Source organism: Flavobacterium sp. (assembly GCF_040379285.1).
In the GTDB taxonomy this organism is placed as follows: domain Bacteria; phylum Bacteroidota; class Bacteroidia; order Flavobacteriales; family Flavobacteriaceae; genus Flavobacterium.
Genome location: NZ_JBEILJ010000004.1, coordinates 1 through 57671 on the forward strand (window position 1 = coordinate 1; position 57671 = coordinate 57671).

At 42.7% G+C, this 57671-nt stretch carries 53 protein-coding genes and 1 pseudogene; 29 read left to right on the forward strand and 25 right to left on the reverse strand.

What is annotated here, in order from left to right:
• Positions 1–230, reverse strand: a 230-nt coding sequence (locus ABWO12_RS01620) for a hypothetical protein (protein ID WP_353086646.1), incomplete at its 3' end; no start/stop codon positions are given.
• Positions 231–366: 136 nt separating this feature from the next.
• Here ABWO12_RS01620 and ABWO12_RS01625 point away from each other — a divergent pair.
• The 4 genes from ABWO12_RS01625 to ABWO12_RS01640 all read left to right on the forward strand — a co-directional run bounded on the left by ABWO12_RS01625 (position 367) and on the right by ABWO12_RS01640 (position 3217).
• Complete coding sequence (locus tag ABWO12_RS01625) at positions 367–780, forward strand: HEPN domain-containing protein (protein WP_353086766.1); 414 nt, start codon at positions 367–369, stop codon at positions 778–780.
• A gap of 302 nt (positions 781–1082) precedes the next feature.
• Entirely contained in the window at positions 1083–1820 is a 738-nt protein-coding gene (locus ABWO12_RS01630) for an adenylate/guanylate cyclase domain-containing protein (RefSeq protein WP_353086648.1), read from the forward strand.
• 6 nt (positions 1821–1826) lie between these two features.
• Positions 1827–2450 (forward strand): Pycsar system effector family protein, encoded by a 624-nt coding sequence (locus tag ABWO12_RS01635; RefSeq protein ID WP_353086650.1) that lies wholly within the window; start codon positions 1827–1829, stop codon positions 2448–2450.
• 17 nt (positions 2451–2467) lie between these two features.
• The gene (locus tag ABWO12_RS01640; protein ID WP_353086652.1) at positions 2468–3217 is read left to right on the forward strand and encodes a hypothetical protein; all 750 of its coding nucleotides are present in this window, start codon (positions 2468–2470) and stop codon (positions 3215–3217) included.
• A 310-nt stretch (positions 3218–3527) separates the two neighbouring features.
• Here the strand turns inward: ABWO12_RS01640 and yajC are convergent, their stop codons facing one another.
• The 3 genes from yajC to ABWO12_RS01655 all read right to left on the reverse strand — a co-directional run bounded on the left by yajC (position 3528) and on the right by ABWO12_RS01655 (position 5944).
• Positions 3528–3803: a preprotein translocase subunit YajC gene (gene yajC / locus ABWO12_RS01645; RefSeq protein ID WP_287783019.1), complete on the reverse strand. Its 276-nt coding sequence runs from the start codon at positions 3801–3803 to the stop codon at positions 3528–3530.
• Between the two features lie 18 nt (positions 3804–3821).
• Entirely contained in the window at positions 3822–4724 is a 903-nt protein-coding gene (nusB, locus tag ABWO12_RS01650; protein WP_353086654.1) for a transcription antitermination factor NusB, read from the reverse strand.
• 116 nt (positions 4725–4840) lie between these two features.
• Positions 4841–5944 (reverse strand): Glu/Leu/Phe/Val dehydrogenase dimerization domain-containing protein, encoded by a 1104-nt coding sequence (locus ABWO12_RS01655; protein ID WP_353086656.1) that lies wholly within the window; start codon positions 5942–5944, stop codon positions 4841–4843.
• Between the two features lie 193 nt (positions 5945–6137).
• On the opposite strand from ABWO12_RS01655, the gene ABWO12_RS01660 reads away from it, so the two are divergent.
• Together ABWO12_RS01660 and ABWO12_RS01665 are read left to right on the forward strand one after the other, a co-directional pair.
• Positions 6138–7901, forward strand: a complete 1764-nt coding sequence (locus ABWO12_RS01660; protein ID WP_353086657.1) for an ABC transporter ATP-binding protein — start codon at positions 6138–6140, stop codon at positions 7899–7901.
• 67 nt (positions 7902–7968) lie between these two features.
• On the forward strand, positions 7969–8343 hold the full coding sequence (locus ABWO12_RS01665) for a PUR family DNA/RNA-binding protein (RefSeq protein WP_353086767.1): 375 nt from the start codon (positions 7969–7971) through the stop codon (positions 8341–8343).
• Positions 8344–8380: 37 nt separating this feature from the next.
• Here ABWO12_RS01665 and ABWO12_RS01670 read toward each other — a convergent pair whose 3' ends face one another.
• Positions 8381–8683: a c-type cytochrome gene (locus tag ABWO12_RS01670; RefSeq protein WP_353086659.1), complete on the reverse strand. Its 303-nt coding sequence runs from the start codon at positions 8681–8683 to the stop codon at positions 8381–8383.
• Positions 8684–8742: 59 nt separating this feature from the next.
• Entirely contained in the window at positions 8743–9675 is a 933-nt protein-coding gene (locus tag ABWO12_RS01675; protein WP_353086661.1) for a peptidylprolyl isomerase, read from the reverse strand.
• Positions 9676–9781: 106 nt separating this feature from the next.
• Here ABWO12_RS01675 and trmD point away from each other — a divergent pair, with 106 nt between their 5' ends.
• The 3 genes from trmD (at position 9782) to ABWO12_RS01690 (ending at position 12405) form a co-directional block, all read left to right on the forward strand.
• Positions 9782–10459, forward strand: coding sequence for a tRNA (guanosine(37)-N1)-methyltransferase TrmD (trmD, locus tag ABWO12_RS01680; protein WP_353086663.1), 678 nt, complete (start codon positions 9782–9784; stop codon positions 10457–10459).
• 156 nt (positions 10460–10615) lie between these two features.
• On the forward strand, positions 10616–10966 hold the full coding sequence (gene rplS / locus ABWO12_RS01685) for a 50S ribosomal protein L19 (RefSeq protein WP_073364894.1): 351 nt from the start codon (positions 10616–10618) through the stop codon (positions 10964–10966).
• 215 nt (positions 10967–11181) lie between these two features.
• Positions 11182–12405, forward strand: coding sequence for an NADP-dependent isocitrate dehydrogenase (locus ABWO12_RS01690; protein ID WP_353086664.1), 1224 nt, complete (start codon positions 11182–11184; stop codon positions 12403–12405).
• A 49-nt stretch (positions 12406–12454) separates the two neighbouring features.
• On the opposite strand, the gene ABWO12_RS01695 is transcribed toward ABWO12_RS01690, so the two are convergent.
• On the reverse strand, positions 12455–13162 hold the full coding sequence (locus tag ABWO12_RS01695; protein WP_353086666.1) for a hypothetical protein: 708 nt from the start codon (positions 13160–13162) through the stop codon (positions 12455–12457).
• A 126-nt stretch (positions 13163–13288) separates the two neighbouring features.
• Between ABWO12_RS01695 and ABWO12_RS01700 the strand changes: the two genes are divergently transcribed.
• The 9 genes from ABWO12_RS01700 to ABWO12_RS01740 all read left to right on the forward strand — a co-directional run bounded on the left by ABWO12_RS01700 (position 13289) and on the right by ABWO12_RS01740 (position 22858).
• Positions 13289–15658, forward strand: coding sequence for a TonB-dependent receptor (locus ABWO12_RS01700; RefSeq protein ID WP_353086668.1), 2370 nt, complete (start codon positions 13289–13291; stop codon positions 15656–15658).
• A gap of 4 nt (positions 15659–15662) precedes the next feature.
• Complete coding sequence (locus ABWO12_RS01705) at positions 15663–16481, forward strand: DUF4249 domain-containing protein (RefSeq protein WP_353086670.1); 819 nt, start codon at positions 15663–15665, stop codon at positions 16479–16481.
• 203 nt (positions 16482–16684) lie between these two features.
• A complete protein-coding gene (locus ABWO12_RS01710) occupies positions 16685–17341 on the forward strand; it encodes a thiamine diphosphokinase (RefSeq protein WP_353086672.1) in 657 nt (218 codons plus the stop codon).
• A 58-nt stretch (positions 17342–17399) separates the two neighbouring features.
• On the forward strand, positions 17400–17822 hold the full coding sequence (locus tag ABWO12_RS01715) for a thioredoxin family protein (protein WP_353086674.1): 423 nt from the start codon (positions 17400–17402) through the stop codon (positions 17820–17822).
• 2 nt (positions 17823–17824) lie between these two features.
• Entirely contained in the window at positions 17825–18745 is a 921-nt protein-coding gene (locus tag ABWO12_RS01720) for an FAD:protein FMN transferase (protein WP_353086675.1), read from the forward strand.
• Positions 18742–18951, forward strand: coding sequence for a DUF4266 domain-containing protein (locus ABWO12_RS01725; RefSeq protein WP_353086676.1), 210 nt, complete (start codon positions 18742–18744; stop codon positions 18949–18951). Before ABWO12_RS01720 ends, ABWO12_RS01725 begins: the two co-directional genes overlap by 4 nt.
• Before the next feature lie 12 nt (positions 18952–18963).
• Positions 18964–20163 (forward strand): DUF3570 domain-containing protein, encoded by a 1200-nt coding sequence (locus ABWO12_RS01730; protein ID WP_353086678.1) that lies wholly within the window; start codon positions 18964–18966, stop codon positions 20161–20163.
• 260 nt (positions 20164–20423) lie between these two features.
• Positions 20424–22424 (forward strand): excinuclease ABC subunit UvrB, encoded by a 2001-nt coding sequence (gene uvrB, locus ABWO12_RS01735; protein ID WP_353086680.1) that lies wholly within the window; start codon positions 20424–20426, stop codon positions 22422–22424.
• On the forward strand, positions 22421–22858 hold the full coding sequence (locus ABWO12_RS01740) for a PaaI family thioesterase (protein WP_353086681.1): 438 nt from the start codon (positions 22421–22423) through the stop codon (positions 22856–22858). The genes uvrB and ABWO12_RS01740 overlap by 4 nt, the downstream gene beginning before the upstream one ends.
• A gap of 92 nt (positions 22859–22950) precedes the next feature.
• Here ABWO12_RS01740 and ABWO12_RS01745 read toward each other — a convergent pair whose 3' ends face one another.
• Positions 22951–23352 (reverse strand): TerB family tellurite resistance protein, encoded by a 402-nt coding sequence (locus tag ABWO12_RS01745; protein ID WP_353086682.1) that lies wholly within the window; start codon positions 23350–23352, stop codon positions 22951–22953.
• A gap of 41 nt (positions 23353–23393) precedes the next feature.
• Here ABWO12_RS01745 and ABWO12_RS01750 point away from each other — a divergent pair, with 41 nt between their 5' ends.
• From ABWO12_RS01750 to ABWO12_RS01765, 4 genes and pseudogenes are all read left to right on the forward strand, one after another.
• Positions 23394–24203, forward strand: coding sequence for an alpha/beta hydrolase (locus ABWO12_RS01750; RefSeq protein ID WP_353086684.1), 810 nt, complete (start codon positions 23394–23396; stop codon positions 24201–24203).
• 99 nt (positions 24204–24302) lie between these two features.
• Positions 24303–24707: a DUF1456 family protein gene (locus ABWO12_RS01755; RefSeq protein WP_353086686.1), complete on the forward strand. Its 405-nt coding sequence runs from the start codon at positions 24303–24305 to the stop codon at positions 24705–24707.
• A gap of 106 nt (positions 24708–24813) precedes the next feature.
• A pseudogene (locus ABWO12_RS01760) lies at positions 24814–25008 on the forward strand (YgaP family membrane protein); the annotation flags it as partial.
• Positions 25009–25096: 88 nt separating this feature from the next.
• Complete coding sequence (locus ABWO12_RS01765; RefSeq protein WP_353086688.1) at positions 25097–26062, forward strand: hypothetical protein; 966 nt, start codon at positions 25097–25099, stop codon at positions 26060–26062.
• Between the two features lie 229 nt (positions 26063–26291).
• Here the strand turns inward: ABWO12_RS01765 and sucC are convergent, their stop codons facing one another.
• Complete coding sequence (gene sucC, locus ABWO12_RS01770; protein WP_073364866.1) at positions 26292–27485, reverse strand: ADP-forming succinate--CoA ligase subunit beta; 1194 nt, start codon at positions 27483–27485, stop codon at positions 26292–26294.
• A gap of 339 nt (positions 27486–27824) precedes the next feature.
• Here sucC and lysA point away from each other — a divergent pair, with 339 nt between their 5' ends.
• Positions 27825–29030: a diaminopimelate decarboxylase gene (lysA, locus tag ABWO12_RS01775; protein ID WP_353086769.1), complete on the forward strand. Its 1206-nt coding sequence runs from the start codon at positions 27825–27827 to the stop codon at positions 29028–29030.
• A 35-nt stretch (positions 29031–29065) separates the two neighbouring features.
• Here lysA and ABWO12_RS01780 read toward each other — a convergent pair whose 3' ends face one another.
• From ABWO12_RS01780 to ABWO12_RS01805, 6 genes are all read right to left on the reverse strand, one after another.
• Positions 29066–29974, reverse strand: coding sequence for a YitT family protein (locus tag ABWO12_RS01780; RefSeq protein WP_353086690.1), 909 nt, complete (start codon positions 29972–29974; stop codon positions 29066–29068).
• Between the two features lie 77 nt (positions 29975–30051).
• Complete coding sequence (gene pafA / locus ABWO12_RS01785) at positions 30052–31659, reverse strand: alkaline phosphatase PafA (protein ID WP_353086691.1); 1608 nt, start codon at positions 31657–31659, stop codon at positions 30052–30054.
• 3 nt (positions 31660–31662) lie between these two features.
• A complete protein-coding gene (locus ABWO12_RS01790; RefSeq protein ID WP_353086693.1) occupies positions 31663–32601 on the reverse strand; it encodes an NAD(P)H-dependent flavin oxidoreductase in 939 nt (312 codons plus the stop codon).
• Between the two features lie 12 nt (positions 32602–32613).
• The gene (locus tag ABWO12_RS01795; RefSeq protein WP_353086695.1) at positions 32614–34212 is read right to left on the reverse strand and encodes a S8 family serine peptidase; all 1599 of its coding nucleotides are present in this window, start codon (positions 34210–34212) and stop codon (positions 32614–32616) included.
• Between the two features lie 55 nt (positions 34213–34267).
• On the reverse strand, positions 34268–35458 hold the full coding sequence (gene mnmA, locus ABWO12_RS01800; RefSeq protein WP_353086696.1) for a tRNA 2-thiouridine(34) synthase MnmA: 1191 nt from the start codon (positions 35456–35458) through the stop codon (positions 34268–34270).
• Positions 35459–35781: 323 nt separating this feature from the next.
• A complete protein-coding gene (locus tag ABWO12_RS01805) occupies positions 35782–36495 on the reverse strand; it encodes a toxin-antitoxin system YwqK family antitoxin (RefSeq protein ID WP_353086698.1) in 714 nt (237 codons plus the stop codon).
• Positions 36496–36767: 272 nt separating this feature from the next.
• Between ABWO12_RS01805 and ABWO12_RS01810 the strand changes: the two genes are divergently transcribed.
• The gene (locus ABWO12_RS01810) at positions 36768–37772 is read left to right on the forward strand and encodes a fasciclin domain-containing protein (protein ID WP_353086700.1); all 1005 of its coding nucleotides are present in this window, start codon (positions 36768–36770) and stop codon (positions 37770–37772) included.
• Positions 37773–38039: 267 nt separating this feature from the next.
• On the opposite strand, the gene yidC is transcribed toward ABWO12_RS01810, so the two are convergent.
• From yidC to ABWO12_RS01850, 8 genes are all read right to left on the reverse strand, one after another.
• On the reverse strand, positions 38040–39929 hold the full coding sequence (gene yidC, locus ABWO12_RS01815) for a membrane protein insertase YidC (protein ID WP_353086701.1): 1890 nt from the start codon (positions 39927–39929) through the stop codon (positions 38040–38042).
• A gap of 36 nt (positions 39930–39965) precedes the next feature.
• Positions 39966–41576, reverse strand: a complete 1611-nt coding sequence (gene pyrG / locus ABWO12_RS01820; protein WP_353086702.1) for a CTP synthase — start codon at positions 41574–41576, stop codon at positions 39966–39968.
• A 98-nt stretch (positions 41577–41674) separates the two neighbouring features.
• Positions 41675–41899, reverse strand: coding sequence for a DUF3820 family protein (locus tag ABWO12_RS01825; RefSeq protein WP_353086704.1), 225 nt, complete (start codon positions 41897–41899; stop codon positions 41675–41677).
• Positions 41896–42303, reverse strand: coding sequence for an OsmC family protein (locus ABWO12_RS01830; RefSeq protein ID WP_353086706.1), 408 nt, complete (start codon positions 42301–42303; stop codon positions 41896–41898). The genes ABWO12_RS01825 and ABWO12_RS01830 overlap by 4 nt, the downstream gene beginning before the upstream one ends.
• Position 42304: 1 nt before the next feature.
• A complete protein-coding gene (locus ABWO12_RS01835) occupies positions 42305–44242 on the reverse strand; it encodes a LysM peptidoglycan-binding domain-containing protein (protein ID WP_353086708.1) in 1938 nt (645 codons plus the stop codon).
• Positions 44243–44263: 21 nt separating this feature from the next.
• A complete protein-coding gene (guaA, locus tag ABWO12_RS01840) occupies positions 44264–45793 on the reverse strand; it encodes a glutamine-hydrolyzing GMP synthase (protein ID WP_353086710.1) in 1530 nt (509 codons plus the stop codon).
• Positions 45794–45950: 157 nt separating this feature from the next.
• A complete protein-coding gene (locus ABWO12_RS01845) occupies positions 45951–46517 on the reverse strand; it encodes a class I SAM-dependent methyltransferase (RefSeq protein WP_353086712.1) in 567 nt (188 codons plus the stop codon).
• A 315-nt stretch (positions 46518–46832) separates the two neighbouring features.
• On the reverse strand, positions 46833–49781 hold the full coding sequence (locus ABWO12_RS01850) for a DUF7619 domain-containing protein (RefSeq protein ID WP_353086714.1): 2949 nt from the start codon (positions 49779–49781) through the stop codon (positions 46833–46835).
• Positions 49782–50232: 451 nt separating this feature from the next.
• On the opposite strand from ABWO12_RS01850, the gene ABWO12_RS01855 reads away from it, so the two are divergent.
• The 5 genes from ABWO12_RS01855 to ABWO12_RS01875 all read left to right on the forward strand — a co-directional run bounded on the left by ABWO12_RS01855 (position 50233) and on the right by ABWO12_RS01875 (position 55639).
• Complete coding sequence (locus ABWO12_RS01855; protein WP_353086716.1) at positions 50233–51735, forward strand: rhomboid family intramembrane serine protease; 1503 nt, start codon at positions 50233–50235, stop codon at positions 51733–51735.
• 108 nt (positions 51736–51843) lie between these two features.
• Positions 51844–52848: a DHH family phosphoesterase gene (locus tag ABWO12_RS01860; RefSeq protein ID WP_353086718.1), complete on the forward strand. Its 1005-nt coding sequence runs from the start codon at positions 51844–51846 to the stop codon at positions 52846–52848.
• 10 nt (positions 52849–52858) lie between these two features.
• A complete protein-coding gene (gene gldI, locus ABWO12_RS01865) occupies positions 52859–53422 on the forward strand; it encodes a gliding motility-associated peptidyl-prolyl isomerase GldI (protein WP_353086720.1) in 564 nt (187 codons plus the stop codon).
• Positions 53422–54537 (forward strand): peptidylprolyl isomerase, encoded by a 1116-nt coding sequence (locus tag ABWO12_RS01870; protein ID WP_353086722.1) that lies wholly within the window; start codon positions 53422–53424, stop codon positions 54535–54537. The genes gldI and ABWO12_RS01870 overlap by 1 nt, the downstream gene beginning before the upstream one ends.
• 13 nt (positions 54538–54550) lie before the next feature.
• Complete coding sequence (locus ABWO12_RS01875; protein ID WP_353086724.1) at positions 54551–55639, forward strand: peptidylprolyl isomerase; 1089 nt, start codon at positions 54551–54553, stop codon at positions 55637–55639.
• A gap of 51 nt (positions 55640–55690) precedes the next feature.
• Here ABWO12_RS01875 and ABWO12_RS01880 read toward each other — a convergent pair whose 3' ends face one another.
• Positions 55691–56122, reverse strand: coding sequence for a hypothetical protein (locus ABWO12_RS01880; RefSeq protein WP_353086726.1), 432 nt, complete (start codon positions 56120–56122; stop codon positions 55691–55693).
• The gene (locus ABWO12_RS01885) at positions 56123–57304 is read right to left on the reverse strand and encodes an AIR synthase related protein (RefSeq protein WP_353086771.1); all 1182 of its coding nucleotides are present in this window, start codon (positions 57302–57304) and stop codon (positions 56123–56125) included.
• Positions 57305–57671 lie beyond the last annotated feature (367 nt).

Below are 57671 nucleotides of genomic sequence, written 5' to 3' on the forward strand. Positions count from 1 at the left end.
ATACAACGCGAATCAATATTATTAAATTCAGCCCAAGTAGCCCATTCTTTGTGGTTGAAAGACATTTCAACCGTCAAATAACGAGTGCGTTGAGCAGGGTCAACAGTATTAACTGAATAATCACCATTGTCTGGATTACTCGTTAATACAATAGTCCAATTCTGTGGCATTTTCCAAGAAACATATTCTCCACGGTCAATCAACTCCATAACAGCTTGAATGAACCTCATGTCAGCGCGATTCCAGTCATCTAAGAGCAAAATACCACCAGTTGATTTACCACTAATCCATTCAGGTGGGCAATAACTCATTCGATTCTTACCTGTGAAAGCATAACCTTGTTTAATAATTGATTTTAACGACCGAATAAGTCGTGAAAATTTCCCATACAACCTTGTAAGATGGAGCATAGAACATAAAGAAAAATCTGACTCTAAAGTTCAAAACCTACTAGATAAAAAGAAAGCGAGATATGATAAACTTTCAATAAAATTGAAAAAGAAAGATTTAGACGCATTCATATCAGGTAACCCATTCAGAACGAAGGAACTATTTGCCATGTTTGGTATTAATTTAGACGAAGTTGATTACTACAACCAACGAAAGGACGCAGTAAACCAAATTGTGGCTAAGCGTAACAACATTCTACACCATAATGATGACGCTTCTGACTTATCAAACCAGGATATTCTAAATTATATAGATGAAATTAGAAATTACTCCAAAAAATTGGATGAAGAAATAGAAGCAAATATAACGAACCGCCAACATTGCGTATAAGCTGTTTCAAATATATAGCTATGTTAAAACAAAAAGCCAGAAATTAAAGACAAGTAACACATTTTATTTTTGTACTTGCCCTCGATACAAGACTCTGTAAACTTCGGGACCTTTACTTAGTAAATTACTATCCCTACTCTTTTCGTACCGAGAGAAATTACTATGGAAAAAAATGATTTAAATTGGTAATATAGGATGACTAATTTTTAATTTAGAAGGGCTAAGATGTTTCTAAGGTTAATTTACTTTAACGTAACTGGACACTTACACCGAACCTAATAGATAATATAAAATAAATTAATATGACTCAAAACGAAAAAGCTGAACTTGAACGGCTTACAAGACAATATTATAAAATTGCATTATCGCATATTGACGAGGGAACAAACTTAACAGAAAAGCAAAAACAATCTTTATCAACGCTTACAATTAGTGACCAAGCAGAATTGCCTGGTTATGAAGAAAGAAAGATAAAATTTGGCAAGTTTGAAAACAGAGAGTTTGTAGTTATGATGACCGACATAAGAGATTCTACTACTATTATAAACGACATTAATGGCCATGTAAATATGTTTTTAATTTTTTATGTGTATGCAGGAATTGTTGCAAAAATAGTTGATAAATATAAAGGTACATCTACCGAATTTTTAGGTGACGGAGTGTTAAATTTATTTGGAACTAAAGAATTAGGTCTAGACGCATCATTAAAAAATAGTTTGGGAGCATCGAGGGAAATCATGGAGGTTAGAGAAACTATTTTGAATCCATTTTTCCTTCAAAATGATTTACCTTCAATTAACATGGGAATTGGTATTGATCATGGTGTTACAATTGTAACTCACTTCGGTTATAAAACAGACACAGATTTAAAGGCTTTTGGTCCATGTGCTTATCACGCGGCCAAATTATCCAAATTGACAAATACAATTCTAGTTTCAGAAAATTCCAAAAATGTTTGGCCATCAGGCCCACACGGAACACTGCGTTTTGGAAATCCACAATGTATTCAAGGCAACATAGGCTATCCGATAATTAACTAGCATTATATGGAAAATAAAATAACTTTTCTCTCGAGCGCTATTGCTGATGCACAAGAACTCATTAGATTTATAGATACAAAAACAACAGTTGTAATAACTATTCTTGGAGCATACATAGTTGCCTTTTTTTCAGTATTAGATAAAATAATTGCTAATTATGTTCATTACAGCAACGGTTTTATTTTTAGTCTTTTAGCATTTTTGCTATTACTAATTTTAACTATTTTGATAACTGTCAGAATCATAAAACCAACAAATAACCCTATTGAAAATATAAAGCTTGGGAGAAATACAAACATACCTACTTTACAATTTTATGTTTCACCCAATGATTACTCTAAAGATGATTTTTTTGCCTTTCGCAACTCAAAAAAATTCAGATTATCCAAAACTTTAAAAGAATATATATCTGAATTAGATGATTATCAAATTGTTGCATCACTCACTTTTGAATTGTTAAAGGTAAGTTACATTAGAAATGTAAAAACAGATCGTTTTAATGTCCTAATGTGGTTTTTGTTTTTTACTACAATGACATTTTTTATCAGTTATTTTTATTTTAGCATAGAAAACCATTTCATTCAAATTAATTTGAAAGCTTTGAATAATTCTTGCTGCACGAGAAAATAATACTTTAAAATTTTTTTATGACACAGTTTGAAATAGATTTAAAGAGTAAAATTATTAGTGAACTTGAAATTGCTGAAAAAATCTACAATGATGTAAGAGAAGATTTGCTTGAAAAATCAGTTATTTTTTCAAGGTCGTATGAGAGTATTGAAGATTCAAAAATACCTGGTTTCAAAACCGTTAGTAAAGGAAAAGGTAAGGTTGGTGACTTTATAGCATTTGTCTTAGATATTAGAAATTCAACCGAACATCTAACGCAGAGTATTAGCAGTCACACAGCTAAAGCTTCTCAATTAGAGCGTGTATTTTACGAAACTACTGCAATAAATATTTGCGGTATAGAGGTTATAAACAAGTATAAAGGACGGATTACTGAGTTTCTTGGTGATGGATATTTAGCTTTGTTCACTGCAAAAGAAAACAAACAAGTATACGATGCACATAATGCGGCCAAAGATTGTATCAAATATATATCGAGCATTGTTAATCCAATCATTAAAGAGAGATATAATTTACCTGAATTAAAAGTCGGTATTGGTTTAGCATACAGTAAAGCAATTGTAACTTTGATTGGAAATGAAGGCGATGTGCATGCAAAAGCAATTGGTGAATGTGTTTATAGAGCTTCAAAACTTTCAAAAGGATTTAATGAAATTAGAGCAGATGATAGATTGCGTTATTTTTGGCCAAAAAGTGAAGATGGAAAACTCAAGTTTAATGAAATAAATATGGGAAGTCTTAATTTCAAAGGATATAAATTATCTTAACCAACTGATAAAAAAGGTTTTTCGCCTGCTCTGCGAAGTCACCTGAATTCGTAGCTCATAAACTACCTGAAAATTTTTATTTGTTACCACGCGAAAGATTGATTCCGTCGAATTTCATTTCACACGGTTTCGGGGAAGCTAATTGCTAGCCCCCCAGCCCCCAAGGGGGGAGAATTACTATTTAAAAATTAAATAATGACTGATGACTTACGACTATTCCACTTACGACTAAAACGACTTACGACTAATTAACCACTCCCTCTTTAACGTTAGGTCACAAAAAAATCCCGAAGGTATCGGGATTTGTAGTTTATGCTTTTTTGTTGAGGGCGGCGCTTAACTCTAAGGAGATGGCGGTGCGCTCCATTTTCAACTTGCCGGCCATGGTTTCGATCACGACGGTGGTCTCGGCCAACTCGGCTACTTTTCCGTGGATGCCGCTTTTGGTAACGATGCGGTCGCCTACTTTTAAGGCATTTTCAAATTCTTTTTCTTTTTTCAAACGGTTTTGCTGCGGACGAATCATAAAGAAATAAATCACGACAAACATCAGCAAAATGGGTAACATCGAAGTTAATTGTTCCATACAGATAAATTTTAAAGGTTACAGTAAGCCCCGGCCCGATTTGTTCAAACGGCCTTGGGTTTGGTAGGTTTTGACTAAACTATCAAGAATCCCGTTGATAAACAGGCTACTCTTGGGGGTTGAATATTCTTTGGCCAATTCAAGGTACTCGTTGATGGTCACCTTGACGGGAATGGAAGGAAATTTCAAAAATTCGCAGATGGCCATTTTCAACATAATCGTATCCAACTCGGCAATCCGATCCATGTCCCAATTGGGCGTTTTGTCTTCAAACTCTTTTTGCAATTCCTTTTCATTGAGCAAGGTCTTACGCAACAAATCGACTGCAAAATCAGCATCTTCCGTATCCTTGAACACCCGTGGCACTTGAAACGCATCGGCTTCAAAATGACGCAATTGTTTTTGAATCAACGTATTCACCACCGGAATGTCATCCACCCAGGTCAGTTTGAAATCCTCTAAATAGGCATACAACTTCTCATTGGGCGCAATCAGCGTGCTGAAAAGGTCAACGACAAAAAAGCGTTCTTCTTCAAAAGTCACGCTAGGTTTAGCCATATACTTTTGGTATAAGGCGCTGGCTTTGATGTCTTGCAACAAATAAACAATGGTATCGTCGTTGTGCTGCCAATTCAAAATACGGTGGTACTCCAAGGCTTGCGCGAGGGTCGCATGATGTTCTAACGCCAATAAAATGGGGTTGTCAATAAATCGGGTGTTGGGATTTCGTTCTTCAGAAGTGGCTAAATGTTTGTTTTTGGCGACTTCCAAGTACTGTGCTTCTTTTTTACGAAGTTCTATCAAGGCCGACAATAGAATCAGGTATAAGTCCAAAATATTGTCCAAACTGGCCTTCAAGAATTTCTCTTGTTTGGTTAAATCATCGCTCCCACTTTGATGCATGGCATAAATGGTCTGCATTACTTTGATGCGAATATGTCTTCGGTTGAGCACGGAATAAGAACTTTTTAGAATAAACAAAGCGAAAGAAATGCTCTTTCGCTTTGCAAAAATAGTACTATTTTTTGAAACGTCTTTTATTTTGCGTTTTCTTTTCGGCGTTGTTCGATGCGGTTTTCTGCAATCGCCATGGCCGCTTTTTGAGGCGTCATTTGGTGTTGTACCGCGTAATCAAATATTTCCAAGGTCGTATTGTAAATGTTCTCGGTGCGACGCAAGGCCTCCTCTTTGCCGTAGTGAGCGATTTCACCGTATACATTGATGATACCTCCCGCATTGATTAAGAAGTCGGGCGCATATACGATACCGCGTTCTTGCAAAATCAATCCGTGTACATTTTCGTTGGCCAATTGGTTGTTGGCCGCACCTGCGATCACTTTGGCTTTAATTTTATAAACTGTGTCGTCGTTGATGGTCGCTCCCAACGCACAAGGCGCATAAATATCGACATCGGCGCTATACATATCGTCGCCAGTGAAAATTTGCGCACCGTATTTTTGACTAACTTCTTCCAAACGTTGTGCACTCAGGTCAACCATTTGAACCAAAGCACCTTCCTTACATAAATGACTCACCAAGGTTTCCCCTACGTGTCCGATGCCTTGTACCAATATTTTTTTACCGGCCAAGTTATCCGAACCAAATTGGTATTTGGCAGCGGCTTTCATTCCCATGTACACACCATAGGCGGTTACAGGCGATGGATTACCCGAACCTCCGCGTGCTTCTGAGATTCCCGTGACATAAGGCGTCACGTCGCGAACAGTATCCATATCGGCAGTCACCATCCCCACATCTTCAGCGGTAATATATTTTCCCGAAAGCGAATGCACAAATTCACCGAACTTTTGCATCAACTCGGGATTCTTATCGGTTTTGGCATCCCCGATGATCACGGCTTTCCCACCTCCTAGGTCTAAACCTGAGATCGCAGATTTGTACGTCATCCCGCGAGACAAGCGTAATACGTCGTTTAGGGCTTCCCACTCGTTGTTGTATTTCCACATACGGGTACCGCCGAGGGCCGGACCCAAAACGGTGTTGTGTATCCCGATTATTGCTTTTAAACCTGTATCTTTGTCGTGACAAAACACAATTTGTTCATGATTGTCAAATGAAAGTTGACCGAAAACGGGGTCCATTTTCTGCAACTCCTGAGGCGTGGTGATTTCTGCAGTCATAAGTACGAATTTGCGTTGCGACTTTGTCAATAAGTCGAAGCAAATTTAACGTTTTATTCAAGAAAATTCACCTTATTATGGTTTAATTAGCATATTGTTAATAAAATTCATTTATACTGATTTTTTTTAAATTATATATAATCTATTTTTTTAACAGTAATAAAAATAAAAATTAAGACTTCGTCCCGAAACAATGAAAGAACTTCGTTATTTGAATAAATATTTTATGAAATATAAATACCATTTTTTGGCTGGTATTTGTATTACGATTGTCGCCCAAATTTTCTTTTCCTACACGCCGAAATTGATAAGCGCTTCCTTTAAAATCATTGAGAATTATCCCGAAAATGGGATGTCGGCTTCGGAGGTACGAGCGCAATTGGTCACCAATATTTTGCTCGTGATTGGTACAGCATTAATTGCGGGTTTTCTTACGTTCTTAATGCGGCAAACCTTGATTGTGATGTCGCGTTATGTGGAATTTGACTTAAAAAATGAAGTCTTTCAACATTATGAAGTGCTCGATCAAGGCTTTTACAAACGCAACCGTACCGGGGATTTGATGAGTCGTATCAGCGAGGATGTGGCTAAAGTTCGCATGTACGTAGGTCCCGCCGTGATGTACACCATCAACACACTGATTCGCTTTGGGGTAGTGATTATCTATATGTATCACGTGTCGCCCAAACTAACCTTGTACACTTTACTCCCCTTGCCGATTCTCTCCTACATCATTTTTAAACTCAGTGTTGAAATTAACAAACGAAGTACCCGTTTTCAAGAAAATCTTTCCAATCTTTCAAGCTTTAACCAAGAGGTTTTTTCGGGCATTCGAGTGATTAAAGCCTATGCTTTGGAGCGCAAAACCGAAAAAGAATTGGCCGAATTGGCCGAAGATAGTAAGACCAAAAGTTTGCGCTTGGCGGGAGTGAATTCGTTATTCGGTCCTTTGATGATCACCTTAATAGGAATTAGTAACTTGGTGGTAATCTTTTTTGGGGGGATGATGTACATTCAAGGCGACCCCAACATTAAAGAAATTGGGGTGATTGCCGAATTTATATTGTATGTCAACATGCTTACTTGGCCCGTGGCTTCTATTGGTTGGGTTTCGTCATTGGTGCAAGAGGCTGAGGCTTCGCAAAAACGTATAAATGAGTTTTTACAATCGAAGCCTGAGATTCGAAATACCCAACCCGAACCGACGCCTATTCAAGGAAAAATTGTTTTTGACCACGTGAGTTTTACCTACCCCGACACTCAAATCCAAGCCTTAAAAGACGTTTCATTCACCCTTGAACAGGGCAAAACGTTGGCTATTTTGGGGAAAACGGGATCGGGTAAATCAACCTTACTCGCTTTACTTACGCGACTGTATGATACTACGGCGGGCACCATTCGCATCGATGATCGTTTGATTGAAGAATTGAATTTGTACTCGTTACGCGACAGCATTGGGATTGTGCCGCAAGATGCCTTTTTGTTCTCGGATACCATTGCCAACAATATTCGCTTTGGCAAAGAAGATGCCTCGATGACAGAAATTGAACAAGCTGCACAACACGCCGAGGTTCATGACAACATCGTGCAATTCAACCAAGGCTATGAAACGGTCTTGGGCGAACGGGGAATTACCTTGTCGGGAGGACAAAAACAGCGCGTTTCGATTGCCCGGGCCTTGATAAAGAATCCGAAACTCCTGTTACTCGACGATTGTCTTTCGGCGGTGGATACGGAAACCGAGGAGCGCATTTTGAATCATTTGTCTGCATATACCAAAAGTAAAACTACGGTGATTGTAAGTCATCGGGTTTCCTCGGCCAAAAATGCGGATTACATCATGATTTTGGAGGAAGGGCGCATTGTTGAACAAGGTACTCATAATCAATTACTAACCCTAAACGGACCCTACAAAGCCCTCTACGACAAACAACTTTCTGAAAAAGAAGTCGAATAATACTTGCATATTTTCCATTTTTTTTTCATTTTCGTGAATAGAAAACTTGTAAATGACAGCGCGTATTATGAGAGAAAATGACATGTTGGAAAAAGATGAAATATTTTCCAAAGTATTAAGAGCCGGTAGAAGAACGTATTTCTTTGATGTTCGTACAACCAAAGCAGACGACTACTACATTACCATTACGGAAAGTAAAAAGTTTACAGAGGAAGACGGATCCTTCCATTTTAAAAAACATAAAATTTACCTCTACAAGGAGGATTTTGCCGCCTTCCAAGACATTTTGGACGAGATGACTAATTTCATTTTAAAATCCAAAGGCGAGGAAGTTATTTCGGAGCGTCACCAAAAAGACTTTAAGAAAGAATATTACGCGGAGGACCAAGAAGAATCAACAGGAGATAAAAAATATACGGATATCGATTTTGATGATATCTAGTAAAAAAAACCGAGAGAAAAAACACTCTCGGTTTTTTTTATTCTGCGCCAGAAGTTAGGTAATTGTAAATCTTCATCCCTTGCTCGTCCGATAAACGGGCTTTCTTTTGCATCCGCGCTACAATCGGCTTCCACTCCTCGGCATTATAGCTGCTGGATTTATACAACTGATGGCATTTTCCACAACTGCCTTCGTACAAATTTTTGCCTTCAGCCAACTCAGGGGTCAATTCTTTTTTAACTACAGTTGCTTCGGGGGCAACGGTGGGTTTGGGCGTGGAACTACAAGCGTATAGCAGCGCCAATCCTAGGGCACTAAACCAAATTTTTGTTTTCATCATACTTTACATTATAACCTAAAACTACAAAAAAAGCGGCTCTACAACCGCTTTTCTCATTTTTATTTTACATCCATCAATTCCACATCAAAGACTAAGGTAGCATCGGGAGGAATCACCCCTCCAGCACCCGCTGCACCATACCCTAAATAGGACGGAATAACAAAACGAGCCTTGTCACCTACCTGAAGTAACGCAATTCCTTCGTCCCAACCTTCAATGACATAGCCTTTCCCTAAGGGAAACTCAATAGGTTTTTTGCGTCCATAGGAACTGTCAAATACTTTACCATTGTCTAAAGCACCTGTATAATGTACAGAAACCGTACGTCCTTTTTCTGCTTTTTTTCCGTTTGCTTTTTGAATAATTTGGTAACGCAATCCACTCTCGGTTTTTTGAAAACCTGCTGCTAATTTTTCTACAGCCTCTTCCGCTTGACGCTTGGCTTCGGCAAGACGTTTTTCGCGCGATCCTTCAAACGTACGAAACGCTTCAATAGCATTCCATTGTTGCGCTTCGTCGCCTTGACGAATGATTTCGATGCTTTCGATCAAATCGTTTTGCTGCACAGCATCAACTACCGCTTGTCCTTCTACTACATGACCGAAAACGGTATGCTTCCCGTCTAACCATGGTGTCGCCACATGTGTGATGAAAAACTGAGACCCATTGGTGCCAGGACCTGCATTGGCCATCGACAAAACGCCCGGACCGCTGTGGACCAAATCGGGATGAAACTCATCGTCAAATTGATAGCCAGGACCGCCTGAACCAATACCTTGCGGACAACCGCCTTGAATCATAAAATCGGGAATAACGCGGTGAAATTTAAATCCATCGTAATAGGGTTTCCCCATGGGGCGCGCATCATTCTCTAGTTGTCCTTCTGCCAAACCCACAAAATTACCTACGGTACCGGGCGTTAATTCATGTGTTAATTTTACTAAAATAACACCGCGAGAGGTGTTGAATTTAGCATATATACCATTTTCCATTGTTTAAGTATTAAAAATAAAGCGGCAAAGGTAAACTTATTCTGCTAACTTTAAAAATACCAATTCCAATCCAATTGCTTTATTACCTTTGTCCAAAATTAGACCCATGCGCATCGACATCATTACCGTAGTTCCTGAACTTCTTCGCAGTCCCTTTGAAGCTTCGATTATGAAACGTGCTATAGAAAAAGGACTTGTTGACGTGCATTTTCATAACCTAAGGGATTACACCACAAACAAATACAAAAGTGTAGATGATTACCCGTATGGTGGCGGTGCGGGCATGGTGATGATGGTCGAACCCATTGACAAATGCATTACCCAATTAAAAAGTGAGCGCGACTACGACGAAATCATCTATATGACGCCCGATGGCGAAACGTTACACCAAGGGATGGCAAACGCGATGTCGTTGTATGAAAACATCATCATTCTTTGCGGTCACTATAAAGGGGTTGACCAACGGGTACGCGACCACTTTATCACAAAAGAAATTTCGATTGGCGATTATGTTCTTTCGGGAGGTGAACTTGGCGCATTGGTACTCGCCGATGCCTTGATTCGTTTGATTCCTGGCGTACTGAGTGACGAGACTTCGGCGTTGACCGATAGCTTTCAAGACAATTTGCTTTCCCCTCCTATTTATACCCGACCCGCCGATTATAAGGGATGGAAAGTCCCCGACGTATTGTTGAGTGGACACACTGCCAAAATCGACCAATGGCGTGAAGAGAAAGCCTTTGAACACACTAAAAATCGTCGTCCCGACTTGCTTGATCGATAAGCTTTTACCCTTTTAGACAGAAAAAAAACATATCCAAAAAATTTAAAATTCATCATTTCTAATTTAAAATAATTAATTACATTTGCACCCGCATTGGACCAACCTCTGACGAGAATCGTGAATGTTGCTCTGAGAAAACACTTAATGTTAGTTACAATGGCAGATTTATTAAAGTTCGTTCAAGACGAATTCGTAGCAAAAAAAGGCTTCCCTGAATTTGGAGCTGGTGATACGATCACGGTGTATTACGAAATTAAAGAAGGTGAAAAAACAAGAACCCAGTTTTTCAAAGGGGTTGTTATCCAACGCAAAGGCGCTGGTGTTACTGAAACATTCACCATCCGTAAAATGTCAGGTGCTGTTGGGGTAGAGCGTATCTTCCCATTGAACATGCCTGCTTTACAAAAAATCGAAGTGAATCAACGTGGTAAAGTACGTCGTGCACGTATCTTCTACTTCCGTGAATTGACTGGTAAAAAAGCAAAAATCAAAGAGAGACGTTATTAATCGTTTCCCGATGTACAATAAAAAGTCCCGAATCTTATTTTCGGGACTTTTTTTTGAAAAAAAACGAGCTTAAAATTTGCAATCTTATTTTTTGCAATCGTTTAATTAGCAATTTGATAATTCAATCGATTTCGAAGTCCAAACCTATCCAATGTCGCTAGCATCTTTATATATTTGTGGGCTTTTGTTTAATTACACAAACTAATACTGATTATATGGCAAAAATTAAAGTGGCCCATCCAGTGGTTGAATTGGATGGTGACGAAATGACTCGCATTATTTGGAGTTTTATTAAAGAACAATTGATATTACCATACTTGGATATTGATATTAAGTATTTTGATTTAGGCATTGAACATCGCGATGCTACCAATGACCAAGTGACTATTGATGCCGCAGAAGCAATTAAAACCTACAATGTGGGTATTAAATGCGCCACCATCACTCCCGATGAAGCCCGTGTGGAGGAGTTCAAACTCAAAGAAATGTGGAAATCTCCCAACGGAACCATTCGTAATATTGTAGGCGGAACTGTATTTCGGGAGCCAATTATTATGAAAAATGTACCGCGTTATGTGCAAGGTTGGACCCAACCGATTGTTATTGGCCGTCACGCTTTTGGCGATCAATACAAAGCAACCGATAAAGTTATCAAAGGAAAAGGAAAACTTACCATGTCATTTACCGATGAAAACGGACAAACGACTTCGTGGGAAGTGTTCAATTTTAAAAGCGACGGGGTAGCCATGTGCATGTACAATACCGACGAATCGATTTATGGCTTTGCCCATTCGTCGTTTCAAATGGCATTAACTAAAAAATGGCCTCTGTACCTTTCCACCAAAAATACCATCTTAAAAGCTTATGATGGTCGTTTCAAAGATATTTTTGAAGAAGTGTACCAACAACATTATAAGAGTCAGTTTGAAGCCCTCGGTATCGTTTACGAGCACCGCTTGATTGATGATATGGTGGCCTCGGCGATGAAATGGAACGGTGGATTTGTTTGGGCTTGTAAAAACTACGATGGCGACGTTCAGTCGGATACTGTTGCGCAAGGATTTGGTTCGTTGGGATTAATGACTTCGGTACTCGTAACCCCCGATGGAAAAACCGTAGAAGCAGAAGCCGCTCACGGTACCGTAACCCGTCACTACCGTCAACACCAACAAGGAAGAAAAACTTCGACCAATCCAATTGCGTCAATCTTTGCATGGACACGTGGATTGGAACACCGTGGTAAATTAGACGGCAATCAAGCCTTGATCGACTTTTGCCATGCCTTGGAAGCTGTTTGTATTGAAACGGTAGAAAGTGGAAAAATGACGAAAGATTTGGCTATGCTCGTTAAACCCGAAGGCTTAACCGACGCGGACTACCTTACTACGGAGGATTTCTTACAAACTTTAAAAGAAAATCTTGACCGCAAATTAGCGTAAAGAAATACAGCAACACAAAAAAGACGGTTCATGGAGTGACCGTCTTTTTTTATTTCTGGGGTTCCGCTTTGGACTTATCCATTTTCTCTACATATTCTACTTGCAATCGCGCTTTATAGCCAATACCTAAGTTCCAATACTTTTGGGAAAATAGTACGCCATTGGCATCTTTAAAATCATATTGGCCTGTATTGGGTGAAATTTGCCCGTAATTTAGGGCTTCGATTTCAATAATATTCATCCCTGGATTAAGTTGCACGCTAAATTCTTGCAAATCGTCACGCAATACGATGGAAGGATTTACCAAAACGCCATTGAGCCACACCCGAATGTTATCGCCATCAATCAAACCGTAATCCCGCGTGGCCAAATGAATTGTTTGGGTAAAAACGATTACCCGCCCCAAATCCATATCGCGATTGAAAAGTTCAGGACTCACGCCCTCCTCTTTCAACTTATTGTTAAATTGATCGGTGTACAATTCGGCAGGATTGCGCACGGGATATTGTTTGTCGGGGGTATCGCCTACTTTGAGCAATTGAGGCAAACTCTGCATAATGATATCATCTGAAGTTCGCGCTTTTGGGGCGTCAAATTTGAAAGCCGGCAACACGGTTGGCGTAGTCGCGACCTCTGCTTTTTTCTGTGCTAACTTGTCGGGAACCGCTTTGATTTTTATTTTCTTACGACGCGATTCCAGCTGTGACCAACCCGAGAAAGTGACCAGAAACAGTAAGAGAAAGAGGCGGAATTTCATGTCGTAATTTTGGGTAAAATTATTTGGATTTTGTTGGGACACAGCGAGTTTAACCTTACATTAACACTCGTCACGTAACAACGTGTCTTTTGAATCGTCAAATTTGCAAAAAAATTAACAAAGACCATGCCTAAACTTTTTCGATTCACCTTAATTTTTCTAAGCTTCACCGCATTCGTATCCGCCCAAGAAAAATATACACTCAGTGGAACCATCGCCGACCAAAAAAACAATGAAACCTTAATTGGAGTGAATCTGGCTGTACAAGGCACTAAGTCGTTTGCCGTGACCAATGAATACGGTTTTTTCTCTCTGACCCTACCCCGTGGTGAGTATACACTAGTCATTAGTTATATGGGATATGAAACCCAAAGCATCGCTATCAACCTCAACCAGGACCGAAAAATGGACGTGAAGTTGAAGGAAGAAGGGGAACTTTTGGAAGAGGTGATCATTTCCACCCAAGAAACCAAAACAAATATTCGAAAACCTGAAATCAGCGTCAATAAACTATCGGTCGCCACCATAAAAAAAATCCCCGTGGTACTTGGCGAAGTCGACATCATCAAATCGCTTCTTTTTTTGCCAGGGGTAACCAATGCGGGCGAAGGACAATCTGGATTTAATGTGCGTGGAGGAGGCGCCGATCAAAACCTGATTTTACTCGACGAAGCCACGATTTACAATTCCTCACACCTGTTTGGATTTTTCTCCGTATTCAATCCCGATGCCATCAAGGACTTGAAATTGTATAAAGGCGGAATCCCTGCGCGTTTTGGAGGAAGAGCCGCTTCCGTATTGGATATCTATCAAAAAGAAGGTAACAACAAAAACTTTCAAGTCAATGGCGGTATCGGTTTGATATCCTCCCGTTTGTTGGCTGAAGGACCACTGAAAAAAGACAAAGGCTCCTTTCTTATCGGAGGGCGGGCATCGTATGCGCATTTGTTTTTGCAATTGGCCGATAATCCCAACTCGGCGTATTTCTATGATTTGAACACAAAACTCAATTACAAGTTCAATAAAAACAATACGCTTTACCTCTCAGGCTATTTTGGACGCGACGTTTTTGAAATTAACCAGAGTTTTCAAAATACTTACGGCAACTCGACTTTGAATCTGCGCTGGAACCATTTGTATTCCGACAAATTGTTTTCCAATTTATCCCTCATTTACAGCGATTACTACTACGGTTTAAATTTGGATTTCGTTGGATTCAACTGGGAATCAGGCATTAAAAATTACCATATCAAATATGACTTCCGTCATTATGTCAACGATAAAATAAAGTTGTATTATGGGGTAAATGGAATTTACTATGAGTTTAATCCGGGGACTATCGAACCCTCAAGGGAGGACTCAGGCATTAATTTTAGGCAGTTGGAACGGAAATATGCGTTCGAACCCGCAGTGTATTTAAGTGCCGAGCAAAAAATTAGCGATCGTTTGAATGTCGAATACGGCTTTCGCTACAGTTGGTTTTATCGCTTAGGGGCTTCTACCTTAAATCTGTATGAGAACAACCAACCCGTTGTTTTTGATGAAGAGTTGAAAATCTATGAGAAAGCAACGCCTACAGGAACGGTTTCCTATGGCCGAAATGAAATCATGGCAGATTACAACAACCTGGAACCGCGATTGGCCTTGTCGTATGAACTAACTTCTAACGCTTCCTTAAAGTTGGGCTACAACCGAATGGTACAGTACCTTCAGTTGGTTTCCAACACCGCTTCTCCCACACCCTTGGACGTGTGGACGCCGAGTGATCGATACATCAAACCCCAAATTGCCGATCAAATCGCCCTTGGGTATTTCACCAACCTTAAGAACGATGCGTATTCTTTGGAGGTAGAAACGTTTTATAAAACCGTTAAAAACCGTATGGACTACATTGACGGTGCCGACCTGATTGCCAACGAAGCGATCGAACAAGTGGTGCTCAATGGGGAAATGCGCTCTTACGGATTGGAAGTGTTGTTTCGAAAAAATTCAGGCGATTGGACCGGTTGGATTTCGTACACCTTGTCCAAATCAGAACAACGCACACCGGGGCGTACACCCCAAGAAACAGGCATCAATAATGGCCAATGGTACAGCTCGGGCTTTGATAAACGACATAATTTGGCGATTACGTCTTCCTACAAGTACTCTAAGAAATGGACGTTTGGGGCCAACTTTGTTTTGCAATCGGGACAGCCTGTAACTTTCCCCAATGGGCAATATGAATACCAAGGCATCACGGTTCCAAGTTTTGGATTGCGCAATGAAGCCAACCTGCCACTCTATCACCACTTGGATGTTTCGGCTACCCTCACTCCAAAAAAGAAGGGAAAACGCTGGCAAGAAGAATGGGTGTTTAGCGTATACAACCTTTACAGCCGTCGAAATGCAGCTAGTATTACCTTCCGCCAAAATCAAAATACAGGTTTGAACGAATCGCTGCGTTTGTCCATTTTTGGTATTGTCCCTTCGATTACCTATAACTTTAAATTTTAATCCCATGAAAAAATATATCGCCCTTTTGTTTGTTGCCTTTTTCGCGTGGAGTTGTGAAGACCCAATTACGTTGGACCTCGATACGGCTGCCCCGAAATTGGTCGTTGATGCTATGATTTTGTGGGAGAAAGGAACTCCTGGTAACGAACAGAAAATACGCCTCACCACCACCACCGGCTATTACGCTCCCGATGTTCCCACCGTATCTGGCGCCACTGTAGTAATCACCAATAGCAGCAATACGGTGTTTCCTTTTGTGGAAGTGGTTCCCAACTCAGGTGAATACCTTTGCACCACTTTTGTGCCTGTGATTAACGAAGTTTATACGCTAACGGTGATTTATAATGGCGAAACCTACCGAGCTGCCGCACCACTATTGGCCACGCCCGTAATTGATTCGGTTTCGCAAACTACCGTTCAAGGCTTCGGCGGAGAAGAGATTCAGGTTAAATTTTTCTATCAAGACAACGGTAATGAGGACAACTTTTACTTTGTTGGGGTTCAAAATGCACAATTAGCTATCCCCGAATTCGGCGTTATTTCTGATGAGTTTTTTCAAGGAAATCAAATGTTTGGCTTCTACACCCAAGAAGATTTGGTGGCGGGCGTTCCTCTTCGTTTTCGTTTGCAAGGCATCACCGAACGCTACTTCAATTACATGAATCAATTGTTAAACATCGCAGGGAATCAAAACGGTAGTCCTTTTGCTACCCCACCAGCCACCCTTCGCGGTAATGTAGTCAACCAAACCAATGAAGCCAATTTCCCGCTAGGCTACTTTCATCTCTCGGAAGTGGATTACCGCGATTATATTGTGGAGTAACAAGGTGAACAAGCATTACATCCAAAAAGAAAATTATCCGAAATATTCCTTATTTTTAACCCTGAAATTTTTGTTTAAAACGGTCCATTTTAAGCAGACAATTTTACTAATTACCTAAATTCCAATGATTGAAATTCCAAATTCCAATCACTAATAACTAATCACCTGCCTGCCGGCATAGGCAGGTCACTAACCACTAACCCATGTCTTCCCACCACATCGTTCGCGACGACCAAGAACCCGCACTGATAATCGCCAATGGAGCAGTCTGTTCGTTGGAATTACTCCACCAGCTCTTAGAATGGCAACCGTTGGTCATTGTCTTGGACTCGGCTATGGTGCGTGTGGTTGAATTGGGGATCAAAGTCGATGTGCTGCTGGGCGACTTTGACCGGGATTTTGACCCGTATCAATTTAAAGAAAAACACTATCCGCTCGAAATTGTACCGGCGCTTGAACAAAATAAAACCGACTTAGAAAAAGCCTTTGATTACCTCATTCAGCGCGGCCATAAAGCCGTAAATGTGGTTTGGGCCACCGGGTATCGTATGGACCATACCCTCCACAATGTGACCATCATGGCGGCCTACCGCGAAGCATTGAAAATTGTCTTTTTTGACGATTATTCCAAACTCCATCTTCTCCCCCGTCATTTTGAAAAATGGTATCCAAAAGACACCGTTCTGTCGTTGATTCCCATTGGAACGGTGAACGGAATCCGCAGTCAAAACCTTTTTTATCCCCTTCATGAGGATTCACTCACGCTGGGCTACCGCACTGGAAGCAGCAATCATGTGGCGCAAGACGGCCTCGTTACCATAACGCATGAAACGGGTGACTTAATCTTAATCGAAAGTTAAGAATTCAAATAAAACATAAACTTTTATTATACGTTATATTTACTATAATTTATAACGTATGAAAAAATTACTCTCCTTAGTACTGTTGCTCGCTACTATTTCCGCGGGAGCCCAAGAGGTCAAAACCATGGAAGAAGCTCTTCAAAAGGCACAAGCGGGTTCGCACAAAATTGTATTGTATTTCTCTGGCTCTGATTGGTGTGCACCTTGTATCCAGTTTAAGAAAAAGTTTATTCAATCCCCTGAATTTCAAAGCTTCGCCCAAAACAACTTGGTCGTGCTCCAAGTCGATTTTCCGCGCTTACAAAAAAACAAGTTACCGTTGGAACAAGAAAAAGCCAATGAATCACTGGCCGATCAATTCAATCCCAAAGGAATTTTCCCACTCATTCTTGTCTTGGACAACCAGCAAAAAATTCTCAAAAAATGGGAAGGCTTGCCACAAGAATCTGTAGCCGATTTTATCCAAGCACTGCAATAACAATGCTATTTAAAAAAACAGCCCGATTGATGGGCAATCATTTTGAATTTTCGCTTTTGGGAGAAACAGAAGCCGAAGTAGCCCCCTATTTCGATAGAGCCATTGGTGAAATTCAACGCATTGAAGCTTTGCTGACGACCTTTTCAGAAACCAGTGTCACCGCAGCCATCAATCGCCAAGCCGGAATTGCTCCTGTTGAAGTTCCTGAGGAAGTTTTCCAACTCATTGCCCGAAGTCAGCACCTCTCTGCCATTACCCAAGGAGCTTTTGACCTAAGCTACGGCAGTATTGACAAACGATTTTGGAATTTTGACACCCAAATGACCGCCTTACCCGATCCTGAATTGGCTCAAAAATCAGTGGCGCTTATCAATTACAAAAACATTCTCCTAGACGAAGCAAACCAAACGGTTATGCTGAAAAATAAAGGAATGCGGATAGGTTTTGGAGGTATCGGCAAAGGTTATGCGGCCGAACGGGCGCGAATACTCCTAAAAAAAGAAGGGATTTCAAGTGGTATCGTCAACGCCTCTGGAGACTTAGCCGCCTGGGGACATCAGGAAAATGGGCAACCTTGGACCATTGGTGTCGCCGATCCCAATACCAAAAAAGCGCTTTTTGCCGGATTTCAAATCTCTGAAAAAGCGGTGGCTACCTCCGGTAACTACGAAAAGTACGTCATCATCAACGGCAAACGCTATTCCCACACCATCAATCCCAAAACAGGATACCCCGTAAGCGGTATCAAAAGTGTCACACTCATTGCCGACAACGCCGAAATAGCCGATGCCCTCGCGACGCCCGTCACTGTGATGGGAATCGAAGTCGGACTCGATTTTATCAACCAATTGCCCTTTATTGGGTGCATTCTTATCGACGACCATAACCAAATATTCACTTCAAAAAACATAAAATTCCTATGAAAAAACTCGTTATAGCAAGTCTACTCGGCCTAGTCGCCACCTCCTGCTCGACCGTGAAAGAGTACCAAAAAGCAAAAATTAATGATGCCGAGATGGTACTGGCGCCCAAACCCACCGAAAAGTTTGAAAGCACTTTCCAATTATACCGCGAGGGAAGCTCGGGAGCCAATGGAGGAAAAACCGGCGGCGGATGTGGATGTAATTAAGACTCCTGACCTATGAAAAAACGTATCATCACCGCGGCATTACTCGCCGTACTATTCCATCCAAAAGCCCAGGCGCAATCGGATTCGACAAGCACGTACAAAAAACAAAAATTGAAAATCGAAGAGGTCAATTTCATCTCTAGTTACTACACCCAAACCGGTGACAATTCGGCGGTAACAGGCGGTAAAGGAACCGAAAAACTCACCGATATCGCCACGCAGTTTGAAGTCATCTTGACCAAAAAAGGGCGAGCGCAACGCAGTCATCAATTTAATTTTGCCCTCGGCGTGGATTCTTACACCTCAGCATCGTCGGATAAAATTGACCCCAACTCGGTCACTTCAGCCTCGTACCAAGACATGCGCGTGTATCCTTCGGGACAATACACCTACAAAAACGAGGAGAAAAACTATGCCGTAACCACGGGATTATCCGCCTCCGCCGAGTACGATTATATCTCCACAGGCGCCAATCTTGGTTTTATTAAAAACTCCAAAGACAACAACCGAGAGTTCTCGGCCAAAGCCTCCGTATTCCTCGATACCTGGAAGGTCATTTTACCCATCGAACTCCGCGGCAATCCTTCCGACAATCAGGCAAATCATTTGGACTCGAAACCGCGAAATTCCTACAACCTCGGCTTGGTCTATTCGCAAGTGGTCAATAAAGTTTTTCAACTGTCCATCATGGCCGATATTGGCTACCAACAAGGACTGCTCGGCACCAAATTCAACCGCGTGTACTTTAACACCCTTGCGGTCGCCTCCGAAAAACTGCCGGAAACGCGGTTTAAAATTCCTATCGGACTTCGGGCCAACTATTTTATGGGAGACCACTGGGTGTTTCGTTCGCTTTACCGCTATTACACCGACTCGTGGAATATTCAATCGCATACGTTTAGTTTTGAACCCGTGTACAAAATCAATGCGTTTTCATCGCTGGCCTTTCCCTACCGGTTTTACACCCAAACGCAGGCCAAGTATTTTAAAGAAATCTTTCAGCATACACCGGGAACCGAATTTTATACCAGTGATTTCGACCTGTCGCAATTCTCCAGCCACATGTTCGGCCTCGCCTACCATAAGACCGATACCGACAAGGGAATTTTCAACATCAAACGCATTCATTCCCTCGAACTCCGCTATGGATACTACACGCGAGACAACGGCCTTTCCTCGCATATCCTCACGCTGGCCTTGCAGTTCAAGTAACAGCGTCCTCCTAAAAATCTCGCCACGGTCTTTGTTCCCGTGGCATTTTTTTTGGAGCATGCGATTCCTCATTTATATACCACCCTCCTCCCGCTTTCGGCAGTCGCTTTTCCGCTAAAGCTCCAAGAGCTCCCACAAAGCCTCAATCGGGGCTATAGTCAACCTTATCGTTCAAAACCTTCCAAAACACGTCCCCATTTCACCGGAATTATTCGTTATTTTTGTAGCCACACCCTCAAGGTAAAAATTGTCATTTCACTATGAAATTCCAAGTCATTTCCGATTACCAACCCACCGGCGATCAACCCCAAGCCATCACCAAATTGGCAGCGGGCATCGAAGCAGGTGAAAAATACCAAACCCTACTCGGCGTCACCGGTTCGGGAAAAACGTTTACCGTAGCCAATGTGATTCAAGAAATCCAGCGCCCTACCTTAGTCTTGGCACATAATAAAACGCTGGCCGCGCAGTTGTATTCGGAATTCAAACAGTTTTTTCCTAATAATTCGGTGCAGTATTTCGTTTCGTACTACGACTATTACCAGCCCGAAGCCTATATTCCGGTCACGGGGACCTATATCGAAAAGGATTTATCCATCAACGAAGAGTTGGAAAAACTGCGTTTAAGCACCACATCCGCCTTACTTTCTGGACGACGTGATGTGCTCGTTGTAGCTTCCGTGTCCTGTTTATATGGAATTGGAAATCCAGTCGAATTTCAAAAAAATGTGATTTCCCTGCACCGCGACCAATCCATTTCCCGTACGAAATTATTGCACCGCTTGGTACAAAGTCTTTACGCCCGCACGGAAGCTGAGTTTACACCGGGAACCTTTCGCATCAAAGGCGATACGGTAGAAATTTTCCCTAGTTACGCTGACGACCCGTTTCGAATTCACTTTTTTGGGGATGAAATTGAGGAAATCGAGTGTTTTGATCGCGCCTCAATGCGCGTTATGGAGCGCTACGACAAACTCAATATCTATCCTGCGAATATGTTTGTAACCTCGCCTGAAGTCTTGCATGCGGCCATTTGGGACATTCAACAAGATTTGGTAAAACAGGTCGATTATTTTAAAGAAATTGGAAAACACCTCGAAGCCAAACGCTTGGAAGAGCGCACCAATTTTGACTTGGAAATGATTCGCGAATTGGGGTATTGCTCGGGTATTGAAAACTATTCCCGTTATCTAGACCGACGCCAACCCGGAACGCGTCCGTTCTGCTTGCTCGATTATTTCCCCGAAGATTATTTGATGGTCGTCGATGAAAGTCACGTGACCATCTCGCAAGTGCATGCGATGTATGGCGGTGACCGCAGTCGTAAGGAAAACTTGGTAGAATACGGTTTTCGGCTACCCGCCGCGATGGACAACCGCCCTTTAAAATTTGAAGAATTTGAAGCTTTGCAAAATCAGGTGATTTATGTTTCGGCGACACCTGCCGATTACGAATTGCAAAAAACAGAAGGCGTTTATGTCGAGCAAATTATCCGCCCCACAGGTTTATTGGACCCGATTATCGAAATTCGCCCCAGTCTCAACCAAATCGACGACTTAATCGAAGAAATTCAACAGCGTTGCGAATTGGACGAACGAACATTAGTTACCACCTTGACCAAGCGTATGGCGGAGGAATTGACGAAATACTTGACCAAAGTTTCCATTCGTTGCCGCTACATCCACAGCGATGTTGACACCCTGGAACGTGTGGAAATCATGCAAGATTTACGCAAAGGTTTGTTTGATGTATTGATTGGGGTGAACCTGCTTCGAGAGGGCTTGGACTTGCCCGAAGTTTCCTTAGTCGCCATTTTGGATGCGGACAAAGAAGGTTTTTTACGCAGTCACCGTTCCCTTACCCAAACGGTGGGACGCGCCGCGCGAAATATAAATGGAAAAGCGATTATGTATGCGGATAAAATAACTGCTTCGATGCAAAAAACCATTGATGAAACGAACTACCGTCGGGAAAAACAAATGAATTACAATACGAAACACAACATTACGCCACAAGCACTAAATAAAAAACTGAGCAATCCGTTGACCAAAAATCAATTGGGTGGTACCTACAATTACGAGGAAGTGGTTCCAAAAGCGGCCGAACCTCAAACGGAGTATTTAACCAAATCGGAAATCGAAAAACGCATTCGCGACACTCGGAAAGAAATGGAAAAAGCTGCTAAAGAATTGGATTTCATGCAGGCAGCAAAACTCCGTGATGCTATCAAAGTTTTGGAAACGCAATTGGCGAAAGTATGAACGAAACCCATTATCGCAAACTAGAAAATATGTACCATTCGGGGCCGATTAATCAAAAAAGCTTTCCCGATGTGCAACTCACGGTATCTGAAGGTCGAGCGGAAATCACGATGACCGTTCAACACGATTATTTTCATGCGGGGCAATCGCTCCACGGTTCGGTCTACTTTAAAATGCTAGACGATGCCGCTTATTTTGCGGTCAATTCGCAAATCACCGATAGTTTTGTGTACACGACCTCATTTCATATCCAAATTTTACGACCCTTGAAAACAGGGGTTATTACAGCCATCGGGACCGTTCAGTTTGTCTCGCGCAATTTGTTTATCGGTGATGCTGTTTTGTATGATGCCAAAGGACGGGAAGTCGCGCGCGGGACAGGCAACTTTATGAAAAGTGGTTTGGCGTTGGATGAAAGTTTGGGCTACCAATAAAAAAAGCACCCCGAAGGATACTATTTGGAATCGTCAGAATGAATAACTCAATTGTGTTTTACACTTACAAAGAAGTGAAAAGTAACTCATCGTTAATTGTGTTGCTCTTGAAAAACCTCCAAAAGAAATTCAGGGGCGATCATCCGGTTGGGAGAAGCTTCCATCGCTTTCAAGACCCGTTTGATGGCATGCGGATTCAAGCCCATGTTGATACCGATTTCATGAATTTTGATACGTTCCCGTTCGTGTAACACTCCATCGCAGTGCATTAACAAGGCCAAACGGTAAAACTGTTGGATGCGTTCAAACTCGGATTTAATGATTTCTGAACGGTGTTCTTCATGAAACAATTGTCGAAAATCTTCTTTAGAAACCCCTAGTTCCTTGGCGACTATGGTCAAAAACGTATATTCTCGTTCGTGCAATTCCCCATCGACAATGGCAAAAGCAATCATATCGGCCAATAAACTCATTTTCTCGGAAGCGGTATTCATGATTTCCGTATTTTTAGCTAAAATATAAAATTTTCTTAAAATTGAGAACGCTACTGCTACGATTATGGATTTTCTGCTGTGTAATTTATGGGATTGGATATACGCAACCTTCTTCAGCGGCACTTCAACTCGAAGTCATTATGCTGGAGGCTCCGCAATTGGGAACCTCCAAAACTATTCGGATTTATGTCCCAAAAAACTATACCCAAACCGCACGACGCTATCCCGTAGTCTACATGCCCGACGGTCAAAACCTTTTTGATAATAAAACGGCCTATGCCGGCGAATGGGGCATCGATGAAATCATGGACCAACAAAAAAATCCGGCTATCGTAGTCGGTATCGATCACGGGGGAGACAAACGTATCGATGAACTCACGCCTTTTCCGCATGCAAAATATGGTGGTGGGAAAGGGGATGCCTTTTTAGCGTTTATTGTGGAAACCTTGAAACCCTATATCGATCGCCATTTCCGCACTAAACCCCAAGCCAAACACACGGCGATTTTTGGGAGTTCGTTGGGCGGATTAATGGCCTTTTATGCCTCAATTACCTATCCGGATGTTTTTGGAAAAGTAGGTTGTTTCTCGCCTGCCTTTTGGATTAATCGGGAACCGTTAATACAACTTCTTGAGAAAACCTCCCACTACAAAGCGCGAATCTATTTGATGTGCGGCGACCAAGAAGGAGATGACGATATGATTAAAGACCTGAAAGCGATTGAGTTATGGATCAATAGCCGCCGTTGTTCTTGTAAAAAAATGAATGCGAGTGCCATTATCGAAGGGGGACAACACAACGAAAAACTCTGGCGAGAACAGTTCGAAAAAGCGTACCTTTGGCTGTTTTGAGTTTAGTGACTAACCCCCCAGCCCCAAAAGGGGGAGGATTACTATTTAAAATCAAATAATGACTAGTGAATTACGACTTACGACTTTTAAAAAAGACTTATGAATAACAACGATATTTTTAAAAAACTCCGGGTAGCCTTACAGTTGCGCGATGACCAGATTGTAGCGATTTTGGAATTGGTGGATTTCCGCATTTCGAAAGGCGAATTGGGTAATTTTTTCCGGGATGCGGAACATCCGAAGTATATGGAATGTGGCGATCAAATTCTGCGCAATTTCTTAAACGGACTGATCATTCACTTACGGGGCACAAAAGACGCGCCTAAGAATCCGTTGGAGGTCATTGCCACACACAAGAAAACCCCACCCAAGCAGGAAGTCAGCGACAAACCAAAAGGGCCAACGCCCAAGACCTATGGCAAAAAACCAGTAAAAAAGTTCAATGCCAAACCCGTAATTGTGGAGAAAGTCAACTACAAAAACGGTAAGAAAAAAGAAAAGTAATCCTTTCTTTTGTCATAGTATGTAACTTAATTCACGCTGTGCCATTTTTTTGACGCTTACCTTTGGGATAGTCATTTAAAACCACACCCGATAAAAAAATAGGGGTTTTGCAGACCGTGCAATTCGATTAATCATTGCCGCAGCGTTGGTTTTACTTTACCGAAAAGGGATTATTTCAGGAACGTTAGGCACCCTCAGATTGGTCTTCGCAGGAGTATTTGCGCTAACGTCGTTGGTGCGTTTTTGTCTGTTGTTTTCGTTACTTGGAATACAAACAAGGAAAAAAATTAACCAATTGTGAATAACTATTGTTGGATTAATACAAAATCAGTGCTTTGCAGCTGATTTTTTTTATACGTTTGATTTTCAAACAATAATGCTACTCTAAAATGAAAATGATGACTAAATCGTTGCTTTTCGTTGCAGCTGTAATTGCCTTTGGATGTAATACAGAAAATGAGACAACTTCCACTACGAGCACTCGGGTAGGGACAACTACCACGACTTTAGCAACTACACCTAAAAAATTCTTATTTGACGCTACCAAAGCGCAAACCGCTGGAAATGCGGATTGGATTTTGGATGCAGATACGAATCCACAGCGCTTTCCTACACCCGCACAATCGGGTATTACCGCGACAACACCCGAAAATTTTTGGCGTGGCGGATTATCGGCTTGGGGGGTATCCTTGGTTAAATTGGGCCATACCGTTGAAACTTTACCTTCAGGAACAGCAATTACTTATGGAGGAACAGGTGCACAAGACTTACGAAACTATGATGTTTATGTTGTAGCAGAGCCCAATATTCGTTACACCGCAGCGGAGAAAACAGCGATTTTGCGTTTTGTACAAAACGGTGGTGGATTATTTATCATTGGGAATCATAACGGAGCCGATCGTAATAATGATGGGTTTGATGCCGTTCGCGTTTGGAACGATTTGATGAGCACAAACTCCGTCAAAACCAATCCTTTTGGGTTTACATTTAACACTACCAACATTTCGGAAACCTCCTCCAATCGTTTGAGCGCCACAACGGATCCGATTTTGAATGGAACGCAGGGAGTGGTTACCAACATGAAATTCTCAGCAGGTTCTACCTTAACGTTAAATCCCACGGCAAATGCAACAGTAAAAGGATTAATTTGGCGTTCCACTTCAACACAAGGAAACAGTAATGTGATGTGTGCTACTTCAACTTTTGGCACGGGTCGTGTGGTTGTGATTTGCGATAGTTCACCCGCCGACGACGGTACGGGTACCCCTGGTGACACTTTATACCCAGGCTGGACAGAATTGGTTTCGCATTCCCGCTTTCACATGAATGCATCACTTTGGTTAGCCAAACTTTAATCGAAGTACTATCCTGCACTAAGGATAGCAGTGGAAAGCCCGGATGCCGTAGTTTACGGAGGCAACGGACTTGCAACGGATAGCCTGACCCCGAGGGCTTAAAACAAGCTTGAAAAGCGTAGTTTTTACCCTTCGGGGGAGTGCCCAAAAAGATAAATGACACCTTGACGTTATAAAAAAATCCCGATACTTTAGGAGCATCGGGATTTTATTTTTAGTTTGTATTTCGCTACGACAAAGCCGCTTTTACTTGATCGGCTGCTTCTTGGAATTGCACGGCCGATAAAATAGGCATCCCAGAGTTGTCAATTAATTCTTTGGCCACCTCAGCGTTGGTTCCTTGCAAACGCACAATAATGGGCACTTTGATGTCGTCACCCATATTTTTGTAAGCATCTACTACCCCTTGCGCCACACGGTCACAACGTACGATACCCCCAAAAATATTGATTAAAATCGCCTTTACATTGGGATCTTTCAAGATGATACGGAAGGCGGTTTCCACACGTTTTGCATCGGCTGTACCTCCTACGTCCAAAAAGTTAGCCGGCTCAAAACCCGCATATTTGATCAAGTCCATGGTGGCCATTGCCAATCCAGCACCGTTTACCATACAGCCCACGGTTCCGTCCAAATCTACATAGTTTAGCCCTGCTTCTTTGGCTTCCACTTCGATTGGATTTTCTTCACGAACATCGCGCATTTCAGCAATCGCCGCTTGACGATACAAGGCGTTATCATCGATGTTTACTTTGGCATCTACAGCTAAGATTTTATTATCAGAAGTTTTTAATACCGGGTTGATTTCAAACAAGGACGCATCGCTGTTTACATAAGCCGTGTACAATGAATCTACGAATTTCACCATTTCTTTAAACGCGTTGCCCGACAACCCTAAGTTAAAGGCAATACGACGCGCTTGGAAACCTTGCAATCCAATATTCGGATCGATTTCTTCGGTGAAAATCAAATGAGGCGTTTTTTCAGCTACTTCTTCAATATCCATTCCTCCTTCGGTAGAATACATAATCATATTACGTCCTGTACCACGGTTCAACAATACCGACATATAGAATTCAGAGACTTCACTTTCGCCTGGGTAATACACATCTTCAGCAATCAATACTTTGTGTACTTTTTTTCCTTCAGGGGGTGTTTGTGGAGTGACCAACATCATCCCGATGATTTGTTCAGAAATTTCGGTAACTTGGTCTAAATTTTTCGCCAATTTCACACCGCCTCCTTTTCCGCGGCCTCCAGCGTGAATTTGCGCTTTCACCACATACCAGGACGTTCCGGTATCGGCCGTTAATTGTTTGGCAGCTGCAACCGCCTCTACTGGATTGTTTGCAACGATACCGCGCTGAACGCGAACGCCGTATTTTGCCAAAATCTCTTTCCCCTGATATTCGTGTATGTTCATAGTACTGTAATAAGTTTAGTTGCGCTCGGACACCGTCCGAAATTAAGTGCCACAAATGTAAAGAAATCGCCCCAAACAAAAAAGAAATGTATACTAATTTAGTAAGTTTTTTGGAGCTATTCCCGCTTTCGCCTTTATCTATTTTTTGGGCCCAATCGCAACGTCCAAAAAGCCAAAAAAAATAGGATATCGGCTCAATCGGGGCTAAAAAAATTTCGTTTTCCTAATCCCGCCTATCCTTTGTTAAAAAATTCCCATAAATCCGCACTGCGCTTGACTTCCCGCAAGGTTTACGGTATCTTTGTAGGGTATAATTTAAAATCTATTTTTTTGAACAGCATGCAAACTACAGCGTTACTCGCATTGGCTCAAACCTACGGCTGTCCGCTGTATGTGTATGATGCCGCCAAAATTGAACACCAATACCAACGCCTCACCAATGCCTTTGACAAGGTAGAATCGTTGCGCATCAACTATGCCATGAAGGCATTGTCAAACATTTCAATTTTGAAGCTGTTCCGAAAGATGGGGTCCGGACTGGACACCGTTTCGATACAGGAAGTGCAACTCGGACTCCATGCGGGGTTCCCGCCCGATAAAATTATTTTCACTCCCAATGGCGTTTCGTTTGAAGAACTCGAACAAGCTGCGGCTTTGGGTGTGCAAATCAACATTGACAATTTATCGGTTTTGGAACATTTTGGTACCAAGCACCCTAATACGCCGGTATGTATTCGTATCAATCCGCATGTCATGGCGGGAGGAAACGAAAACATTTCTGTGGGTCATATCGATAGTAAATTTGGAATTTCAATTTATCAAGTGCCACATATTTTGCGCATTGTCGAAAATACGGGCATGACCATCAATGGGATTCACATGCACACGGGTTCGGATATTTTGGACATCGAAGTGTTTTTGTATGCCGCTGAGATTCTATTTGATACCGCCAAACAGTTCAAGAACTTGGAATTCCTAGATTTCGGTTCAGGCTTTAAAGTCCCATACAAAAAAGGCGACATTGAAACCAATATTGAAGAATTGGGGAAAAAGTTGACCAAGCGCTTTTTGGCTTTCGAAAAAGAATACGGGAAACCGCTAACCTTAGCTTTTGAACCGGGAAAATTCTTGGTGAGTGAAGCCGGATATTTCTTGGCCAAAGTCAATGTCGTCAAACAAACCACTTCGACGGTATTTGCGGGTATCGATACCGGTTTTAACCATTTAATTCGTCCGATGTTTTACGGCGCTTCTCACAACATGGAAAATATTTCCAACCCCAAAGGCAAGGAACGATTTTACACGGTGGTGGGTTATATTTGTGAAACGGATACGTTTGCCAATAACCGTCGCATCGCCGAAATCAACGAAGGGGATGTCTTGTGTTTTAAAAATGCAGGAGCGTATTGTTTCTCGATGGCTTCCAACTACAACTCGCGTTTTAAACCGGCCGAAGTCTTATGGAAAGACGGCCAAGGACACTTGATTCGGGAACGGGAAACGTTTGAGGATTTACTCCAAAATCAAATTCTTTTGGACTTATAATAAAAAGGCTGTCACGATCGACAGCCTTTCTTTTTTTAATGCAACGGACGTTTTTTAATCATCCCTCCTTTGGTATCTTTGATGGCATGTTGTACGATGAATGCCCCTTCGTCGACTTTTTGAATTTCCAAAATCAATTTCGTCACCTCCAAACGTGTAACGACGCAGTAAATCACTTTATTTTTATTGGGATCCAAGCCACGACGCCCATACCCGCTATCGGTGTTGTATACGGTAACGCCATGTTGCAAATTGTCGATAATGGCTTGTTTGATTTCCATGGACTTACTCGATACCACGGTCACTCCAATATATTCCTCAATACCATTGATGATAAAATCAACCGTTTTGGAAGCTGCAAAGTACGTTAACATACTATACATTGCCGTTTCTACACTGAACAAAAAAGCTGCAAAAGCAAACAGAAAAACATTAAATACCGAAATAAAATCGCCTACCGTGAGACTTGTTTTTTTACTTACATAAATGGCCATAACCTCGGTGCCATCAATCACCGCACCACCCCGAATGGTGAATCCAATGCCTGCACCTAAGAAGAAGCCTCCAAAAACGGAAATTAAGAGTTTATCTTGGGTAATCACTTTGAAATCCACAAAATGCACTAAAAGCGACAAAGCTACAATAGCGAGTATGCTTTTTATGGCAAATTCCCATGAAATCTGCTGGGCGCCAACCAAAATAAAGGGGAAATTGATCACTATAATCCACAGCGATAGATTAATTCCTGTGGCCCGCTCTGTCAACAAGGACAACCCCATAGCGCCTCCATCCAAAAAGTCGTTGGGTAATAAAAATTGCTTTAAACCAATGGTCGCCATGGTGACGCCTATTGATATTAAAATAAAATCTTTCACATACCGTTGAAAAACAAGCTCTTTGATTCGAGTACTCTCGTGGTATAGATTTTTAATCAGAACTTTCATAGACGTACTTTTGACCCAAAATACAAAAAAAAGCCCTTTGAATAAAGGACTTTCATACGTTTAACATCAATTTATGACTAGCGAAAAAGTTCGGGTAAGACTTCGCAATTTGAACCGTTAGGAAACGTAATTTGCAACTTCTGACTCAAGGTTGGAGCGATTTGAATGATGTATCGTTTTTCGTAACTCTGCCCTTGGGGTATTTTCCAACCGAAAAACAATAAGGGCACGTGTGTATCATAGGCATACGGCGTTCCGTGGGAAGTACCCGTGGGGCCATATTCGATAAATCCCGGTTCGTCCAAGACCACAATTTGACCGTTTTCTCTGGGATCATAGCCGCGCGCAATCATCATTTTATAATAATCACCTTCACAGGCTCCCTGTATATCCTGCTGATTAAAAACGGCTTTTACATGAGGCTGCAGGCGTAAATAGTTCATAAATTGCGTTTCTACGACGGGATAGTCTAAGGCTTTTTCTCGAATTTTAACTTCATCCAAATACACATTGAAATTGGAGTAATTCAAAACAAAATTCTCGCCAAAAGTCGCTTGGGAAAAAGCTTTGAGTCCCGCACCGATAGCCTTGTAATCCAAATTAGTTACCGCATACTGCTTATTGCGCAAAAAAACAGCATTTTCGGCACAAGCGTGGTCGGCAGTGAGGAACACGAGGTATTGATTTTTACCAACGGTTTTATCCAAAAAATCCAAAAAATCAGAAATCGTCTGGTCTAAGCGTAAGTAGGTGTCCTGCAATTCCATAGACCGTGCGCCCATAATGTGTCCCACATAATCGGTAGACGAAAAACTAACGGCGAGGAAATCGGTAATGGCGTCTTTGCCTAGGTTTTCATTTTCGATAGCTTTTTTGGCAAACTCCGCCAAGTAATCATTCCCAAACGGAGTAGCGCGCAACACACCGGCATCATTTTTTTCATACATCGCCTTCAAATCGTAAGGAAAAACGGGCTTCTCCACTCCATACAATTTGCCTTCATACGGGGAATCGTCTGGATCACTTTCATTATATGCCTCGGGGGCTTTGTAAAGTTTCCAACCCTCATTGAGGTATTTCATATAGCCTTTTTGCGCATTAAATGACGTTACCCAATTGGGAAGTTGCGCACCGTAAAAAGAACTCGAAATAAACTGTCCCGATTTATTGAACCAAAACGCCCAATTGGCAAAATGGCCCGCCGGTAAAATAGCACCGCGATCTTTGATACTGAGTCCGATAACCTTCCCTTGAAATTGGGTCGCCATGCGCAATTCATCGGTAATGGTAGTGGCTTTTAAATTTTTGGGTGACATCAACCCTTCTTTTCCTGCGCCTTCACCCAAAGGTGTCACCGACGCATCATCGGTGCAATAACGCTCTTTTCCGGTGCTACGACTAAACCACTCATTACTCACAATACCGTGCACAGATGGCGTAGTACCCGTATACACACTGGCATGTCCAGGAGCAGTATAAGTGGGCATGTAGTTGAAATGAGCGTTGTGAAAGGTGTAGCCTTGGCGCATCAAGCGTTTGAAACCCGTTTCGGTAAAATCGTTATGATATCGGTATAAATACTCCATGCGCATTTGATCGACCACGATGCCGACAACCAACTTTGGGCGTTCTTGTGCGTGAAGAGTTCCGATCATTCCAATAAGAATGACAATGTATTTTTTCATCGGTTAAAAAAGTATACGTTCTTGTTGTGCCGCCTTAAAATCGAGGATGATTTCGTCAATAATTTCAGCTACGGGTTTGATCTCGTTGAGCAACCCTGCAATCTGTCCAATTTCTAATTCTCCTTCCACCAAGTCGCCTTCAAACATCCCGCGTTTGGCACGTGCCCGACCCAGTAACGCTTTTAATTCCTCCTCAGAAGGACATTGTTTGTACAAGGCTTGTAAATCGGTGTAAAACTTATTTTTCAACAAACGTACCGGCGCCAATTCCTTCAAGGTCAGTACAGTATCACCTTCTTGTGCGTTTATAACGGTTTGCTTAAAGGCATCATGCGCCGAACTTTCGACGGAGGCAACAAATCGACTCCCCATTTGCACCCCATCGGCACCCAAGGTCATGACCGCCAACATTCCTCGTCCCGTAGCTATACCGCCCGCGGCAATTAAAGGAAGTGAGAGTTGTGCCCGCACCATGGGAATCAAGGTAAACGTTGTGGTCTCCTCACGGCCGTTATGTCCTCCCGCCTCAAAACCTTCAGCTACAATCGCATCAACACCAGCCTCTTGGGCTTTGAGGGCAAATTTGGAACTACTCACCACATGCGCTACCGTGATCCTGTGTTCTTTCAAAAATGCGGTCCACGTTTTGGGGTTTCCTGCCGAAGTAAATACAATTTTCACGCCTTCTTCGACAATGATTTGCATAATCTCATCAATATTCGGGTACAGTAAGGGAACGTTAACCCCAAAAGGACGATCGGTGGCTTGTTTGCATTTTTGAATATGGGTACGCAATACGTCGGGGTACATCGAACCCGCACCGATGAGTCCTAGTCCGCCAGCATTACTCACGGCACTGGCCAATTTATATCCTGAATTCCAAATCATTCCCCCTTGAATAATGGGATAGTTTATATTAAAAAGTTGGGTAATACGATTCATTGAAAATGCTAATTACGGTTTTATAAGTTTCCCTGTGAACGTTTGCGTACCCTCTTGCAACAGGTAAGTGTACCAACCTGCGGGGAAATCGGCTACGTCAACAGTGGTTTGGTTTGGAGTGAAACGCGTTTCTCGAACTAATTGGCCTAAGGCATTAAACAATTTTAAAGTTGTAGCGCCAGTAAAATAGCCTTGGAAGGTAACCTCATTATGGAAAGGATTGGGATACACTTTTACGGAAGATGTTGCAAATGAAGCTAGTGATAAGGCATTGGATAACGCGGCGGCAAAGTCAGGCACGCCATAACCGTATTCCATCGTAGGGTTTGTAAAACGATCGGCAGATTGCTTAACCAAGTCCACTACTTGCTGGTTGGTTAATTGAGGCGCTGCGGCCCAAAAACAAGCAATCGAGCCCGAAATCAGGGGACACGATAAAGAGGTGCCACTCACATACGTAAAATCGCCTTGGGGAGTGCAAACTGCTGCACCTACGCCGCGAGCCATCAAGTCGGGTTTTACACGCCCGTCGAAAGTAGGCCCTATCGAACTAAAACTGGCGCGAAACTCCATGGAGTCCACAGCACCGATGGCCAAGGCATGCGTTGCTTCGGCGGGAACAGCGACATAGGGAGCTGTAGAATTACCGGAATTACCGGCGCTCACCACTACAACCATTCCTTTGGAAAAAGCTTTATTGGCACCTTGGGAAGCAAAGGCTTGATTGCCGGTGAGGTTGCTGTAGGTGTAACTGTAAGCGGGATTATCATAGCCATAATACCCTAGCGAACTGCTGATGATATCGCAGCCCAATCGATCGGCTTCTTCGGCGGCTTGCACCCAATAACTTTCCTCTACGGGATTCTCCTCCATGACGTCTTCGGTGATAAACAGGTAATAACTCGCTGTGGGAGCTGTTCCCACTAAGGTCCCGTCGGTAATGGCTGCCATTGAAGAAAGCACTAAAGTTCCATGGTGGTGTAAATCGAATACATTGGTCGATTGGGAAACATAATTATAACCGCCCAGATAGCGATTTTGACTAAACAACGATTGAAAAGGTGGTGCGGTGTAGACCCCCTGAAATCCCGAATCCAATACGGCTATGATTTTTCCAGCCCCGGCATGATTTTGTTGATGCAACAAATGCGTGTTCAACATCGCAACTTGGTTTTGGGCATTTCCATACGAATAGGTGGTTTGCAACGCCATCGTCTTGGGCTGTACGGTGGGCGCTTGTGGGGTGCTTTTGGCATTGAGTTGCGGATTGGCAAAAACGATGCGCTCCACAAATGGGAAAGAGGCCAAGCCTTGAATCGCAGCCACGGAGCCTCGCACATGAATGCAATTCATCCATTTGGATTGGGCTTTGTAGGTGATTCCCGGCATGTTAGAAACGGTCTCAATATAATTGGTGTCAACAGGAACGTCATCGATCGATAAAGGAATATTTTGTTGGATTCTTCGGTCCAAAGCGCGCTGCGTTAACATGGTTAAAGGCGCATCAAAATAAGCTTGGGTATTGGGTTTGTCCGTAAAATACACACGTGCATCCTCTTGTGCCCATCCCAACGTTGAGATCCAAAATAGAAGAAGGAACAAGTTTCGCATAGCAATTAGACTTTGGAACCAAAAATACAAATAATTGTGCGAGACGAATGTTAATTTAAGAAGAAATTACCCCTGAACCTAGCAATTCCTCTCCATGATACCAGGCAGCAAACTGACCTTGAGTAATTGCGGATTGTGGCGTTTCAAAGGAAATGTATAGCCCCGATTTGAATTGGTATAAGGTTGCTTTTTGTAAAGGCTGACGGTAGCGAATTCGGACTTCGACAGGCATCGATTCTCCGTTATTTAGTGACAAATCCTCCCGAATCCAATGTACTTCTTGGGGCTGAATGTGGAGCGCTTGACGAAACAAACCGGGATGTTGCTGTCCTTGACCGGTGTAAATAATATTTTCTTTCACATCGGTGGCGATGATAAATAGGGGTTCGGCTGTCCCCCCAACATTTAAGCCTTTGCGCTGACCGATAGTAAAATAATGGGCACCTTGGTGTTGTCCCACTTTTTTGCCTTGACCGACAGTATAGGTAAACGGTTTAGCTTGCAACTGCAATAATTCCTCCTGAGTAAGTCCTTCGGGAAGGGTTTGTTGGTAACACGGATCGGTGGCTGGAATTTCAACGATAGTCCCTACTTTGGGTTGCAACTGTTGCTGTAAAAATTCGGGCAAACGGACTTTTCCAATAAAACATAGGCCTTGCGAATCTTTTTTCTCAGCGGTTACTAAGTCCATTTTTGTGGCAATTTCACGCACTTCGGGTTTTGTTAAATCGCCAATAGGAAACAACGCCTTGGCCAATTGCGCTTGCGAGAGTTGACAGAGGAAATACGACTGGTCTTTATTACCATCGACACCGGCCAATAATTGATGGACTTCTTTGCCCTTGATTTCGACAGTGGCTTTGCGGCAATAATGACCTGTAGCGACAAAATCGGCGCCCAAATCAAGAGCAATTCGCATAAAGACGTCGAACTTGATTTCGCGATTACACAAAACATCGGGATTGGGTGTACGTCCGTTTTCGTATTCGTTGAACATATAGTTAACAATACGCTCTTTGTACTCGGCACTGAGGTCAACGGTTTGAAAGGGAATACCCAGTTTTTCAGCGACCAACAGGGCATCGTTGCTGTCTTCCAACCAAGGGCATTCGTTGGAAATGGTTACGGAGTCATCGTGCCAATTTTTCATAAAGAGACCGATGACGTCATACCCTTGTTCTTTCAATACGTAAGCGGCTACGCTGGAATCGACTCCTCCCGATAAACCCACTACCACACGTTTCATAACTATTTTTTTTGCAAAGGTAACGGAAAAGTTATGAATTATGAGTTATGCGTAAGGGAGCAGTTTCCGCGAGGGACCTGCCTACCGGCAGGCAGGCTGAAGTGGAAAGCCCACAGCGGTGTGAAACGGAGCGCGGACTTGTAGCGGATAGCCCGTCCCGAAGGGCACGCCATGAAATTTTGAATTGTGAATTATAAATTATGAAATATGTGTTCCTGTAAAATAGACGTAATTGCGAGAAAGTAGTTTGAGATTTAGAATTTGGAATTTGGTCTCAAAACTTCGGGAGGAATTTGGGATTTGGAATTTGGGATTTAGAAATTTTACTCTCTATCTTCTTCGCGAGTGATGGGCTTTTTGACAAATTTGCGATTTTTTTGTTTTCCCATATCTTTTTTGACTAGCTTGCCTTTTTCCAATACCTCCCAAATTCCCTCTTTTTTGCCTTTGACAAAAGTTCCACGAGCAGCAATTTTATTTTCAGCGGTGCGAAACACTGCGAGGCCGTCGTATTCCCCATTTTTATAATTACTTTCTTCCAGCACCAATCCTTGTTCGGTAATTTTGCGGTACACTCCTTCGCGAAGTCCGTTTTTATACCCACATTCCTCGGCCAGGGCACCACTTTTGTAAAAAACTTTTCGCGCACCGTTTAATTTACCTCTAACATAAAACTCCAACGTCATGATTTGAGGGGAATCTTCATGGTAAAATTTCCATTCGCCTTCTTCCAAACGATTAACCAGCTTACCCTCACTGACTTTGTTGCCTTTGGGAGTGTACACTATTGTATAACAGGAATTGTCTTTGGGACTAAACTCGCGTGTGGCGATTACTGCGCCCTCTTTGGTGTTGTCAAAAAAGCGAAAAGTACCTACTTCCTTACCATGTTCAAAGGTTCCTTCATAGCGAGGACGGTCCGTATCGGCATAGGTCCCTTTCCAAATCCCATGTTTTTTCCCTTGCGCATCCAACTGATTTATCGATTGGGCACAAACCCATTGCACACACAAACAAATTAGGAATAGGTAACGCATACATTAATGTTTAGATATGAAACGAAAAATGACCTCTTTTCATACACAAAAGTAATAAAGTTGGATAAAATTTAAATAAAGTTTTTTCTTACATTTTATATTTCACATTTGTTTAACGATAAAGTTTAAACAATTCATAAAATCGAAAACATTATCGGGAAACGTTAAACAAAAATGTTAAGAATTTTACAAAATGTTCTGTTTAACATTTTCTATTTATTGTTAAACAAAATAGACACCTTACTTTCGGTGAAACTTTAAAAAATTGTATTATGAAAACAAACAGATTAAAACAATTCGCCTTGATTGCATTCATGGCGTTTAGTCTAACCGCTTGTAGCGATGATGACAACAATGTACAACCCGACAATACGATTGCCGGAATTGCTTCACGTACTGCAAACCTATCTTCTTTGGTTGCAGCTTTAAACCGTGCCGAATTAACAGGAGTTTTGAGAGGTAGTGGAAACTTCACTGTATTTGCTCCTACAAATGATGCATTTGCTGCTTTCTTGACTGCTAACGGATTTGCTAACCTCGATGCGGTTCCAGTACCAGTATTAAAAAACTTACTATTAAATCACGTCATTGGAACTGAAATTGCTAGTTCAGCGATTCCACCAGCCGTATATGTGTCAACCTTGTCTCCTATCAACTCAAATACAGGTGCACCGACCATCAGTATGTTTGTACAAAAAATCGGAAATACTGTGACGATTAACGGAGGAGCTTCAAATGGTGGATCCACGGTAGCTACTGCTGATATCGATGCAAGTAATGGTATCATTCACGTGGTAAGCAATGTAATCGCTATTCCAAAAGTTGTTAACCACGTTGTTGCTAACCCTCAGTTTGATACCTTACAAACAGTAGTTACCAGTGTTTCAGGTACTTTTGGAGATCAATCAGCAGTGTTAGCTGCGTTGAATGGTTTAACAGCTTCTGCTCCTGCTACAGTATTCGCTCCTGACAATGCTGCCTTTACTGCAGCAACTACAGGTACTGGATTTGCAGTAAATGCTACACCAGCACAAGTGTCTAAAGTGTTACAATACCACGTAACAGTTGCTGGAAATGTACGTTCTAACCAATTGACCAACAACCAAGTTATACCTATGATAACATCACCTGTTCAGAATACAACAGCTATTTTAGGATCTGGAACTGTTGACATTCGTGATTTCGCAAATAATTTAGCTCGTGTTAACCAAGCTGATATTCAGTGTTCGAATGGTGTGATTCACGGAATAAATCGCGTATTACAACCCCAGTTGTAATTCGTAAATTTTCTTCATACTTTTTAAAGACTGTCTAAGGGCAGTCTTTTTTTGGCTTATTAATAACCGAAACGCAACTAGTTCATACAGGAAACTTAAGTTAAATACGCCCGTGATTGCTATATGATAAAAAAAAGCCATTTTATAGCCTTCTGGTAAAATTTTCTACGCAACCACCACAATTGTTTCTTATGGTAAAACTCCTATCTTTTAAAGCAAAAAAAAAAGGTTGCCCGTAGACAACCTTTTTTACAATATCCAATGAATTTATTTCTTCCCTTTTAATTGCTTCTGCGCTTCGGCCTGTTCCATCATCTCGCGCATCTTGCGTTGAAACTTGCTCTCTTTGGCAGGCTTTTGTTTGTTTTCTTGAATTTGCGCGTGGATTTTATCGCTGTCAATAAAATACTTCTTAATCACCAACATTACCCCTATGGTCACGACGTTGGACATGAAGTTGTACAAACTCAATCCCGAACCATAGCTATTGAAGAAAATCAACATCATAATCGGAGATACATAAATCATAATCTTCATCAACTTAGCCATATCGGGCATTCCCTCTTGCGCTGGTTGGGCCATGGCGGCATTATCCCCAGAGGTCATTTTCATATAGAAGAAAATGGCAATAGCCGCTAAAATGGGAAACAAACTGATATGGTTCCCATACAAAGGAATATAGAACGGTAATTTTACAATGGCATCAAACGACGATAAATCTTCGGCCCACAAAAAGCTTTTCTGACGCAATTCAATAGCCGCAGGGAAAAACTGAAAGGAAGCATATACAAACGGTAATTGAATCAATGCAGGAATACATCCAGCCATCGGATTGACACCTGCTTTGGAGTATAATTTCATCATTTCTTGTTGACGCTTCACCGGATCTTTATACTTAGTGTTGAGCTCGGTAATCTCGGGACGCAACACCTTCATCTTTGCTTGGGATAAGAAAGATTTGAAAGTAATGGGTGACATGGCCAACTTGATAATAAGGGTAAACAAAATAATCGCCCATCCAAAAGCCATCCATCCGCCTAATAATCCGAACAAGGGGACAAAAATGAATTTGTTAATCCAACCGAATATCCCCCAACCCATGGGAACCACTTCATCTAAATTGCGATCGTAATTATTCAAAAGTTGGTAATCTGCAGGTCCGAAGTACCAATTCATTTTATAATCCAATTCGCCTTGTGCCAACTCCAAGGGAACTCGTGTGGTCAATTGCTTGGTAAATACAGTATCTTTTTCGGCATCTTTGACCAAATCATCTGAGGTAAGCTTGGCGGTTTTAAACGGTTTATTGGTCATTAACACCGAAGCAAAGAAATGCTGACGGTAGGCCACATACGTCACTGCCTCTGGATTTTCTTCTTTCCCTTGGCCTTGCCCTACATAATCGTCTTTTCCATCTTCATATTCAAAAATGGTCTCTGTATAGCGATTTTCATACGGTATGCTAATTTCGTTACGGAAGGTTTTTAACGACCAATCCAATTGTACCGGATCATTCGGAGCCAATACATTGCGTAAACCTTGGGAACGTACATCAAAATCCAACATATAATCGTTGGCTTTCAACACATACTTATATTCCAAAAAGGCATTGGGACCCGCTTTCAGTTTCATCGATAAGACCTGATCGGCACCCACTTTGGTCAGTTGGGGTTCAAAAAACAAGTCTTTCGTTTGTAACACACGGTTATCGGTTGTTTTGACTTCTAAGTTGAATTGGGCGTTTTTCTGATCGACCAATTGCACTAGTTGCCCCGAATTTTTGCGAAACTTTTCAAATTTTTTCAGCGTTACTTGCTGTACTGCGCCCCCTTGATTGGCCACCACGATTTTCACCAAATCATTTTCCAACACGGTCGTTCCGCCTTTGGCTGAGGGCAATGTCGCTGCATAGGCAAATTTACCGAACTTCGATTCGGCTGCTTTTACTGCATTGCTATCGGTCGCCGTAGTATCGGTGGGGAGTGCTGGCTTTGCGGCTGGCGTGTCTTTTTTGGGAGTGGATTTTTGAGCGGTGGTCGCTTTGCCTGTTTGGGCTTTTTGCTGCTCCTGACTGGAGTTATACATCATCCAAAGAATCAATACAAAGAGCAGGGCGAATCCGATAACCGAATTCTTATCAAACTTTTTTTCTTCCATTATTATCTACATTGCGCCGGACCTTCAAGCCACAGCTTACATTTTATTTTTTACAATTGCGGCTACAAAGCTAACAAAAATTGGCTGTGGATTTGCAACGGTACTCTTATATTCCGGATGGTATTGCACGCCGATAAAGAAGGGATGGTTTTCTAACTCGACAATTTCAACCAAACCGGTTTCTGGATTGACTCCTGAACTAACCAAACCAGCCTCTTGTAGTGCCTCGGCATAACGGTTATTGTATTCATAACGATGGCGGTGACGCTCGCTAATTTGATCTTTTCCATAAATGCGATGCGCTAAGGTTCCGGGCTTCAAATCGCAGGTCCAAGCGCCCAAACGCATCGTTCCGCCTTTTTCAGTCACATTTTTTTGACTTTCCATCAAATCAATCACGGGATGTGGCGTGTCGGGATTCATTTCGGTAGAATTAGCATCCGCTAAGTGAAGTACATTGCGCGCATATTCAATAACGGCCATTTGCATTCCTAGACAAATTCCGAAGAAAGGCAATTGATGTTCCCGTGCGTATTGAACCGTAGCGATTTTTCCTTCAACACCGCGTTCCCCAAAACCAGGTGCAACCAAAATACCATCAATATCCTTGAGCTTTTCGGCCACATTGGAAGCGTCGATATATTCTGAATGGATGCTTACCACATTGACCTTCGTCTCGTTGGCAGCACCTGCATGGATAAAGGCTTCTAAAATGGATTTGTACGAATCTTGCAATTCAACATATTTCCCCACCAATCCAATATTAATGGTGTGTTTCGGATTCTTATGACGGGTTAAAAAAGCATTCCACTGGTCCAAATCGGGAGCCGATTTTTCGGGAAGGTTCAACTTCTTTAAGGCCACCACATCCAACCCTTCGTCCAGCATCAAGTTGGGCACTTCATAAATGGTTTTTGCATCAATAGACTGGATAACCGCTTCCTTGGTTACGTTGCAAAACAAGGCTAATTTTTGCCGTAATTCTGCCGAAAGTTCGTGCTCCGTGCGGCAAACCAAAATATCAGCTTTGATTCCGCTTTCCATCAAGGTTTTAACCGAGTGCTGGGTGGGTTTGGTTTTTAATTCGCCCGCAGCTGCCAAATACGGCACCAAGGTAAGATGGATCACAATACTGTTGTGCTCGCCCAATTCCCACACCAATTGACGTACCGATTCGATGTAAGGCAAGGACTCAATGTCGCCCACCGTACCCCCAATTTCGGTGATGATAATATCGTATTCCCCTGTTTGCCCCAATAGCTGCATACGGGATTTAATTTCATTGGTGATGTGCGGCACGACTTGTACCGTTTTGCCTAAAAACTCACCGCGACGCTCTTTTTCAATTACCGAAAGATACACCCGACCGGTCGTTACATTATTGGCTTGTGACGTAGGAACATTCAAAAAACGCTCATAATGCCCTAAATCCAAATCGGTTTCCGCGCCATCATCGGTCACAAAACATTCGCCATGTTCGTAAGGATTAAGCGTCCCTGGATCGACGTTGATGTAGGGGTCAAATTTTTGGATGGTTGTGCGGTAACCGCGGGCTTGCAATAGTTTGGCTAACGAAGCTGCAATAATTCCTTTACCCAATGAGGAAGTAACCCCGCCGGTGACAAAGATGTACTTTGTAGTATTCATTCGTGGTGTGTTGTGTTGTTGTAATTTTCGGCCAAAAATACAAACTTATCCGCCAATCTGAAAATGGCAAGTCGTGCATTTTATCAGGAGTTATCAACCTAACGCGAAGAGGTGCGCAACCGTCGTACTAAATCTTCTAAACCGTTGACTTGCAGTTCATGAACCAAACGCAATTGGGTCCCTAGGGTTCCCGAAGGCAATCGGTTGTTTTGTAACCATACTACATAATACTCGGGCAAATCAATCAAATACCGCCCTTTGTATTTCCCATAAGGCATTTGAGCGTGGGCTAAATCGAGTAAGGCTTTGTGCTGGGGATTCATACCGGCCAATGAAAAACGATGTCCTGCGTAATCTCGGGATGTAAACTATAATGGACAGGACAGGTCATCGCGGTGCGCTCTAAAATAGTTTTTGTTTTATGATCTACAGCGGTAGCAAAAGTAAAAACAATATGAATCGCCGAAATACGACGTGGATCGGTTCCCATTACTTTGGTTACCTCGGCGGTCGAACCCGCTAAATCCACCCCTAAATCGCGTGCTTTGATTCCCATCACGGTAAACATACAACTCGCCAAAGCATTGGCAACCGTATCGGTGGGTGAAAAAGCCGCTCCTTTTCCTTGATTATCGACAGGAGCATCTGAGATAATGATCGATCCCGATTGCAAATGCTCAGAGGAAGTCCGCAGTTCCCCTTGGTACGTTACGCGTGAGGTAGCCATATTAATTTGCTTGTTTTAATTGTAAATCTTCATCGTAATATAAAATGTAAACGCCCGTATTGGTATAGCCTCCTGAGACTTTACGCGCGTAATCAAAACGATTTTCTAAATGTTCGGAAGCCACTTCTAAAGTCCCTAGAAAACCATTTTCTTGCGAAATGCGCAACAAGGTATCAAAGGTGACATCAAACCCGCGAATCGCATAGTTATTGGGGAAAACTTTATTCTTTTTCCGGTAAGCAAAATCAAATTGCTCGGCCGTTGGACTGTCGTTCTCGCGCGTAACGGAAGGGTACATCAATTTCAACTTGGTCAATCGCGCTATCGGAATCTCTTCATAATCCAAAGTTTCATTGGCTTCCAAAATTACCAGTTGTACTTTAAAGTCTTTTTGAGCGGCCACCATAGAAGCTGTAGTTGTCATAACAGCACCGGTTTTCTCGGTCGCCAAAATCACATAGTTCATTCGATCTTTTACAAAATGCTTTTTTATACTGTCGGCAACTACCGAGCCATTATCGGCTACCCCAACGAGTTTCACGCCCTCATAATAATCCCGCAAATACTGCCGCATGGACTGTTTTTTGGGAGAAACCACCGCAATGATATTGCCATTTTTGGCTTGAAGGTAATCCAACATGGCTGCTTTGGTGGCGTCGTGTAAAGGGGTCGATTGTAATAAGTTGCTATAACTCTTGCCTTCGTCCCGAGATAAAGGGGAAATCACTGGAATCTTTTGCGCTTCCAAGGCAGCAGCTACTTTTTCAACATTGATCTGGTAAAACGGCCCTATGACAGCATCTACTTGTGAAAAATCTTCTTGCTTAAGCAAATCCAAAGCGGCCGTAGTTTGTCGGGATTCTTGCGAATCAAAAATACGAACATTCACATTTAACCCTAGGGTACGTGCCGAATCAATCGCCATCAAAGCCCCCGAATAAAAGTCCAACGTCATGTTCAAAAACTTATCTTTTTTCAACCGTTCCACCACACCTGTTACCGTGTCGTTTTGAATCTTGGCGGCATTAAAAGGTAAAAACAGTACCAACTCCCTACGCTTTTGTCGGTTGGCAGATTGCCCCAGGTCTTTTACCCCACTATCGGTGCGGTTTTTGGCAAAAGAAACTTGCATGGGGACTTGCAACACCATGCCCTCTTTGAGTCCGTCCTTGAGTTCGGGATTCAACCGTATCAAAGCCGCTTCAGACAAGCCAAATTGACGGCTCAAGCTAAATACCGTTTCCCCGTTTTGCACTGTGTAAGCGAGCGTTTCAACAGGTTTGGGCTTGATAGGTTCTGCAACCGTGGTCGCAGGTTTAGAAGCACTTTTCTTTATTTTCAACACTGCCCCTACGGGTAAACTGTCGACGATGGCAGGATTTTGAGCTTCCAACTCAGCCATACTAATTCCATAGCGGGTGGCAATGCCGTACTTGGTTTCTTGCGCCTGCACTACATGGGTAAGTTCGGTTATCGAAGGGGCGGGCATGGGTTTGGGTGTAGGCACGCCTTTTTTCAACACCAATACCATTCCCGTTTGCAATCCAGTGGTTTTCAATTGGGGATTCAAGGCTTCCAGGGTCCCCGCAGGAAGTCCATACTTTTTGGAAATACTAAAAACGGTTTCTTTTGCTAGTACGGTATGGGTAGCTGGCACAGAAGTTTGCGCTACCGTTGCATTGGGTTTATTCGCAACAACTGCCGGCGTCGGCTTTGTTTTTGGCACTACTGCGTTGGGGGGAAGCACCAATACCATAGCGGGTTTGAGTCCGTTTTTGGCCTCGGGATTCACCTTATAGAGGTCATAGGGCGTCACTTGATATTTTTGAGCCAAAGAAACTACGGTTTCCCCGGCCACAACTTTGTGCGTTCGGTTTTGTGCGTTGAGGGATACACTGCACAAAATGCCCAGTACCCATCCCCAAAAAATCCCTTTCATTCCGTAATCATTTTTAAATCGTTATTCCCATTCAATCGTGGCTGGGGGCTTAGAACTGATGTCATACACCACGCGATTAACCCCGCGCACTTTATTGATAATCTCGTTGGAGATTTTCATTAAAAAATCATAAGGCAAGTGTACCCAATCGGCAGTCATTCCGTCGGTCGATTCTACCGCACGCAAGGCCACTACTTTTTCGTAGGTACGCTCATCGCCCATCACCCCTACACTGTTTACTGGTAGCAAAATAGCCCCCGCTTGCCAGACTTTATCATAGAGTCCATGTGCTTTCAAGCCCTCGATAAACAAGGCGTCTACCTCTTGAAGTATGCGTACTTTCTCGGAGGTAATGTCACCCAAAATACGAATCGACAAGCCCGGTCCAGGAAACGGATGGCGTCCCAACAATTCAGCATCGATGCCCAACGAAGCGCCTACGCGACGTACTTCATCTTTGAACAACATGCGAAGCGGCTCCACAATTTTTAATTTCATAAAATCGGGCAACCCACCTACGTTGTGATGCGATTTGATCGTTGCTGAAGGTCCTTTGACCGAAACCGACTCAATCACATCGGGATAAATGGTCCCTTGAGCAAGCCATTTTACATCGGTCAATTGCTGGGCTTCATCGTCAAAAACTTCGATAAAAACCCGACCGATGGTTTTGCGCTTGGTTTCTGGATCACTGATGCCTTCCAAAGCGGTCAAAAAACGTGCCGAAGCATCAACCCCTTTTACATTAAGTCCCATTCCTTGGTATTGCTGCAAAACATTTTCAAATTCGTTCTTGCGCAACAATCCGTTATTCACGAAAATACAATACAAATTTTTGCCGATAGCCTTGTGCAAAAGAACGGCGGCCACGGTTGAATCTACACCTCCAGAAAGTCCTAAGACCACTTTGTCATTTTGTACTTTCTCGCGCAATTCTACCACAATATCTTCCACAAAGGCATTGGGGGTAAAGTTTTGAGGCACTTGGGCTATTTTAACTAAAAAATTCTCCAACAATTGTTTCCCATCGATGGAGTGGTACACTTCGGGGTGAAATTGAATGGCATACGTGGGTTCGCCTTCCAAACGATAGGCAGCATTTTCCACATCTTTGGTACTCGCCAAACGAATGCCTTGGGGCGGTAACGATTTAATGGTGTCGCTGTGACTCATCCAGACTTGGGAATTTAAAGCGATTTCTTCAAAAAAGTCCTCATCGTCTTTGATGTACGTCAAATTTGCTCGCCCGTATTCTCGGGTTGCGCTCGGAGCCACTTCGCCCCCATTGAAATGGGCCAAATATTGTGCTCCGTAACAAACCGCCAACAGGGGGAGTTTACCGCGAATCTGACTCAAATCGGGATGTGGGGCATCTTCGGCACGAACCGAAAACGGACTCCCTGAGAGAATCACGGCCTTAAAAGACGATAAATCTTCTGGCAGTTGGTTGTAAGGAAAAATTTCACAAAAAATGTGGAGTTCACGAACGCGTCGGGCAATAAGCTGCGTGTACTGCGAACCAAAATCGAGAATAAGTACGTTGTGTTGCATGGGTGTTGTGTTGTCGTAATAAGCGACCTGAAGGCCAAAATAATGGATGTAAAATTAGACAAAATAATGGACATGCCTGAATTTTACCGAAGGGTTTCACGGCAACTTTTTCACAATTTTTGGCGGTTGTAAACAATCCGCACCGGGGTTATCGCTCCTAACGGAAGAGTTTAAACAAGTTTATCCCCCACACCACATGACGGTCATTGTCGTGTACCACCCGCGTTTCAACAAAGGTAAATTCCTTCGACAGGTCGGCAACAATCGATTCCTTCAAATTATATAGCGACACAATCATATAGCCACTGGGTTGGGCAAACCCTGCATAGCGCAAGGCCACTTCCGTTCGGTTATCAAGGTAGTACAGCACTTCGTTAAAAAGGATGATGTCAAAAGTCCCTGGCGGTGTAAAACGGTGAATGTCGCCTACTCTAAAATCGCATTTCGGATACTTTTGTTTGCGCGCTTTCAAAATGGCTGTATCCGAAAGATCAACCCCCAAACAATACGAGTAATCCTCGGGCTTGAGGTACTGCATGAGTGCCCCATATCCACACCCTAAGTCCAAAATACGGGGTTCGGGGATAGTACAACTGCGTATCAGACTCACAATCGCATTGTAACGATCGACCTCACTCCCCATATTGTCCCACTTGCCAATGGCATATTTGTAATTCCATGTGAGTCGCTTGCGCAACCATTTGAGTTTTTTCTTCCAATCCATAGGCTCGGTATCTGTGCTTCGGGGCTAAAATAAGGAAAAAATCTGGATACGCGGTTTCGGTTGCAGGGGGAAGTCGCAGTTGCAGTCGCAGTCGCAGTCTCAGTCGCAGTCACAGTCGCAGTCGCAGTGTTCAGTCGGGGCAGTGTTCAGTGTACAGTCTTAAGTTGTAAGTCGTCTTAGACGTTAGACGTTTGACCTTAGTCATATCTGCTAATTTAATTTGAACTAGTTTACTCCCCCTTTGGGGGTCGGGGGGCTAACCATCAACCATCCCCCCTTTGGGGGCTAGGGGGCCAACCGACAACCATTAATAACCTACTCCTTCACCATTTTCACCACCGAAGTTCCATCAGCGTTGACGCCTTGTACAAAATACACGCCAGGAGCCAATCCTTGCACATTAATACCTGCTTCCGAGGGATGGATTGCCGATTGCACCAACTGCCCATGGGTGTTATAAATCGATACCGATTGCAAGGGTGCACTCAATCCAGTAAAAGTCAATTGGGATCCTACTGGATTTTGTGCCAAAGTAAAAGTAGCTAGCTCCGACGTTGTGACGCCCAAGTTTTGAATCAATGTACTGGCCGTATTGGTGATGATAGGATAATTGTAATCAAAGAAGATATTGGCGGTATTGTCAAAAGTATCGCCGACCACCAAGGTGTTTTTGGTTTTGATCTTAAAGGCTACATACCCATCGTTGTTGGCATCGTCAAAAGGCAAATTAATGCCTTGGAACACAAACTCTACACGGTTGTTTTGAACCACACGTGTACGGAAAGCATGGCTCGCTTGAAGCGGAATCAAGGTGTTGATGTCAAACTTGTTGGTATCAATCACATCGGTAATTATCACATTGGTTGCAGGGAAGGTGCCTGTATTTTCAAAACGAATCAAATAATGCACATATTGACCAATAACGCTGGTTCCCACAACCGTACCTTGCAAACAGGTTTTGTCATTGGGGTCATACGAATTCACTACAGGTGGATTCAACGTAAACGTATTATCGGCAGGGGTTTGATCAATCGCACCTGTTACGGTCGCTATGAAAGGCAACACATCACCACTATTCAAGGGCGGAGTAGCCATAGGGGTATTGAGGGTAAATTGAAGTAGAACCGTACGCGATTCAAAGGGTTGCAAATTGCTAAAATTCCACGTCAAGTTCCCTCCCGACTGATTGGCCGCTGCGGGAGTAGCATTGGTAAGCGTTGCCAAGGTATTGGGGAAATTCAAACTCACACTGCCCGATTGTATGGTATTGCCTTTGTTTTTGTATACCAACAGGTAACGGGCCACAAACCCGGGGACAGCTGCATTGAGCGGAAACAACGCCACCTCCAAATCAGGACGCACCCCAGAGGCCGTTAAACAAAAGTCGCGGGTACTCGGACTCGGATTGGTCGGGAAATTTACCGAGGCCGTGGCTGGACTCATGGTAAAATAGGTAGGATGCTCCAACACGGGAGTGATGGTATAACTCCCTGCATTTACCGCCAAAGCGTAGCCACCCGCTGTAGTGGTATACCCAGTTTCGGTTACTCCCGAGCGGGTTACATCGACACGAACATTTCCAGCGGGGACATCGGTTGGACTACAGCCGTTGTTGTTTAAATCCAAACGCAAATTCCCGTTGAGTTGATAAGCCGTACCCCCGATATTAAAACTACAATACGGACTGGTAAAACAATTTGTATAGCCGTATTGGTTAATTCGGGTTTGAATGGCACTGATTTCATTATCATCACCACAAATGGATTGGAGATTGGGACAGTTTTGGAAGACCAAACCACTCAATGCCGATGTTAACCCATTTTTCAAATTGATGGTGGTCAAGTTGGGAGCGTTGGGGGTTGATAATATTGTCACCCCTGTGGAACTTAAATCAATTTGATTCAATAAATTACCATTAATCAATAGTTGGCTCAAGAATTGTGAATTATTCAAATTGAGCGAACTGATGGGGCAACCATTTAATGCTAGACTCCAAACTCTCTCGAAATTACTCAAATCAAAGGAGGAAAGTTGTGAATTATTGGACAACGTAAGATATTGCAAACCACTATTGTTTTGTGAGGTAAACCGTATATCCGCTGCAGTCAACCCACAATTTATAAACTCAATAGCATCCAATTGATTTAAACCCGTAAAATCAAAGAACAGCGGACCGTTTATAGGAACATTACGTATTGAAAATACAAAAAGTTGAGGAAAATTTTGAATGTTGGACGGGGTAAAATAAAAATCGGTGAGGTTGTTGTTATGATAAATAAATTGGCTCAACTGGGTATTGTTTGTTAAATCCAGAGGAGTTGTTAGCGGACAATTATCTACTGCAAGATAGTTGAGAGCAAAATATCCGGTAGTGTTTAGACTTGAAATTCCTAAATTAATTAATTGAATTGTAAATGGTGATGAAGAAACAGGAAGATTTAAATTTGTCAATTGAGGACTATTTTTAATGAAAATATCATTAATATTAATAGAACTAGATAAATCTACATCTGTTAGATTTGGATTATTTTCAAGTATCAATGTGTAGAGATTAACTGGGAGGCTAATCGTGGTGATAGAAGAATTTTTAAGTGTAAGTTGTTCTAGAGCTAAAGGCACTACGAGTGACGTTAATACGTTACTATCGATATCCAAAAAACGCAGTGCAATCATCGCCGACAAATCCAAAGTAGTAATGTTATTATTTGGTAAACCGAGTGATGTAATGTTTGGATAATTCGCTGCCGGGAAACTAGTCAAATTACAATTGTTATAAGTCAATCCAGTTAATGCTGGAAAGGCCGTTACATTGGGCAACTGTTGGCTAAAATCAAAGCCTTCAAAACCTATGTTTGTCAACGTAGTAGGAAGGACCAAGTCGGGATCGGGAAAACTTTGAAATCCTTGGCCTGAGATAGTAATGTTATTTAAATTCACCAACTGAGGAAAATTGAACCCTGCTATGGGATTGAGACTCAAATTTAGCTGTCGAATGTTGGTAAAAAATTGTAGTCCTGTCAAGTTAGTAATCCCGCGGTTAGATATATTCAATCCCCAAACATTCAAGGCCTCACTTTGCTGGATTTCACCATCGTTATTAGTATCTATTTTAATGCTAGTAGATAGATTTGAACTTGTTGCTATCCCATTACCTTGTGCGGCTGCCAACAAAGCTGCTTTAAAATTCGGGTCGGTAAAAGTAATCGTCTGCGCTTGTACTGTCACAAAAAACAAGAAGAAACCTAAGGCGTAAATTTTTCTCATCGTATTGGTTTTTAAAATTTTATACAAAAAAATATAAAAAAAACAGAGTTTACAATAGTTTGGGGAGTTTTTTTTAAAGTCGTAAGTCAGTTTAGTCGTAAGTCGTAAGTGGTTTGAGTCGTAAGTCGAAAAAGTCGTAAGTCGTTTCAGCAATCAGTGTTCAGCAATCAGCAATTAGCGATTAGCCATCAGTGTGCAGTAAGCAGTGTTCAGTGTTCAGCCATCAGCAATTAGCAATTAGCGATCAGTAATCAGTGTGCAGTAAGCTAAAAAACAGACAACCGGCAACCGACAACCGGCAACCGACAACCGACAACTATTCCCCCTTTGGGGGCTAGGGGGCCAACCGACAACCATCCCCCCTTTGGGGGCTAGGGGGCCAACCGACAACTTTTCCCCCTTTGGGGGTCGGGGGGCTACAACTTCGTATCTTTGTCCTTTACTTTCGCTTATGGCTTTTGGTTTTCCTGCACAAGAAGTTCGGTATCTGCCGCAATCAGAGGGTTCAAACACGCTCAACCGGTATTTGGCGTTTCGCGTATGCCGGGAGTTGCGCTGGCCGCTCGTAGCCATTACCGAAACTACGGTCACTGCCACTACCCTCAACTATGCAGGGAGTTGGAATGAAACCTTTACCCTAGAATGCCTCGATGGTGAAATTGCGCTGCGCTCGGTATCCAACGGGAACCAACCCTATGATGGAGGTCGCAATGGGAAAAACATCGATTTGTTTATCAACGCCTTTAATTCCCTCAAGAAGAAAAGCGCTGAAATTCCGTTGGAGGACGCTTACCTCGAAGCCAGTTTGCAAGAACAAGCGGTACTGATTTCACAGCGGCTGCAACCCACACCGGTTATTAAACAGTTTTACACCCCACTTTCGGTACTCATACCAGCCCCAGGATATACCCTCACACCCGCGTTGATCGGCATAAATGTACTTCTTTGGATCATCATGGTAGCCAACGGAGTGAGTCCGTGGAATGCCAACCCTGAACAACTCGTGCAATGGGGTGCCAATTTTACCCTTCATACCCTCGACGGCGAATGGTGGCGATTGGGATCAGCCTTGTTTTTGCATGCCAACCTGTTTCACCTGCTTTCCAATGCTATCGGAATGGCGCTGGTAGGGTTGTCGCTCGAACCCTTTTTGGGCAAAAAAGGACTGGCAGCCTTGTACCTCAGCACGGGTCTCGTGGCGAGTACGTGCAGTCTTTTTTGGAATGAAAACATCGTTTGTATTGGGGCATCGGGGGCAGTTTTTGGTCTTTTTGGCTTTTTGTGTACCGCACTTGTGTTTCGGTCGATCACCCACCGTATGAACGCCTCGGCATGGATTGCCATCACTATTTTTGTGGGGTTAAATTTAATCGGCAGTTTTGAAGATGGTATCGACGCAGCAGCGCATTTGGGCGGCTTCGGCGCAGGAATTCTTTGGGCCTTGGGGTACCATGCTTTTCGCGCCCATAGTCTATGGCGTCAAAGTGTACTCGCTATAGGTTTTACCCTCATCATAATCGGGGGGAATGCCTACACCTACACTAGCCTCAAGCCACGCATGCAACTCTTTCATTACTGGACGGCCATGGAAGAATTTGCCCAAAACGAGTCCATTGCCATCGATAGTTACCAATATAATGGGGACTCTACCGACGAATTTCGTGAGCAATTGGAGGAAACAGGCTTAGTGTATTGGCGTAAAAATAAAACGCTCCTCCATCGCCTCAACGACCCAACACTCCCCAAGAAAGTTCGCGCGTTAACCAAAAATTGTATCACTTACTGTACGTTGCACGAAAAATTCATTCGGTATAAATTAGACCTTTTACAAGAAAAAACCTCCGACGAAATGCCTCTTGAGAGGATGGAGCTGCAAATTGAATCCATTGGAGGGCGCATTCGCCAACAAATACAAGAAGTCGCTCGAGAATACAAACTCCCCATGCGAAATTAATTTTCGTTTTTTTAAAAGAAAAACAGCCAAAAAACGTTTCAAAAAATACCCTAGGAATTGACGGAAACGCCTTCTTGGATTTCGCAAATTTTAGTACCTTCGCAAGCTATGAATACAAATGATTACTTGGCATTACGTTCGGTTTTAGCTGCGCCACAAACCATTGCGATCATTCCCCACCGCAACCCGGATGGCGATGCCATGGGAAGTACACTCGGTTTGGCACACGCCCTACAACAAGGGGGACATACCGTAAAAGTAATGTCACCCAATGATTTTCCCGACTTTTTAAAATGGTTACCTGGCGCCGAGGAGGTTGCAATTTTTGAGCATGATCGTCCCCGTTGGAGTGCTTTTTTAAAGGAGCAATCGTTGGTATTCACCCTTGATTTCAATGCCTTGCATCGTACCGGCGATATGGAGCAGGTGCTCAAAACGCTTCCAGTTCCCATGGTCATGATCGACCACCACGAACGTGCGGACAGTTATGCAAAATTCACCTTTTCGGATACCCGTTACGGTTCGACTTGTGAAATGGTGTATCATTTTTTACATCAATTAGGCGAAAGCCAATGGATTAATAAAACGGTGGCCACCTGTTTGTACACAGGCATTATGACCGATTCAGGGCAATTTCGTTTCCCAAAAACTACGGGCGAAACCCACCGCATTGTAGCAGAATTTATCGATTTGGGCGTACCCAATACTGAAATTCCCACCTTATTATACGACAACAATTCCTACGACCGTTTACAACTGCTCGGTCGGGCGTTGCAAAATTTAAAAGTGTTTCCCGAGTACAAGGCTTCTTATGCCACCCTGTCGCAAGAAGAATTGGACGCGTTCCATTATGTGAAAGGCGATACCGAAGGCATAGTGAATTATGGGCTTTCGATCAAGGGCATTCAGTTGACAGCGCTGTTTATCGAACACCATGACGAAGGTTTGATTAAAATTTCATTCCGCTCCCAAGGCCCCTTTGATGTCAATCAGTTTGCTCGGGACCATTTTCAAGGAGGCGGACACCAGAATGCAGCGGGTGGAAAATCATATGATACACTCGAAGCTACCGTAGCACGTTTTGAAAAATTAATACACCAATCCCACCCCTAATTCTATGGCTATGTTTAAGAAATTTGTTTTTTTTATGGTTTTGGCGTTGTTAACCCTCACTGTAGGTTGCCAACAACAACAAGCCCGCCGTCCCGTTTCGCATTCTTCAGGAGCATTTATGAAAGCTTCGGTAGAGCGGAACAAAAAACTCATCAAAAACGAGGAAACTAAGATTGATTCCATCATCAAAAGCAATACCAATATTCAATACATTGCCTCCAAAAAGGGTTACTGGTATTATTACGACAAGAAAAACACTACCGACACTTTGCGCCCCAAGAAAGGCGATATTGCTTTTTTTGACTATGAAATCAAGGATTTGAATGGGAATATTATCTATTCCGATTTGGAACTCAAAGGACAATCGTACCGCGTTGACAAACAAACGATTATTACGGGACTCCAACATGGATTGAAACTGATGCGAAAAAATGAAACCGTGACGTTTTTATTTCCCTCCCACATAGCCTATGGCTATCATGGCGACAACCGCCGAATTGGAATAAACGAACCCATTATTTGTAAAGTAACGCTCACTGATTTTAGACCTGAAAATAAATTAAACGAACAATAATGAGACACCTACTCACTGGATTATTCTTGGTGCTTGCCCTTGGCTTTCAAAGTTGCAAAGACGAACATGCGCAATTGAAAGACGGACTCTATGCCGAATTGGAAACGGACAAAGGGACTATTTTGCTGCGCTTGGATTATGAAAATGCCCCGGTTACTGTTGCCAATTTTATCACCTTGGCCGAAGGAACGAATCCGTTTGTACGGGAGGAATACAAAGATAAAAATCTCTACGACGGCATCCGTTTTCACCGCGTTATTTGCAAAAACAATGGCGACGCCGAAGATTTCATGGTGCAAACAGGGGATCCCTCTGGAACGGGTTCGGGTGACGCCGGATATAAATTTAAAGACGAAATCTCAAAATTACGTTTCGATAAAGGCGGATTGCTAGCCATGGCCAATTCGGGTCCGGGCACCAACAGCAGTCAATTTTTTATCACCCTTGTGCCCACGCCTTGGTTGGACGGGAAGCATACTATTTTTGGACGTGTGGAAGGTGATGGTATGAACGCAGTGGAACAGATTAAATTGTACGACCAATTGATTAGTGTGACGATTATCCGCAAAGGAGAAGCCGCTAAAAAGTTTGATGCCGTCAAAGTGTTTTCCGATTATTTCCGTGCTGAAGCTGAGAAACAAAAAAAACAAGCCAAAATCGATGCGGCGAATTTAAAAGTGTATGAAGCTGAAAAACAGCGCTTTTTTGCTGATCTTCGTAAAAAAGCTACCGTCACCAAAAGCGGTTTGGCCTATTATGTATTGGAAAAAGGAAATGGTGGAAAACCCAATATGGGAGATAATTTGTTGGTGCAGTATGCTGGCTTTTTTGAAAACGGCACGCTCTTTGACACCAGCCGTTTGGATTTGGCCAAAAAAATGGGCAATTATAACGCGCAAAAAGAAGGCATGGGCGGCTATGCTCCCCTACCGATGCAAGCCGGAGCCAAAGCTGGAGCCATACCCGGATTTATGGAAGGTTTGGACTTGATGCACTATGGCGATACAGTTTTGCTTTTCATTCCTGCCGCGCTGGGCTATGGTGAAACTGGAGCTGGAAAAGTAATTCCCCCCAACACCGATTTAATATTTGAATTAGAATTAGTAAAACCATAATAAAACAACTCAAATGATGAAATCAATATTCAAAGGAATAGGCGTATTGTTGTTATGTACCGTGGTAGCACAAGCACAAACGCCAAAGAAAGCTTCCGCAAAACCAAAAGCAAAGGTAACCCAAGCCGTAGCGGCTCCCGTAGCCAAGAAACCCGCTCTCGCCGATGGAATGTATGCCGAAATTGACACCCCAAAAGGGAAGATGCTTTTGGAATTGTATTATCAAAAAACGCCTATCACCGTGGCCAATTTTGTGGCATTGGCCGAAGGAACGCATCCCTATGTAAACGGTACCATGAAAGGAAAGAAATTTTATGACGGTTTGATTTTTCACCGCGTTATTAAAGATTTTATGATTCAAGGAGGCGATCCTTCTGGTAACGGTTCTGGGGGTCCGGGCTATGCTTTTAAAGACGAAATCACCGACGATAAATTTACGGGTCCAGGTATTTTAGCAATGGCCAATGCAGGACCAAAAACTAACGGGTCGCAGTTTTTTATCACACACAAAGAGACTGCTTGGTTAAACGGTAAGCATACTATTTTTGGAAAAATCATTACAGGACAAGAGGTTGTCAATACGATAGCTCAAAACGATCCGATGACCAAAGTAACCATCATTCGCCAGGGGGCTGCGGCCAAAGCATTTGATGCACCCAAAGTTTTTAGCGATTACTATGCGAGTGTTGCCTTGGAAGAGCAAAAAGCAGAAGAAGCACGTAAATTGGCCAATGCGGCAGCCTTGAAAGAGTTTGAAGAAAAAGGGCAAATGACAGCCAGTGGATTACGTTACATCGTATTATTACCCGGTACTGGAGAGAAACCCGTTGCAACAAGTAATGTAAAAGTGCACTACACTGGTATGTTGACCGATGGTAAAATATTTGACAGCAGTGTACAACGCGGCCAACCCATCGATTTCGGATTAAATCAAGTAATTCCGGGATGGACAGAGGGTGTACAATTAATGCCCGAAGGCGCTAAGTACAAGTTTTATATTCCTTACAAACTGGCGTATGGAGATCGCGGTGCTGGAGGCGTTATTCCTCCCAAAGCGGATTTAATTTTTGAAGTTGAATTATTGAAAATCAATAGTAAATAAAAAAGTAAGGCTGTCTAAAACGACAGCCTTTATTATTTTATAGCAGCGGATTTACCCTTTAAAACGCCAAATAAATACATCGGAAACCTCATCAATCAAAGCGCCGATTTCAACGCGAATCACCTGCCCATATTCTACTTGTAAGGTAAGCCAATTGGACTCGTTAAAATAATTGGTTACAGAATCAAAATCCTCCGTTTCCCAGGAAGAAAAGGGAAGCGCTTCAAGAATTTTAGTTATGGGTTCGCCTATGATCGCATGTCCTAGCAAGGTAGCGTCAGCATGTGAAGTTATGGCATAGCCTAGACGAAAATCCTCATCGGCATAAAACGTGAGTCGCAATTTGTGGGAATCATACAAATAAATGGTGTTGCCATCCTCGTCTTGAAATTGACGATTAGGCAAACCGAGTTGCGCGACGACATCGTTTGTTTTCATGCCGAAAAGCAAATGGGCAAGACCGTTTTTGGGATCGATTTTCATTTAACTATAGAGAAAAGTGCCATGAGGCGTTTGGATGGTCAATTGTTTTTGTGGAGATGCTTCTACTCTACCCACAATTTGAGCCTCAATCCCAAAACGATGGGCTATGGCGATAATAGCTTCGGCCGTTTCGGGCTGCACATACAATTCCATACGGTGTCCACAATTGAAAACTTGATACATTTCTTTCCAATCGGTACCTGACTGTTCTTGTATGAGTTGGAACAAAGGAGGAATCGGGAAAAGATTGTCTTTGATAACATGAACTGCTTCGACAAAGTGAAGTACTTTGGTTTGTGCCCCACCGCTACAATGCACCATGCCATGAATAGCCGCTGCGCCAATTTCTGATAAAATTGCTTTAATCACAGGCGCATAGGTTCGCGTGGGAGAAAGCACTAGTTTCCCTGCATCTAACGGTGTGCCTTCTACAGCATCGGTTAAACCTACCGTTCCAGCATACACCAAATCATCAGGCACAGCGGGGTCGTAACTTTCAGGAAAAAGTTGCGCAAGAGCATGGGTAAACACATCATGTCGTGCAGAGGTAAGTCCATTACTACCCATTCCGCCATTGTATTCTTGTTCATACGTGGCCTGTCCGAAACTAGCCAATCCTACAATAACGTTGCCCGGCTGAATACGTGCATTGTCGATTACATCACTGCGTTTCATTCGAGCAGTTACGGTCGAATCGACAATAATTGTACGAACCAAGTCGCCCACATCGGCGGTTTCTCCCCCGGTGGAATGAATGGTAACTCCAAGTTGACGCAATTCGGTAATAAGTTCTTCTGTCCCGTTGATAATCGCCGCAATAACTTCCCCTGGTATTAGATTTTTATTTCGACCAATAGTGGAGGAAAGTAAGATATTGTCTACGGCGCCCACACACAAAAGATCATCGATATTCATAATCAATGCATCCTGAGCAATTCCTTTCCAAACGGAGAGATCACCCGTCGTTTTCCAATACATATAGGCGAGAGAGGATTTGGTTCCAGCTCCATCGGCATGCATAATCAAACAATAATCGGGATCCCCGGTAAGGTAGTCGGGAACTATTTTACAAAATGCTTTGGGGAATAATCCTTTATCGAGATTTTGAATCGCTTGGTGAACTTCTTCTTTGGAAGCTGATACACCGCGTTGATGATACCGTTGTGAGGTTTGCGCAGCCATTGTTATGTTGTGTTGTGCTGCAAAGGTAGTATTTCTATTGAAAGATTCAAGAGTCCCTTTGAAGCTTGAAGCAACAAAATGCATTACAATAGCCACATTTTAAAATTGGAAAACCATCGTAATAGGGTAAAAGTCAATTATAAATGCTTGTATACGTTTAAATCGGGATTTTTAACAAATAGTATACTTTTTGCACACCCAACTTGAATCAAAAACCCACTACTTTTACTCCATTATAAGCCAATAACACAATAGGCCATAGACTCTAATGTATTCGGAAATAGCGCTTAGGTACGTCGATCTACGAAAGGGAAATGAAGATGCAGTTTAGAAAAACAAGGTAGTTTATGGTCGGGGAAAAGAAGCC

Excerpts from the sequence above, each read along its gene's own strand:
- guaA (WP_353086710.1), bottom strand. The coding sequence starts at position 45,793 with ATGCAACACAACGTACTTATTCTCGATTTTGGTTCGCAGTACACGCAG.
- ABWO12_RS01740 (WP_353086681.1), top strand. The coding sequence starts at position 22,421 with ATGAACGAAACCCATTATCGCAAACTAGAAAATATGTACCATTCGGGG.
- ABWO12_RS01790 (WP_353086693.1), bottom strand. The coding sequence starts at position 32,601 with ATGAATCGTATTACCCAACTTTTTAATATAAACTATCCCATTATTCAA.
- ABWO12_RS01835 (WP_353086708.1), bottom strand. The coding sequence starts at position 44,242 with ATGAAAGGGATTTTTTGGGGATGGGTACTGGGCATTTTGTGCAGTGTA.
- ABWO12_RS01805 (WP_353086698.1), bottom strand. The coding sequence starts at position 36,495 with ATGCGTTACCTATTCCTAATTTGTTTGTGTGTGCAATGGGTTTGTGCC.
- ABWO12_RS01755 (WP_353086686.1), top strand. The coding sequence starts at position 24,303 with ATGAATAACAACGATATTTTTAAAAAACTCCGGGTAGCCTTACAGTTG.
- pyrG (WP_353086702.1), bottom strand. The coding sequence starts at position 41,576 with ATGAATACTACAAAGTACATCTTTGTCACCGGCGGGGTTACTTCCTCA.
- ABWO12_RS01665 (WP_353086767.1), top strand. The coding sequence starts at position 7,969 with ATGAGAGAAAATGACATGTTGGAAAAAGATGAAATATTTTCCAAAGTA.
- ABWO12_RS01745 (WP_353086682.1), bottom strand. The coding sequence starts at position 23,352 with ATGAATACCGCTTCCGAGAAAATGAGTTTATTGGCCGATATGATTGCT.
- ABWO12_RS01855 (WP_353086716.1), top strand. The coding sequence starts at position 50,233 with ATGGCTTTTGGTTTTCCTGCACAAGAAGTTCGGTATCTGCCGCAATCA.
- ABWO12_RS01730 (WP_353086678.1), top strand. The coding sequence starts at position 18,964 with ATGAAAAAACGTATCATCACCGCGGCATTACTCGCCGTACTATTCCAT.
- yidC (WP_353086701.1), bottom strand. The coding sequence starts at position 39,929 with ATGGAAGAAAAAAAGTTTGATAAGAATTCGGTTATCGGATTCGCCCTG.
- ABWO12_RS01795 (WP_353086695.1), bottom strand. The coding sequence starts at position 34,212 with ATGCGAAACTTGTTCCTTCTTCTATTTTGGATCTCAACGTTGGGATGG.
- ABWO12_RS01700 (WP_353086668.1), top strand. The coding sequence starts at position 13,289 with ATGCCTAAACTTTTTCGATTCACCTTAATTTTTCTAAGCTTCACCGCA.
- ABWO12_RS01710 (WP_353086672.1), top strand. The coding sequence starts at position 16,685 with ATGTCTTCCCACCACATCGTTCGCGACGACCAAGAACCCGCACTGATA.
- ABWO12_RS01880 (WP_353086726.1), bottom strand. The coding sequence starts at position 56,122 with ATGAAAATCGATCCCAAAAACGGTCTTGCCCATTTGCTTTTCGGCATG.
- ABWO12_RS01720 (WP_353086675.1), top strand. The coding sequence starts at position 17,825 with ATGCTATTTAAAAAAACAGCCCGATTGATGGGCAATCATTTTGAATTT.
- ABWO12_RS01660 (WP_353086657.1), top strand. The coding sequence starts at position 6,138 with ATGAAAGAACTTCGTTATTTGAATAAATATTTTATGAAATATAAATAC.
- rplS (WP_073364894.1), top strand. The coding sequence starts at position 10,616 with ATGGCAGATTTATTAAAGTTCGTTCAAGACGAATTCGTAGCAAAAAAA.
- ABWO12_RS01830 (WP_353086706.1), bottom strand. The coding sequence starts at position 42,303 with ATGGCTACCTCACGCGTAACGTACCAAGGGGAACTGCGGACTTCCTCT.
- mnmA (WP_353086696.1), bottom strand. The coding sequence starts at position 35,458 with ATGAAACGTGTGGTAGTGGGTTTATCGGGAGGAGTCGATTCCAGCGTA.
- yajC (WP_287783019.1), bottom strand. The coding sequence starts at position 3,803 with ATGGAACAATTAACTTCGATGTTACCCATTTTGCTGATGTTTGTCGTG.
- ABWO12_RS01635 (WP_353086650.1), top strand. The coding sequence starts at position 1,827 with ATGGAAAATAAAATAACTTTTCTCTCGAGCGCTATTGCTGATGCACAA.
- ABWO12_RS01695 (WP_353086666.1), bottom strand. The coding sequence starts at position 13,162 with ATGAAATTCCGCCTCTTTCTCTTACTGTTTCTGGTCACTTTCTCGGGT.
- ABWO12_RS01640 (WP_353086652.1), top strand. The coding sequence starts at position 2,468 with ATGACACAGTTTGAAATAGATTTAAAGAGTAAAATTATTAGTGAACTT.
- ABWO12_RS01725 (WP_353086676.1), top strand. The coding sequence starts at position 18,742 with ATGAAAAAACTCGTTATAGCAAGTCTACTCGGCCTAGTCGCCACCTCC.
- trmD (WP_353086663.1), top strand. The coding sequence starts at position 9,782 with ATGCGCATCGACATCATTACCGTAGTTCCTGAACTTCTTCGCAGTCCC.
- ABWO12_RS01780 (WP_353086690.1), bottom strand. The coding sequence starts at position 29,974 with ATGAAAGTTCTGATTAAAAATCTATACCACGAGAGTACTCGAATCAAA.
- lysA (WP_353086769.1), top strand. The coding sequence starts at position 27,825 with ATGCAAACTACAGCGTTACTCGCATTGGCTCAAACCTACGGCTGTCCG.
- ABWO12_RS01670 (WP_353086659.1), bottom strand. The coding sequence starts at position 8,683 with ATGATGAAAACAAAAATTTGGTTTAGTGCCCTAGGATTGGCGCTGCTA.
- ABWO12_RS01630 (WP_353086648.1), top strand. The coding sequence starts at position 1,083 with ATGACTCAAAACGAAAAAGCTGAACTTGAACGGCTTACAAGACAATAT.
- ABWO12_RS01810 (WP_353086700.1), top strand. The coding sequence starts at position 36,768 with ATGAAAACAAACAGATTAAAACAATTCGCCTTGATTGCATTCATGGCG.
- nusB (WP_353086654.1), bottom strand. The coding sequence starts at position 4,724 with ATGCAGACCATTTATGCCATGCATCAAAGTGGGAGCGATGATTTAACC.
- ABWO12_RS01675 (WP_353086661.1), bottom strand. The coding sequence starts at position 9,675 with ATGGAAAATGGTATATATGCTAAATTCAACACCTCTCGCGGTGTTATT.
- ABWO12_RS01870 (WP_353086722.1), top strand. The coding sequence starts at position 53,422 with ATGAGACACCTACTCACTGGATTATTCTTGGTGCTTGCCCTTGGCTTT.
- ABWO12_RS01655 (WP_353086656.1), bottom strand. The coding sequence starts at position 5,944 with ATGACTGCAGAAATCACCACGCCTCAGGAGTTGCAGAAAATGGACCCC.
- gldI (WP_353086720.1), top strand. The coding sequence starts at position 52,859 with ATGTTTAAGAAATTTGTTTTTTTTATGGTTTTGGCGTTGTTAACCCTC.
- sucC (WP_073364866.1), bottom strand. The coding sequence starts at position 27,485 with ATGAACATACACGAATATCAGGGGAAAGAGATTTTGGCAAAATACGGC.
- pafA (WP_353086691.1), bottom strand. The coding sequence starts at position 31,659 with ATGAAAAAATACATTGTCATTCTTATTGGAATGATCGGAACTCTTCAC.
- ABWO12_RS01885 (WP_353086771.1), bottom strand. The coding sequence starts at position 57,304 with ATGGCTGCGCAAACCTCACAACGGTATCATCAACGCGGTGTATCAGCT.
- ABWO12_RS01845 (WP_353086712.1), bottom strand. The coding sequence starts at position 46,517 with ATGGATTGGAAGAAAAAACTCAAATGGTTGCGCAAGCGACTCACATGG.
- ABWO12_RS01825 (WP_353086704.1), bottom strand. The coding sequence starts at position 41,899 with ATGAATCCCCAGCACAAAGCCTTACTCGATTTAGCCCACGCTCAAATG.
- ABWO12_RS01765 (WP_353086688.1), top strand. The coding sequence starts at position 25,097 with ATGAAAATGATGACTAAATCGTTGCTTTTCGTTGCAGCTGTAATTGCC.
- uvrB (WP_353086680.1), top strand. The coding sequence starts at position 20,424 with ATGAAATTCCAAGTCATTTCCGATTACCAACCCACCGGCGATCAACCC.
- ABWO12_RS01860 (WP_353086718.1), top strand. The coding sequence starts at position 51,844 with ATGAATACAAATGATTACTTGGCATTACGTTCGGTTTTAGCTGCGCCA.
- ABWO12_RS01690 (WP_353086664.1), top strand. The coding sequence starts at position 11,182 with ATGGCAAAAATTAAAGTGGCCCATCCAGTGGTTGAATTGGATGGTGAC.
- ABWO12_RS01875 (WP_353086724.1), top strand. The coding sequence starts at position 54,551 with ATGATGAAATCAATATTCAAAGGAATAGGCGTATTGTTGTTATGTACC.
- ABWO12_RS01715 (WP_353086674.1), top strand. The coding sequence starts at position 17,400 with ATGAAAAAATTACTCTCCTTAGTACTGTTGCTCGCTACTATTTCCGCG.
- ABWO12_RS01850 (WP_353086714.1), bottom strand. The coding sequence starts at position 49,781 with ATGAGAAAAATTTACGCCTTAGGTTTCTTCTTGTTTTTTGTGACAGTA.
- ABWO12_RS01705 (WP_353086670.1), top strand. The coding sequence starts at position 15,663 with ATGAAAAAATATATCGCCCTTTTGTTTGTTGCCTTTTTCGCGTGGAGT.